Source organism: Candidatus Zixiibacteriota bacterium (assembly GCA_016933955.1).
Classification (GTDB): Bacteria; Zixibacteria; MSB-5A5; order GN15; family PGXB01; genus JAFGTT01.
The window spans coordinates 1-57,671 of the sequence record JAFGTT010000024.1; the positions used below are offsets into that span (position 1 = coordinate 1).

Genomic DNA, 57,671 nt, shown 5'->3' on the forward strand with positions numbered 1-57,671 from the left:
AAAAAAGGCGGCTTCCGGATTCGAACCGGAGAATAGAGGTTTTGCAGACCTCTGCCTTACCACTTGGCTAAGCCGCCGTAAAAAAAAGCGGGAAACGGGGCTCGAACCCGCGACAGCCACCTTGGCAAGGTGGTGCTCTACCAACTGAGCTATTCCCGCTTGGTGGTCATAAATATATATCGGGAAATTGATTTGTCAACTTTTTTGATTTTGAAATTTTCTTATATTTTGAGGGAAATACTTAATGGAAGAAGATTCTCTCAGACTTTTTCGGGGATTGCTATTTGACAGCCATTATAGATTTTATTTATGGTTCATACCAGGGCATCAGATCCGTAATTTTTTTCCGATAATAATCGGCCATATTTTGACCCTTCCGGACCTGCGATTCAAACAAATACAGACAAGAATAATGTTATGGCTTGGATGATTTATATAATTACGGGTAATTCATTTTATCGGGGCATTTGGGGGGATTATCGAAAATAACTTGTGTCGCGATGCCATCTTCAAACGGACATACCCGGTAATTATAATTATTAATTATGCTCGTATCGCTTTTTGTTTTATAATCTCTGCGGAATTACATTTCCATAACAATCGAAACAACTCGATATCTATTTTATCGGTTGATTTATTGCCGGGGCGATAATTACTTGGATTTTTCAATATCTTTTAAAGGGATATCATCACAATGGCTGCATTTATCACAATGATCAAGGTCTTTGCAATGATAACCGAATTCATCCAGCCATTTTATATTGACATGGGGGCAGTTTTCCACATATTCAACGAATTTGATTATTCGATTGATTATATTTTTCGATATGGCATGTTCCATTTTACAGGCGGCATCATCGGCTTCATCTTCATCAACATGCAGTACTTTTATCAGAAATTCTTTCAGGGCCGTATGGCGATTGACAACATCATTGGCAATTCGTTTACCCGTCGGGGTCAGGCGGATTAACCCATATGGCTTATAATAAACAAGGTTTTTTTTGGCCAGTGATTGCAATGCTTTGGTTACCGCCGAATAAGTTATCCTGAGGCGTTTGGATATTTCCTTGGTACGAGCGGCCCCATTTTCTTTTTCAATATGGAGTATCGCTTCGAGATAGTCTTCCTGACTCGATGTTAGGACTATTTTCGGCAACCTCTATTACTCCAATTTATACCGATTTAATCTACCCAATAACCGATGACATGTCAAGGTAATCGGTAAATAGTATTTCAATTGACAAAAAAACAGGACGACCGGGCAATAATCTACCCGGCCGTCCTGTTTTAATAATAGGTGTAATATCTCTTTAATTACTATTCGCAGATTGGTTCAGGTCCCCCTTTATATAGGTAATATTCATTTTATTAATCCACGCCGAATTGCAATCTCATCATTAATCGATCGGCCTGAAACTCCTCATCATAGCCGGGCAGAGCGCCATCCTCAGCATATACCAGGCAGGTCTGATAATCGAATTTTATACGGGTATAGCCGGGGCCGATCCCAAAATCGACACCCACAGTCAGATATGAACTGGTGTAGTCACCGTCAAGGTCGGCGGCTTGATTCCACCATTGATACTGTACATATGGACGAACATACTTGATATTATCGTTTTTCAGGGAAATACTATATCCCGCCTGGATATAAAATGCCCTCATTTTAAGATCTTCAAACGGGGCCTTGGTTACCTTGGCCATATTGCTGGAATCCTTCCAGATGGCCGAGTAGTAGGGAATATCGAGCAGATCTTTAAATCCCTTGCCTATATAACCCTCCCCCCTTATCAGAAAATTATTGGCGTTATAATCAAATCCAAAACTGGCCCGATAACCGTCATATATCATTGTTTTGGGAATCCATGAATACAAGAAATCGTCTCTTCCCCCGTTGGGATCGTGAACACTATCTTTGACCGAATACGAGGAATTCCAGCGCCACAAGGTAAAACTTCCGGCAAATGATAAACCTTCGACCGGAGTCCGATATTGAGCTCCGATATTAATATCATATTCGTCTTCAAGGGTACCTCCGGAACCCTCGGCCATTACGAGCTGAACCAGACAACCTGTCCCGTTTTCAAAATCTCTTTCATACTCGATGATGGCTCCGAGTGGATGACAGGGGCTGAATTTTTTGGCGAACAGGGGCTTTTCGGCCGATAGTAATTCAATGCATTCCTGATGCATTTCAAAACCCCGCAGGACATGCCCTTTGGTAAATCCGGCCTTGAGATACGGGAAAAATTTGTAAAGAACTCCGGCTTCCATGACCATAAACCCTCCATCCAGACAAAGGGCCGAGCCGACTTCAAGATTATATTCCAAATGGTCCCGATATTGACCGTCGACGACAATCATGGCATCGCGAATATCGAATCCATTATCGGCGGGTTTTTCGGATCCGGCGAAATATGTGGAGTCCCCGTTAAAAAAGGCGGTTCCCTGTAAAACGACAACCGCCGACACTTTCGGCAACTGAATCTCCTCATCCGATTCCTGTTGACCGGCCAACAAAGATATATTGGCAGTCATTAAGAACATGGCAATTGCGATAACCCATTTAGCGATATTTCCCATCTTTCGACTCCTCTGACGAGAGCAACAATAAAAATTCACAAAATTACATAATGTTAACTTTATACAACATTATGTCATACTTACAACAATTGTCAAGTGTTTTTTCGAAAATTTACGGATGTTTTCTTGCCTGGATTGAATTTACGGATTACGCGGGATTTTTTATAATTCCGATTTTAATGAGGCAAGAGATACGTCAAAACACCTCTTGCGGCGCAACGATTTAAAATGGAATAATGAAAAGTCAATGTCTTCGTCTAATCGCAGACATGGGTTAACGGATATTTATCGTATTATGTATGCCACTCCGTTCGGGAGGCTATTGCCCGTTTATATCAGACCGTTGTATCCTGAATAGAAGCCTGCGGCCCGGATTTCGGTTTTATTCACGACCATTCTTCACAAGACCAATAATTATCGCGGTCCTCATCCGAAGCCCCCCGCTCAATCCACCGCAGAAATGACGATTTAACCGATTGTCTGTTTAAACACAAATATCGCCGGCATGCATTTTCGGCCTTTGTGATTATCGGGGATGACTTAACTCGACTAAAGACAAACCAGTATAAAATTATTAAAGGCAATCGCATCCTATATCCGGGATTCCGAACCAGAGGCACAGACTGGTAAATATCATGATGATACCTATTAAAATCACGATTTCAATCGCATATTTTGCTCTGCCTGGTATCATAAACCTTTGAAAATGGTCACGTCGAAAGTATGTAAATTACCTGTTCAATAATGAATCCAGTCGGGGTATGTACCAGGGCATCAAAACCGCCATTTTATCACGATAATAAATGGCCTTTTCGCGATCGCCCCGAATCCTATTTTCGAACATGCATAGATCTAAAATTGCAGTATAAACCAGAGTATCATGAGAATAGACTTCCTTCAACAACCGATAGCCATCATCAAGATAGCCGTTATCTTTGAGAATATCGGACATATAGTATTTGGTATAGGGGAACAGGGTATCCGGAACTATCTGGGATGCCTGCCGGTAAGCATTGTAGGAGCCCTGAACATCGCCTTCTTTATTCTTATTGAAGCCTTCGGTGAAATAACCGACAAATGCCGGAGGGATATCCATTACCGGTGGTTTATCGATATCATGATATCGCTTGAAGACATCATGCAAAAAGCCATCGAAATAAAACCCAATAGCCCGATAATTTTTCAAAAAGGCGCTATAAAGACATAATGATCGTTCAGCCGGGGCCGACGGTTTGGAGCCGGTTGAAAACATGATATAATCAGGTTTCTGACTGAGAACATAGGCGCTGTTAAACTTTCTTTCTTTCCAGGTAGTTTCCATGCCTGAAACCGGTTCTTCGGGATGGCGGGCGATAACGGAATCAGTCAGACCCAGCAGATCGATAATCCTGTGATCGTTCAATTCATAACCGACTATGCCGATGGTCGATATCGCCAGACTGAAGTCGGATTTATCCACGGACTTTAAATTATCGGCAATGTGCTTCAATTTGGAGGTCAGCCCCACTTCATAGATATAATAATATATAACGTGTTTTATGGGGATTATTGTCTGCCATATAATTAATAAAACCAGAATCCCGGTCGTGAGCGCCTTTTTCCGAATAAGCAGGGAAAGCCCGTAGACCATAAATAGAATAATCAAAGGCATTACGGGAACAAAAAAGCGATGGACTTTAAGGACATCACCCCCTATCAGGATTATATAAGCCAGATAACAAATGGAAATCAGAGCTATGGATTTTACCGATTGGGAAGACTTTTTAAGATAATAAAGAGCCGGAAGAAGGAATACTCCGGCTCCTAGATAATGCCAGAAATACTTGGCCACATATTCCAACCCATCGGCAAGTTTATCAAGACTGAGTCCCGTTTTGGCATAAAAGGTATTAGGGATCACTCCACCGTAATAAACAATTTTGAAAAACATATACGGCAGAAGAGAAAGAACATAAACCGATAATATTCCGACCAGAAGTGACGTTAGACGTCTATTAACAACCATTTCATAGATAATTATTATCATAAAGAGAAGCCCGCCTTCGGGACGAAGCAGAGTTGCCAGTACCAGCAACGGACCGGTAAGATGCGACCGCTTCAGATAAAGATACAATGAGGCCGTCATGGCCGCGCTGAATGCGGCCGTTTCCAGACCGGAAATTGTCCAGTATGCAAAAGAGAGTGCGGATCCGAGAATAAGAGCAATCATACCTCGGTATAGCCGCTCATTCCCGATAATCAAACCGGACAGGAAATAGAGTATGATTATAGTCCCCACACCACATATAACACCCATAATTTTGGAGAACAGGATAATATTGAATCCGACCATCCGGGCCAGAACCAGTATTATTGTCCAGAGGAAATTAGTATAACCCTCGATATGTTCTCCGGCATTGAAAACCAGTCCGTGACCGTCAAGATAATTTTCGACATATCTAAAACTGATATAGGCATCATCCTGGGTAAAATTAAACCAAACTGCCATGGCTATGTGAATAGCTATGGCTAATATCAGAAGGATCAGCCCGATTCGATAATCGGATTGAGAATGTTTGTGACTTTTTCCGGATCTTTTTTTTGATGCGCTACTGGTATGCATCAGTCTTTCAATTTATAATACAGCTCTATATATCGACGCGCACTATTATCCCATGAAAAATCCCGACTCATTCCTTGTTTGACGATTTTGTGCCAGATCCTCCGCCGGCTATACAACTGAACGGCTTTTCTAATGGCCGCCAGAAGTTCCATGGAATCGTATTTTTCAAAAACGAAACCGGTTCCGGTAAGGTTTCTTTCATCGAAATCGATTACGGTATCGGCCAGACCGCCGGTTTTTCTGACAACCGGTACCGTCCCGTATTTCAGGCTGTACATTTGGTTCAGTCCGCAGGGTTCATACCTCGACGGCATCAAAAAAATATCGCATCCGGCCTCGATCAAATGAGCCAGACGGTTATCAAAGGTTAAGAAAGCCTTGAATCGGTCGGGATATTTTTTTTCAATACTGTTGAAGAAGTCATGATAATTTTCATCACCCGTACCCAGCAGGACAAATTGAAGATCAAGGCTCATAATGTCATCCATGATATCTTCAAGCAGGTCGAATCCCTTTTGAATATCAAGTCTGGAGATTACTCCAATTAAGGGCTGTTCGATTCGAAGAGGAAAATTGCACAGGTGCAGGAGCTCCAGCTTATTCTTTTTCTTGCCGGACAGGTTATCGATAAAGTAATGATGCGGTATTTGGGAGTCACGTTTCGGGGACCAGATAGTGTAATCGACGCCATTGATAATACCCACAATATCCCGGGATCTCTCTTTCAGGACCCCCTGAAGACCCTTACCGAATTCATCGCTGTTCTGGATTTCTTCGGCATAAGTCGGCGAAACGGTTGTAATCCTGTCGGAATAGACTATGGCGGCCTTCATGAAATTGACATCGCCCCAGAATTCAAACGGTCCGGTTGCGGCAAACAGGGCAGGATCAAGATTCGTTTTTTCAAAGGCTGCCGCCGGAAATTTCCCCTGGTATCCCATATTATGTATCGTAAAGATGGATTTTACGCCCTGATAAAAGTTATCCAGGGAATATTCGGTTTTAAGGAAAGCCGGAACCAAGGCACTTTGCCAGTCATTGGCGTGTAAAATATCGGGGCGCCAATCCAATAATTTTAGCGTTCTGAGAACCGCCCGGCTGAAGAAAATAAATCGCTCGTCGTTATCCCTATAGTCGTTATCCGTGGCCGGATCGCGATATAATTCCTCGCGATCGAAAAAATAATCATTATCGATAAAATAATACTCCGGGTTACCCTCGGTGTCCGGCAGAACAAACACTCTGCCCCTAAAATTATTCCGACCGACCGGAATATCCAATTCAATATTCAATCTTTTCAAACCCGGATACTGCCGTGTGATCTGACGATATTTCGGCATGAAGAGTTTAACGGAATGCCCTTGTTTAGTTACCGCCCGTGGTAAGGCACCTGAAACATCGGCCAGCCCGCCCGTTTTGGCAAACGGAACCGCTTCCGGCGTGATAAAGGCTATTTTCAAACCACCCATAACACCTACGAGTGAATGGAAACACCGAAAAGTTCTTCGGCCTGTGATGTGTCGATTCTCCGCATAAAGTCAGCCGCATCCTCGGGAAGAGTGGGATTTATATAAAATCCCGAACCCCATTCGAAACCGGCAATCTTGGTTAATTTTGGAATAATTTCTATATGCCAATGATAGACTTCATCATAATCATGTCCGACCGGGGCCGAATGAAGAATATAATTAAAAGGCGGATTATTCAAAGCAATCCGGATACGGTTTAATATATCTTTCAGGGCTTCGGCCAAATAGCGATAGTTATCATCGGCAATGTCGGTCAGATGGGAAATGTGCTGTTTGGGCATCAGCCAGGTTTCAAACGGAAAACGTGAGGCAAATGGTTCGAAGGCCACGAAGTCTCCATAGTCGCTGACAATCCGAACCTTGTCATTCAATTCCTGCTTGATAATATCACAAAAAATACATCGCTCTTTAAAATTATGGTACCGCACAGCTCCGTTTATTTCTTCTTCCACTTTCTTGGGGATGATCGGTGTGGCAATGAGCTGGCTATGGGTATGTTCAAGCGATGCCCCAGCCGCTTCACCGTGATTTTTAAAAATTAAAATGTATTTGAATCGATGGTCTCTTTGAAGATCCAGCGTTCTTTCACGATAGGACCAGAGGACGTTTTTAATTTCATCAATGGTTAAATCGGCTAAGTCCCGGGCATGATCGGGAGTCTCGATAATGACTTCATGGGCCCCGATTCCATTCATCTTATCATATATACCCTGGGGCTCGCGATCCAGTTTTCCTTCGACCCTGAGGGCAGGATATTTGTTCGAAATGACTCTAAGAAACCATCCGGCTTTGTTGGGTTCACTTCCGTTTTTCCGATAAGCCAGAATCTCCGGCGGGGTACTCGATTCGTTGCCCGGACAAAACGGGCACATCTTGGGCTCTTCGTGTTTAGGCAGATTGCCAAAACTCGACGGACGTTTACCCCGATCGGTGGATATGATCACCCATCGTCCCATTATCGGGTCTTTACGAAATTCCGGCATCAGACAACCCCAATCCCTTCAACGTTCGGGTAAACCAGACCGGGTCTGAATTTTAAGTCGCTGTTTAATAACATGTTTACTTCAACATATCGACATAAGCCATCACAGCTGTAATAATTTGAGGAGACTATTTCTGTTTGTCAAGGGCCTGAACGCTAATATTCTCCAATCTTTTCCGCATGGCATCGGATAATTTCATATCCCTTCGGGACATAGCCCGATCTATCGTTTCCATTGCTTTAACAAAGCTGTAGTTCATTTTGTGCCGGGGAGAATACCAGGTAAAGGGCGGAATTTCGCCATCGGTTATTATCCCATCCGATATCAGATTACAGCATATACCGATATTTATTCCTGTATTTAAAAGAGTTCCGATGGCCGTCCGGGTAAAATCACCAATAAAAGACCCCACCTTGAGCCGACCGGTATCGATTTTCTGGCCATTGATATAACTGCTGACGGTCGCATAATTGTTCTTTAAATCCGAATTGGTCGTCATTGCTCCAAGGTTAATCCATTCGCCCAGATAGGCATGGCCGACAAAGCCGGCGTGATATTTATTGGTATAGCCCTGTATAATCGATTCCTCCAACTCTCCCCCAACCCGGCAGACCGGTCCGATGGAAGAGGCCGTTATTTTGCCGCCGACCAGATGGCTTTCGCGACCGATATAGGTCGGCCCTACAAGATATGTATGAGGTTCGATGCGAACCTTACTCCCGACAAATATTGGCCCCGCGGATGCATCGATAACATTGCCGGGTAAAACGCTCGCATCAGAAGCGATATATATATTCTCAACTCCCAGGAAGTTCACCCCGGGGAATATCCGGCTTCTTTTTTCCATATTGTCATAACTGATCAGAAAGCCGTCGTCATCATTCTGATGACGGAAATATTCGAAATCATCTTTTATTTCGGATTCAATACTATCCACCAAGTCCCAGAGATGACCATACAGGTTGATTTCAATATCCATGGTTTCAGCGGATTGCCGGAATTTATCAAAAAAACCGCCCAGATCACCATTCTTCAGAAGGGTATATTCTCTCTCAGGCAATGTGCCGATCATTTTAAAAGCGGCCACATCCTCCCCTGATTGAAGGATAACATTCCGGCCGGCCTTTTTCAGAGCTTCAAAAAAATCGAGATTCGGCCTGATAGCGCCATTAACAAAAATGATTTCGTCAAATCCCTTATCCTCAAAATCATTAACCGGGTAACGAGTCTGCTCGGCGGCAATTTGAGCGATTTCGGGCCGACAAAACAGGTATGGCGCGTAGCCGCCAAAAGAATTGATTACCTTTTCAAAAATCGACCTGATACCCGGTCTCAGAAAAAATACCGGCCGGATCCAGGTTAAAGGATAAAAATCCTCATATTTATGATCTTCGTAGATTATCAAGCATTTCGCCATATTGACCATCCATTTCAATATTATTTTTCATATCACACAACATAACCTGCTGACAACGATGCGTAACAGAGTTGCCAGAAGGTCTGTAAAGATTTATGATTGGCATGAAGTAATACCCTATCGACCGGGCAGGGATGAATTTTATACCTTGTGCACCGAATCCATGGCAATTTGAGTTAGCTCTATATATCCATTTCAGGAAAGCAATACCAGTTCCGATGAATGCAACCGAATGTAGAATTCCAATGATTCGCTGACGATTGTCATTAGCTTCTGCCTCTGACATCGAAATCGTGCCGGAGTTAAGAAGATTCATCTGCATAAAATCTGATATCTGAGAAAGTATGCTGATACCCAATGAAATCCATAAAATAGCCTTCAAAAATTTCGTCAACAATGTGGGGTCTTGGGTGTAATGATATTCTTGAGTATTATAATTCATTCCCAATTGGGACATTATTTTCTCCTATACATCTAACGAATTTTCGAAAATATGCCCTTTCTTGTACTCAAATAAATCAACAGCGGCATGCCCAATAGATAACATGAAGCCAGTTCGCCCAGTCCAATCATCTGGACCACGAATAGATAAGACATACCGGTTATCGGGGCAAGATAGGCCGCCACTCCGAAGGCATTCAAAAGAACCGGCGGAAGAGGCGCCAAGGCCATGCCCGTTTTACTGCTTTTCAACCGGGAACAGAGATATGTTAAATATGCCGCCGCGAGGGTAATTAAAGAACCAAAGATAATATCCTGGAGTCCGTTTCCGCCGAAAATATTAGCCACCAGACATCCCACAAAGAGACCGATAATTGAAGGCGGATAGATGAAAGGCAAAACCGTCAGCGATTCGGAAATCCGGACCTGATAGACTCCATAACTTATCGGGGCCAGGACAATGGTCAGCACCGCATACAGCGCGGCAATAAGACCGGTATAAGCAACATCTCTGGCATTTAACAAGCCCATATTGGGCTAAATAGGCCATAGACCGTTAATAGTCAACTAAAAACTGGGCTAACTTATTGAAACTCTGTGTAAAGAGGCCGTCACGAATTTAAATTACTTTTAAATGACCGACTTTTTCCACCGGGATGCTGATCGTTTTTTCCTGACAACGGTTTGTCATAACCAGCATCCATGAATCCGATTCGACATTCAGGGATACAGCGAATAATCCTGAATAAATTTGCTTTTTATTTTTAAGAGTCACCATCAATTCCGTATTGCTAAACATTGCCCGCAGAAATGTAGCGATTATCAAATCTTTCTCCGGACTAAAGGCCGTAGCCTTCTCAGAAGATAAAATCCGGCCGACACTTAGATTATTCTTTTTACAACAAGGAATAGCAGATATTATTTTTAATTCGATATTCCGGAGTTTTAATCTCAGGGCCGGTGACTTGCAAAGGCATGATCGCCGCAAACAGAAACCTATCAATTCCTGCTCATCCTCGGTAAAATTGAGAGCCGGCAATGAAATATCGCGAGCCAGCCGATAGCCATTATCGTAATAGATGGGGATATTCATACTGGATAAGGCCAGAATATCCCTGAAAACGGTCCGTTTTGAAACCCCGCACTCCTGCTGCAATTCTTCCAATGTAAGTTTTTTTCGGGTCCTGAACAGGTTGACGATGAATAACAATCTTTCCGCTTTGGACATAACTCCCCACTCCCTAAAAAAGCAAACCCAAGTTAATACTCACCCCTGACATCTCCTGTCAGTGAAAATGCAAGAATTTCTATTTTTTGCCCTGTTTATGATTGAAGCGCGGATTATTATTTAATATGCCCCAGCTTTTGACTGACTGATGTGATTCTTGGTGTGATAACCTGCAGTAAAAAAGGTGTTTATTAAATCTGGCGGATCCACTATTTATAAGTCTGTAATATTGCTTTTGCCCTCCTTTTGATTTCGTTTTTCAGAATATCGGGTTTAATCACCCGAACCTCTCCTCCATAACCCAGCAACCAGCGGCAGATTTCTTCAATACCCCTGACAGTCACCTGATATTTGATTCGATCATTGTCAAATCTTGAGACCTTTTCTCCGGGATGATGCCGACTCATGCCGACAATCCGGGCCGCTTTTCCGCTGAAAACGGCCTCGATTTCCACTGGATCGCCACTGAAAACTCCCCAACTGCCGGCAAAGTATTCGGCCGGGTTAATATCGGGGCGGGGATGAAAGTGTTCATCGGTAACGGAAATTTTCAAAATACGATCTATACGAAATGTTCTCAGCGCCTTGCGTAATTGACAAAAGGCGACAAAATAAAAGGCCTTTTCAATAAAAATCAGGAAATACGGCTCCACCGGACGGGTGATGATACCGCTCTGGATTGAATTGTACGTCAATTCCAGGACCTGATGATTTTCGATTCCTCTTTCCACCGCGGCATAGAATTTATCAGAAAAATTGACGCTCTGGGTTGATTTGATATCAATCCTTGTTTTGGGTCGAGAATATTTCTTTTTTTCTTTGACGGCCGGTGGAAGGCAGGCTTCGATTTTGCCTTTTATCGATTTAATCAGATTATACCCGGGACCACCTTTGTAAAGCGGCGATGATTCCAAGGCGGTTATCAGCGTGAGATACTCATCGATATTAAAATTCAGGGGCGGCAGGAAATTATCACTGGCGTATTTATAACCTCGATCGTAATAAATCGGGATATTGGCCTCCGATAAGGCGACGATATCGCGATAAACGGTCCTTTCAGTTACTCCGCATTCTCTGGCCAGCCTACCGGCATTGAGACTTCGTCTGGTTCGCAGTAAATTCAGGATGTAGAGCAGTCTGTCATACTTAGCCATCCCCATAGGTCTATTTTACATCCCTCCAAAGATAAAGTCAATTATCTTTTACTCCACAGGATATGGGACCCACCCCATATTTTTGCTGTTGGACGATTTCCCCATTGATAGAGCTATCAGTCTGTCCTGCCTTCGGTTACGGCGCCAGTAAATTCGGGCACCGGCTTTGCTCGGATTAAAAACAAAAACTGTGAAATATTCATTACGGGGGAGAATTTATGGAAGAAAATACTGTCACAATCCGAAGACCGGTCAGGCATCAACGCCTAACCAACTCCTTTTTTCTTAAATATGGTCTGAAATTCCTGCTGGGCTTTATTATAATCTCCATTTTCCTGACAACGGTCAGGTGCACTATCAAAAAGCCCGAATCACCCACCTGGACTACGAATCTAACCATTCCGACTGTCAACCGAACTTACCTGATGCCCGAGATCATCGACAAAATCGACCAGCCCGGATTGACCATTGATACTCTCACCGGCGATATAATGTACACCTTCGAAACGGAACTAGATACTATCGATGTATCCGAGGATTTGTCCAGCCCGCAGACAACCCGTGTCATCTCGAATACCGTTGGACTGGTCACCATTAATCCCGATGAACCGCCTCCCTCAACGGTAAGCGCTTTTGATATTGGCCTGGGTCTGGGAATCGGCGACATCCCCTTTGGATGGTTGCCTGATATGGTCGTTAATGTTCCCGATATCGACGGCTTCAGCTGGGCAAATATCACATCCGGGGCAGTTTATGTTAGAATTGTGAATGATTTCCCGGTTGATTTCGATACGGTCAGGGTAGAATTATTCGACCTCATCACCTCGCAGACAATCACCACGGCATCATTTCCCAATTACCCGGGTCAGCCTGCTATTGAAGCCGGGGCCACCGATTCCATCCAGATTGGTCTGAGCGGGAAAAATATATCAAACCAGCTTCGTCTAATTATTTATGCCTTCACTACCGGTGGATCGGGATTGTCTTTATCGGAAAGCCAGATTTCATCTTCCGTTTCGTTTGCCAATGGTTTAATTGTATCGGCGGCTCAGGCGGAAGTCCCGGAGATTGTAAAGGATTTTTCGGAAGCCTTTACCGTTTCATCCGAACACACCGTTACTTCCGCGATTATTGAATCCGGAAATGTACAATTCACCCTGCAAAACGGCTCTAATATTAATGCTAATCTGGATATTACTATTCCTGATTTCTCCCTTGGAGGTATTCCTTTTTCAATTAATCGGACCGTCCTCGCCAATAATACATCCGTGGTCAATATAGATCTGGCGGGGTATGACTTCTCACCAAGCGACCAGACCATGCCGCAAGCAGTAGATATTAACGTGTCCGCCCGGATTGACTCTACGGCACCCAACGAGGTTCTCATTTATTCCACCGATGCTTTCCTGGTAACATCATTTATTTCGCGTCTGGATTTCTCGTCATTGACCGGCATAATTGATTCCACCGAGGCCACTTTCGATGATATTGATGTCGACGTCGATTTGCCAAAGGGATTTGATTCCCTTCAACTGGTCAGCGCTGTCCTGGAAGTGGCAATCGAAAACGCCATCGAATTTCCCGGCGCTCTAGATATAACCATCACCGGTGACGGTGGTCAGACCCTGAATATAGCCGGGATAATCGACCCCGGAACATCGGCAAATCCGGTGACCACTTATATAATCGATTCCAATCTGGCGGCCTTTTTGAATCCCGTCCCGGCCTATCTGACGGTCAGCGGCCTGGCCTACTTCGGTGATGGCAGTTCCAGCGGGACCATTACAACACAATCCCATATCGTCCCGCGCCTCAGGCTAACATCGCCTCTGGAATTGATTATTAATCGGGCAACCTTTGCCGGTGACACTACCTCGGAGGATATCGATACCGAGGATATCGATCTGGTCACCGATCACCTGATCGAGGCCACTTTCACACCGACCATAATTAATCATCTCCCGATTGGCGTGGAGGTTGAGTTCTATATGGATGGTAATCCCGACCATCTCAATGCCGAGCAGGCCCGGGTCGTGATCGGTCCACTGGCGGTCGAGGCCGGGCAGGTTGCGTCGGGGAACACCGTTACTGAGGCCACCGAATCAGTCTTGTCCATAGTCCTCGACAGCAGTGACGCTCAGGTACTCAACAATGAAAATATTTACACCACCCAGACCATCACCCTGGTCGGTTCGGCCGGCCAGCCGGTTAAAATAACCGGCACTGATTATGTCACGGTACAGGGGTTGGTCGAGGTGGAATACAAATTCGACGGCGAATTTTAATGGTGCACCATGAGTCACTATCATGAGTCGAAATACAAATCCTTTGGGGGAAATATGAAAATCAAAATTATGATAATTGGTTTATTGCTTATGGCCATATCGGGCTCGGTCCATGCCGTCGGTTTGTCCTCGGCCCGGGCGGTCGCCATGGGCGGGGCCCATATGGGTCTGGCGCGCGGAAGTGACGCCGCTCTCTATAATCCCGCTAATATCGGTCTGGCCGGATACCGCCAGAATGGCCTGGTTCTGGCCGGAGTTGGGGCGGAGATTGTCAATAACAGCTTTACTCTGGCGGATTATAATGATTACACCGGGGCCATTTTGACCGAGGATGATAAGTCAGTCATTCTGGGCAAGATTCCCTCGGAAGGATTGGTGATTTCGGCCGAGGCTGAGGCTGGAGCGATGTCCCTGGCCATGGGTTCAATGGTGCTATCGATAAACGGGTTTGCCGCTACCGAGGCCAATCTGGGAAAAGACGCCCTGGAATTATTCCTGATGGGTAATCAGGTCAATGACACTTTTTCGCTGGAGGGAATGTATAGCGAGGCTATCGCCTATGCTTCGGCCGGGCTTTCCTTTGGGCAATCCATATACAAATCGGGAACCCGGCAGTTGTCTCTCGGTGCGACCGTTAAATATATCCGCGGTCTGGCCTATGAAAAGGTGATCGAATTGCGCGGCGGGGTGGTTACGCTGGCCACCGGTTTTGAAGGCGAAGGAACCATGATTGCCCGAACAGCCGTCGGTGGAACCGGTTATGCGGTCGATATCGGAGCGGCCCTGAGATTGAATGATAGCTATACCGCAGGTATCACCTTCAGCAATTTTATCAGCAATATCACCTGGAACAATGAAACTCAGGAACACTACTATCATTTTGAATTCGACACTCTGACGATTGACAACATGGAAGATGATTCCATAGTCGTATCTGACGATTACAGTGAAGATATTGACGACTTCAAATCCACTTTGCCGTCGGTCATGCGCATCGGTCTGGCCAACACCAGCGGAAAATTGCTCTGGGCGATCGACTATATCCAGGGTTTTAAACTGGCGGCCGGCGCCTCCTCCAAACCACGTCTGGCGGGCGGGATCGAATATCATTTAATCGGTTTCCTGCCCCTGCGGGCCGGATACGCCACCGGTGGCGGCAAAGGCTCGGTTGTTTCCGGCGGTCTGGGATTGAACCTGCCACTGTTTTATCTGGATTTGGCCGTATCCAATCACAGCTCCTTCGATTTCGAGGCCTCCAAAGGTCTTCATCTGGCGGCCTCGGTCGGCCTGAGATTCTAACCGGAGTCCCCTGATGATGAAGAATCTTATGGCTATCCTGACCAGACAAATAATCAGGAAACTGGCGATTTATATATTGACCGGTCTCCTGTCGACCGCTTGGGCAATGCCCCCTAATCCCGTGACACTTGAACAACACCTGAGGGCAGGCAAGGCTCTGCCATATTATCTCGATCAGCGGCCGATGTTACTCAGCCGGGGTATCGGAGCGGCTTCGAAAAAGTTAATCCCGACGTCCAAAGCATCGATTTCAGGGCAGTTTCGCGCCCTGGCCATCTTAATCCAGTTTTCCGATAAAACCGCCTCGGTGGCGGCGGAGAATTTCGATACCCTCTTGTTTGTCGATAAAGCCAATACTGTCCGGAATTATTATTACACCGTATCATATGGTCAACTCGATATTGTCACAGTAAATCTTCCTTCGTCTCTGAATTGGATTTCGGCACCACAGACCTATGCTTATTATTGCAATAGTCAAAATGGAACCGGCGCCTATCCCCAGAATACCCAGAAATTATGCGAGGATATGGTTACCCTGGTCGATCCCTGGGTGGATTTTTCACAATACGACAATGATGATGATGGAGAAGTCGATGCCCTGATATTAATCCATACCGGTCCGGGTGCGGAATATACTCACCAGAACAGCGATATCTGGTCTCACAAATGGAGTACCATGATGTCTGTATATAAAGATGGCGTGAGAATCAGGGATTACGATATTCAGCCCGAATACTGGCTTGTACCGGGGGATATGACATGCGGTGTATATTGCCATGAACTCGGCCACATTTTTGGCTTACCCGATCTTTATGATACCGATTATTCTTCGCGTGGAATAGGCCGTTGGTCAGTTATGAGTTACGGCAGTTGGAATGGGCCGAGTGGACTGGGGGCCTGTCCGGCGGAACTGGATGCCTGGTCACGAATCGAACTCGGATTTAAGGAACATATTAATGTCATATCCAATACCAGTAATGTTCTTATTGATAATGTCGAAGACGGTGGAAATATTTATCGCCTCTGGAATAACGGGACAATCGGCAATGAGTACTACCTGGTGGAAAACCGGCAGAAGGTTGGTTACGATACATATTTGCCGGGTGCGGGGTTGCTTATCTGGCATATTGATGAGAATCTGTTGGGTTCCATGGCTCCTAACGATAATGAATGGTACCCGGGGCATACCTCCGGCGGACATTTCGGGGTTGCCCTGGAGCAGGGGGATGGCCTTTTCCAGCTGGAAAAACTTCTATCCTCAGGTGATTGGGGCGATCCCTTTCCTGGAAATTCGGGCAATACTGCCTTTACCGCTTTTTCGTCGCCAAGTTCGAATTCCTATGCCGATGTTATGACGTCTGTATCGGTCAGTGATATATCAGACGCATCGTTGACCATGACAGCCGATTTCCAGATATCGTACACCAGTGATGTTAATAATCCGGAATCCAATCTGATGCCGAATTGTCTGATTCTGGATCAAAATTATCCAAATCCCTTTAATCCTTCAACTCGAATTCGTTTTGAATTACCTGCGCCCAGCCGCCTGACTTTATCTGTTTATAATATATTGGGGAGGAAAGTCGTTGAATTGGCCGGGGGTAATTACCCTGCCGGATCGACGGAAATTATCTGGGAAGGATTTGATGCCTCCGGGCAACCGGTATCCTCAGGTATATACTTCTACGAAATCGTTACCGATTACACACGGCAGGTCAGGAAAATGATTCTGGTAAAATAATCGGTGGTGTTTTTTCCGGTGAGCCGTCTTCTCCCCCACGGCTCGCCTGTTGCGATAAAGGCCTCTGACAGCAATGCCGGAGGCCTTTTATCATTCAGCCGCGTGGTTGCAGCGAGTCAGTCTCATCAGGTGTAAGCTCTTCCTGGCCGGTTTGCTTATTCCGCTTGTGCTTCATATAACAATGCTTACATCGTTTGGGGTCTTCCGTGTACCCCCGCTCAGCAAAATACTCCTGAGCATTGCTGGTAAAGACAAACTCCTGACCACACTCGACACAGATCAGAATTTTAGGTCCAAATTCGGAACCCATGTTTCCCCCTCATCAATTTGAAAACTTCCCTGTTATCTCCGACGTGTATCGAACCGCAGATTCAGGTGTAAAAACGTCCTTTAATGACTTTATAATTATTTAAAAAACATTAGTCAAGGGAAAAAAGCAATTTTGTCTGTAAAATAAGACCGTCAGATAGTACATCAGGGATTGGAATAGTCGAATTATCAGTTTATCAAAGGCATTTTCCACATAAGTACACGTTTTTAAAAGCCAACAGGAAAATTTTTCCCATAATTTATTGTCAAAAAAGGGCTGAAATCTCGTTTATTTGTCTATTTAAATATCAATCGCGATATCCGCACGGTTCCGGTCCGCTTTTATATAGATAGGATACAAGATAAGATACATCCAGAATATTAATCTGCCCGTTGCAATTGGTATCACCCATATAATAAGCGTATTTGGGAGGGAGACCGTTTTTATACAGGTAATTCATAAGATAAGTGACATCAAGTATATTAACCGCCCCGGAACCATCAACATCTCCAAATGGGTGTATCTCCGTATCGAATACGTATGGGTTATCATCCTGCCACTGAGAAACAACACAGGGTATAAAAACCATGGAGTCGTATCGGGCAAAATCATAAATGGCGCAATCCGTTTTCCCTACAGATGAGACAGCACACCCCGTTGTCAGGTCGGCGATATCATCGTCAAAAGTAATATATGAAAAACCCCATTTGACGGAATTACTGCCGTCAAACCTGAGCATTAACAGCCCGTTTCCGGAAGGATTATTCACCGTCAGGATATAATTGCTGGCCAGGCCATCAGGGGGCCGATAGGCTGTCAATCCGGTAAACTCACAAGTTAACACAACCTGGTCAATCAGTATATGAGGATAATCGGCCCCATCATCGTAATAGGCTGTATCAGCTCGATCTTGAGTGAAATAGTTCCATGCTGTGAATTCCGGGAAAATCGCCTGAACTGTTTTCCCAAATGGGTAGAGGGCAGAATCAAGTGACGGCAGGACATCATACCAGCGCAAATATTCCCAAACATTCCGGATAATGCCTATTCCGAATTTCTCGACCAGATAGGTTGGCCAGATAAAGGTGCTGTAATCATGATAGGTCCACGAAAAATAGTTGGTGTCTATCAAAGATGTATCGGGGTAATTAAAGAAATACGGCAAATAGCAGTAATGATCGTTGACCTCATCATAGGTTTTATTTTCAAAAAAGACAGCAGTCCCCTCGGTCCACCAGAGATCCGGTGATGGTTTATAGGCATAAGCCATCTGCGTCGCATGAAAGTACTCATGAGCACAGGTAACTTTCAAAGCCCCGACAACAGGCCCTTCGGGATCATCATTGGGCGGAGCAAAGGCCATAGTGTTATGAATTTCGATATGCGAACTCCAGTCACCCCATGAAGAATCACCGGCGCTTTCCCTGACGGTGCCGCCGTAATAATTGCCAATCCTGAAAACGAAAAAATCATAAAGAGAATCACCGTCATCGGGAGGGGGAAGAAAACCGAGGTCGATTTGATAAAACCTGTAGGCGCTGTCAGCATACTGACCTATTCGTTCGATATAATCGGGGATGCTGTCGGCATCCAGATCCTCGAGAGGAACGGAGTTAAGTCCTGAAGTATCATAATGAATGGCGAATTTACCGTCCAGAGAAATAAAGGTTAATTGCAGGGTCGGCCGCGCCAGGTATGAGCTTAATACGGCCTGTTGATCCGGATTGAGAAGGTCCCAATTATCAATGGCTTCATTGATAAGGGGTGTGCCGCTTTTCATCGGGCTGACCACTTGCGATTTATAGCGGTCGGGCAAAGCCTCAGGAGCGTACATTGTCTGCAAATTGTAATAAATCCTGTCGGCCCGCGTTATTAACCCGCGACTATAATCCTCGGATATAAGTTCAGCCGCGCCGTCGGCCTTATAATTGGGGCCCGCCCCGGCCATCAATACTCCCACCGGCAAAAAAACCAGAATTAGGAATAAAACCAAACCCATGTGAAGATAATTCATATAATCCACAGCCTCAATAACTTAGGGCAAGTAAAGTGCGGCGGCGCAGAGATCTTCTTCCCCCAGTACAATTTAACTTTAAACCCATTTTTGTCAAGTATATTAAATTATACGTCACTCTCAGCCAGGCGTTTACATCATATATTGGCCGACTCCAAAAGAAACCTGCCAGCTTTTCGTCCGACCGGCATAGGCGAAATCAACCCGGACGACCTTTGAACCGGAAAACTTGGCAACACCGAGTCGCAATCCGGCCCCGACTGACCAGAGCATATTATGGACCTGAAATTCATCCCCGGATGACCAGCTCTGGCCCATATCAAAGAATTGAACCACGCCCAGATGAGTGGTAAAAACTTCCAGCCCGGAAAAGAATCGGTTTTCCAGAGTAAACACGAATCTTCGATCACCATCCTGAAAATTTTTATTATAGCCTCTAACACCGTTGTTTTCGCCCAGATAAAGCGCCCTTGAGTCATCCTGACGCCAATCCCTGGTATAACTTCCCCGCATCATTATGGTCAGCCATGGTAACCTGTTGTTATAATATAATATCGAATAATGTTGTCGTTTTCTGAAGTCAACCGGGCCATCCAGCCACCAATCCCAGTCAAATGTCATAAAAAAGTAATTACAGCCGGGTTTGGCAGAATACCTGTTAGAGATGTTGATATGATTTAGGAGTTTATGTCCGCTTCCGGCGTCAATTACCCAGCCATATCCCACCGAGGCCGAGGTGATCAGGGCAATATCTTCGATATTATCAATCTCGTTAATTCGCTTTGTCTTTACATAATGGTAGTTGCCGATTACCGCACTCGGCTCGATTTTCCAAAAGACACTATCACTCGGAAATGCGAAATTCAGATTTTCCTCGTAAAGCCGGCGATTGGAAATTCTGGTATCCTGATATGAAATTTCCATCCCGGCGGTCACCTTTTGGGAATAATTGCCAAACCGATAATTGGCATGGGCTGTTATCTCACTGCCGGAGACATCGTCCTGTCCGATAATTTTGCCTCCGGAATAAAAATCATCCCTTCGATTTATATCCGCCAGATACAATTGATATTGGAATCTGGAATTCAGAGAATAAAACGGTTTCCCAAAAAACAGCGCTTTCAGGCCAACCGCGGGGCTTTCGTCGTAGAACAACTCCAGGTAGTGCCGCGTTCCAAACAATCTTCTTTCGGAAAAAGTCAGATGCGCATAATCTTCATCAAAATCCCGAAAGAAATAATTCATATCGATATACTGCCCGGTACCCAGAAGGTTGGTTTCCTTGAGAGCCAGTTGATAGGTTACTTCCCCCGAGTTGCGATGGACTGAAAATCCGCCCGTCAACGTCCAGACATCGGTGGTGACTACTCGCATAATATTGCGCCCGCTCGGATCAATCCCGAATTCGACTGAGGCTGTGGATATAAATCGCAGGGCCCGGAGATTCCGCTCGGTTTCATCGGCCAATTCCCTTGAGAATGGCTCGCCCGGCTTTTGAAGGACTTCCCGGCTGACGACATAACTCCGTGTATAAATATGTAATTTATTGGCCCATCGATAAATCCAGGTGTCATAACGCGGTAAATCGGTGTCAAAAATATTGTTATTTTCGATTATAATCGTATCAATCAACGGGCCAAATTCCTTGGATTCGGGCATAGTAAGACGGGATGTTGCGGCTTTTACCTGGATCACCATCAGGATAGCCATTATAAAACATATAAGATTCAGGTCGTTATTTTTCATACCGACAGCCAGTCTTTTTTATATACTTCGACAGTCTTTTCTCCGGAATTTTCGCAGTCTACATATCTTCATAAATACCATAGACTTTATCGGTTAAGGGAACCGGTCATTATTCCGAAATAATATAAGAAATAAACTGCTTCAAGAAAATATCAATGGCCAGAAAAAAAATCGGTGATATCCTGATCGAAAAAGAGCTGATAACCCGGGCTCAGCTTGAACAGGCACTCAAAGAACAATCCACAACCGGCAGGAAAATCGGCCAGATTCTGGTCGAATCGGGATATATTACCGAGGACCAACTGGTGGAAACTATCTCGGAACGATTAAAAATACCCAAGCTGTCAATCGACAGTATCGTTATTGATCCCATGGTAATCAATCTTGTCCCGGTGGAAGTCGCCCGTCGTTACGGTTTGATTCCCATATTTAAAATCGCCGATGGTCTGACAGTGGCCATGTCTGACCCGTTGAATATTATTGCCATTGAGGAATTGAAATATATTACCAGGTGCGATATCAAGCGGGTCGTGGCTCTTCGCTCGGAAATCGATGCGGCTATTGACCAGTATTACTCGGTGGCTGATTCCATGCACGGGGTCATCGGCATCTATCATGAAGCGGTCGAGGAAGAACCGGTTGAGAATATAGCCGAGGGAATGGCCGTGGCCGGCGATGATGCCCCGGTCGTCCAACTGGTTAATTTGTTGATCAACCAGGCAGTAAAGGATAAAGCCTCGGATATACATATCGAACCGGATGAGAACCAGCTCAGGGTCCGTTTTAGGGTCAACGGCGTCATGAAAGAAGAAGCCTCGCCGCCAAAAAATCTGCAATCCGAGATAATCTCCCGGATTAAGGTGGCCGCCAATCTTGATGTCTCTGAAAAAAGACTGCCCCAGGATGGCAGGTTGTTTCTGCGCGTGGACGGGGCCGATATCGATCTGCGGGTATCCACCCTGCCGACCATTCACGGGGAAAAAGTGGTCATTCGTATACTTGACCGCCGGATTCTTAATTTCGGGCTTGATGCTCTCGGTTTCACGCCCGATTTACTGGCCAACTGGCAGGAACTGATAAAGAAAAAAGAAGGCCTGATTCTTATCACGGGTCCCACTTCAAGCGGAAAAACGACCACCCTTTATTCCGTTTTACGGGAAGTCAATTCTATCGAAAAGAATATAATTACCGTCGAGGACCCGGTGGAATATTCGTTGCAGATGATTAACCAGGTTCAAACCAATGAAAAAGCCGGCCTGACATTCGCTCACAGCCTGCGGTCAATTCTTCGACAGAATCCGGATATAATCATGATCGGAGAAATCCGCGATACCGAAACGGCTATTATGGCGATGCGGTCGGCTCTGACAGGACATCTGGTCTTTTCCACCATGCATACCAATGACGCTCCCGGCAGTATCGCCCGACTGGTCGATATGGGAATTGAAAAATATCTAGTGGCCTCGGCTTTGAAAGGGATTCTCGCGCAGCGTTTATTGCGGACCAATTGCCCCCATTGCAAAGAAGAATATCAACCTCAGGAATATCAACTGCATTTGGCCGGTCTGACCGGATTAAGGGAAAGCGCCAAATTCTATCGCGGAACAGGATGCAGCCGTTGTCGAATGACCGGATTTAAGGGCTTAACCGGCATTTTCGAACTGGTTGTGGTGGATGATATCGTGTCCGAAATGATTGCTACCGGCGCTTCGGACGGTCAAATTCGGCAACAAGCCCTTAGCCGCGGTTACCGACCATTATTCGAGGCCGGTATTGCCAAGGTCAAGTCAGGTGAGGTCTGCCTTGAGGAACTACTTCGAGTAATCAGCATCAGCAAACATACCGACCAAGAAATTCTGCCGGAAGGTGTCCCGGTCAATGTCTAAAACATTTACATATACAGCCCGGACCCATGATGGACAGCGGCAGACAGGTTCGGTGCAGGCCGATGACAGCAAACATGTGGCGGCCATACTTGCCAGGAAACAGCTGATTCCGACCCGTATTAAACTGAAAAGAAATACCGAAAAAGCCGGGTTGTTCGGTTTTATGAAAAGCCACCGGTATGAAGACCTGATTTTATTTACGCGAAACCTGGGGACGCTTTATCGAGCCGGTATACCCATTTTGCAGGCTCTTGCTATTATAAAAATCGGGGATGAAAAAAGTTATTTCAACAAGGCGCTGGCCAAAATACGCAGTAATATTAATTCCGGACGCTCGCTGGCCGATTCCATGGCCGAATTCCCGGATATCTTCCCCAAAATCTACATCGCTTCCATCGCCGCTGGTGAGCAATCGGGAACTCTGGAACAGATTATGGAATCACTGGGGAATATGCTGGAAAAAGATCTGGCCTTAAACCGGCAAATTAAATCTTCAATTCGCTATCCCATATTTATCGTTGCCGCAATTACCGGAGCCTTCGTGGTTCTGATCAGTTTTGTAATCCCGAGGTTTATTAATTTTTATTCCAAGATGGGGGCGGAATTACCGCTTCCGACCAGAATGCTGATCTGGATAAATCAGACTATTTCCCATTACTGGATACCGGCCATGGCCATGGCCGTCATATTGTTTTTCCTTTTCAGAAAAATTCGGTCGACGCCCGGTGGCAAACACTTCCTTGACATGAAAATTCTGACTCTGCCGATATTCGGAGACCTTATTGTCAAGGGAAATGTCGCCCGTTTTTCCTATATCTTTCAGGTCCTTCTGAAAAGCGGTATGCCGGTTGTTCGAACCCTCGATATGTTATCGGGGGTGGTTAAAAACAGCCAATTGACCATGGAGATAAAATCAATGGCCGATTCCTTCCGCGAGGGACGGGAGTTGAGCAGTCTGGGAAACAAACTGACTTTCTTCCCCGAAATGGCTATCCACATGATCCGGGTGGGACTGGAAAGCGGTTCTCTTGAAAGTATGCTGGAAGAAGTATCCAATCATTATAGCAAGGAAGTGGATTACAAATCCCGTCATCTGACAGCCGTTCTGGAGCCGATTCTGACCATTGTCCTGGGCGGTTTCGTGCTAATTGTCGCCCTGGCTATCTTCTTGCCAATGTGGAACTTAATCCAGGTATTCAAGGGATAGGGGAAATTAAGACAATGCCTGTTTTTACCGATAATGACAATGAACGAAACAATTCAATTAAATCAATTAAAGGAGTTGAAATGCGGCTGAAAAAACTATCCAACCGGGGTGGATTCACGCTTATTGAACTGGTTATCATAATCGTGGTCCTCGGCATTCTTGCCGCGGTGGCGATTCCCAAGTATTCGAATATATCGTCCGAGGCCAAAGAAGCGGCCGCCAGAGGCGCTCTAGGGGCACTGAGGTCCGGCATTTCGATCTGGTACGCCAATAAAGCGGTCGAAACCGGGACACCATCATGGCCAACCCTTGACACCCTGACAATGGAGGACATGGTCATGGAACAGGGTATTCCGGCTAATCCTTATCAATACGACGCGAATGCGGCGGACAGCATAATCGATGGCAGTGCTCTGGCCAAGGGAACCGTCAGCGGGACACGCGGCGGCTGGGCTTATAATCCCAATACCGGGGAAATATGGCTCAACAGCAATATCGCGGGAGAAAATAACTGGTAAAATGAAACTGCCGCATCAACACGGTTTTACACTGATTGAATTGGTGATAATTATTGTCGTCCTCGGAATCATTGCCGCGGTGGCGATTCCAAAATTCGGCAGTATGACACAGAATTCGAAAATAAGCGCCACCAAGGACGAGATGCTGAGAATAAAGACGGCCATAATCGGAGATGCCCGGGTGATATCCGGAGGCCAATATATCGACCGGGGTTTTGAAGGAGATGTGGGTTTTCCTCCTTCACGACTGGTGGATCTGGTCATCAGGCCCGACAGTATTCCGGTTTATGACCGGATTACCAGGCTGGGCTGGAATGGGCCGTACCTTGACAGTTCACTGCAGAATTACGCGACTGACAGCTGGGGTAGCGCTTATGTGTATGATCCCAACAACAGGACCGTAACCTCCACGGGCGTGACGCCCAACATTGTAACAACGTTCTGAAGTATGGAAAAAAGGCTGAAATCACAACAGGGTTTGACCCTGATTGAGTTGGTGATGGTCATAATCATCATCGGAATTCTAGCCGGGGTGGCAATGAAATCAATGGATTCGGTAATTGAAACCGGCCGGGTCGAATCAACCAAAACCGAACTGAATGCCCTGGCCAAAGCCATAGCCGGGGACCCGGATCTGATAAACAACGGCACCCGGGCCGATTTTGGATATGTCGGCGATGTCGGTTCCTTGCCGCCTGATCTTGATGCCCTGATTTCAACGCCGGGCGGTTTTGCCACCTGGAACGGACCGTATATCAGCAGCAATTTTACGCAAACACCGGATGATTTTAAAAAGGATGCCTGGGGTGTTCTGTACATATACGGAGGCGGTACCAGCATTACATCGACCGGATCGGGTTCCACTATCACGCGTCAATTCGCCTCGGCGGTATCGGATTTGACCAGTAATACCATCCAGGGATCGGTTATGGATGCTGAAGGGATACCGCCGGGAATTTACAGCACCGGCGTAAATATCGTACTTGAATATCCTGACGGTGCTGGAGCCATGACTTCGACCGCGGTCAATCCCTCCCCCAATGGCAATTACAGTATTTCCGGCCTTCCAATCGGCCATCACATTATGACCACTGTTAATACCACCACCGGCGATACGGTGGTATCTTATGTCACGGTATTACCAAAATCAAGTGTCGTTAATAATATCCGTTTCGGATCGGCCCTCTGGGGGGCAGGAAACTCATCCAGCGGAAGCGGCCTGCAATATGTGACCGGTTCGGCTGTCCTCAATGGCACTTATGGCCAAAATATATATTTTCAGATTTATAACAATACCGGCGCCAATGTTTCCATATCATGGATCAAGGTAACCTACGACCATGTCCCGGCGGCTTATTTCGAGCGAGTTCGCTGGGGTAGTAACACTGTGGCCAATCGGACCAATCCGAGGTATGGTTCGGGAGATCAGGTCGATTTCAGCAGTACCATGGGAATCAACAACGGTTCATCACAGACGATCCGGCTGGAGCGGTTTCGTGATGCCCAAACAGGAAGTGCCGGTTATGAATACATGAACGGAACTAATGTGACAATTATGTTCAGCGACAATAGCGAAATAACCTTCAGCATATAAACCAGAAAATGACGACAGTAGACATTCAGAATAAAACCGGAATGGCCATCCAGTCATCGGGGAATAAAACAGGGTCAATCAATATCCGAACCGATTGGAAAAAGCAAATTAGATTCGGCCGGACAATCACTATTTTTCTCGACAACAACGCTCTTCAACTGGCAACTGCGAAGCATTATGGATATCGATCGTGCATACTCGATGTCAATAAAATTTATATTCCCCAAACCCCGGTATCGGAAGATGACCGCAGGAGATTTCTTGGCGAAGAAATAAACAGGTACATAAAAACACATAAGGGAATCCTGACCAATTATGTTTTGGGAGTGGGCGGATCGGAATCGGCCTTTCGCCTGATAACTCTGCCCCGGATGAAGCAAAAAGAACTTAATGAGGCTTTGTTCTGGGAGGGCAGCAAGCGAATTCCATTCGGGCTCGAAAACGCTTATTACGGATTCAACATAATCGAACGCAGGAAAACCGATCTCGGCGAGGATTTTTCCTGCGCCCTGATAGCGGTTCTCAAGGAAGAAATCGATCAGAAACTGGACATTATCGAACCTTTGGATTTGAACCCAAACGCCGCTTATCACGAGTTAGAGGCAATCGGCCATATGCTTCCGCACACGGCCGACTTCGATCCCGGCCGTACCTATGCCCTTATAAATATTAAGAAACAAAAATCCGTGATTTCCTTCTATCGCGGCAGATATCTGGAGTTCATGCATATTTGCTCGGTCGGTTCGGACACTCTTTCCGGCGGTCCGGCAACTCCGACAACGTATGAATATTTCACCGAATCTCTGGTTACTGAAATTCAAAATTCGCTTGATTATTATGTCGGCCAATTTTCCAACACCTCGGCCGACAAGGTTTACATTTATGGTGACTTATCCTACTCAACAGAATTAATCGAGAATCTTTCCGATCGATTCGGAATTGAATTTCGACGTTTTCCGCTTGAGGGTTGGTCCGGAATTCACCCTGTTCTGGCGGATCGATATGAGCAAATCCCGGTTTCGCTCAGTGCCGTAGCCATGAGCCTGGCGGAATACAATTTGATCGATTTCCTTCCACCGGCGATCAGGGAACAGAAAGTCAATCGGAAATTCGCGGCTTTGATGATACCTGTTTTTATCGTCATTACGGCTTTCCTGATGGCAATCTGGTCGGGCCTGAAACTGCAGACTGATATCGAAAATTACAAATTGCGGGCGCAGAATGAACAGGTCGAGACTTTCCGTAATTCGGCGGTTTATAACATGTACAACCAGATCAAACTCCAGATGTCGGCCGATAACGATTTGCTGAAAAAACTGAAATCCGAACCAACCATCCTCCATCTGAATATGAAAGAACTCTCACGGCTTTTGCCACAGGGTATAAAGTTAAATTTGTACGATCTTCAGGATGGCGATAGCAGGAAGACCCTGGTCATATCCGGCCAGACGCTTTCTGCAGATCCGCCGCCGGAAGTCGTTCTGGCGGAATTCATAGCCCGCCTGGAAAGTTCTCCCTTCTATAACAACATCACTCTCCAGCGTCACAGCAAACAACCCCGGGGCGACCGGTTCGCCATTGATTTCCAGATTGAAATGGATGCCGTGTTATGAAAACAAGATATATCATCAGTCTGATTATTCTGCTGGCTGTTCTGGCCGCCTGGTTTTTCTTTCTGGTTTCTCCGGAAATAAAAAAACAAAAGGAATTGAAGGCATCGCTGGCATCATCGGAATTAATATTGAATGATTATCGGAATATCATGGATAGATTTCCCCAATATTTTAAGGCCCAGCAAACCCTTTCGGAAAGACGTAAAAACCTTCTGTCCAAGTTATATACCCGGGAAGATCTCCTCAAGCTATTCGATCGTATAACCCGGGAGTCGGAAAGACACAACCTGAATCTGGTGGAAATATCACCATCCGTTGAAGAATTGCTGGAACTGAATCGAACCATGCCGACCAATGACCAGCCGCATTTATTGAATATAATAATCCGGCAACGGGGAAAATTTAAAGACATCGGGCAGTATATAAAATTCATTGAGGCCCAGGATTTCTATCGCGGCACTAATCATTGCCGTGTCAGTAATCCGACCGATGGCAGGTCTTTTGCCGATGTTACTTATGGTTTCAAGGCCATCCTGGGAACAATAAAGGATAATTGATGAATGCAGATAAAAGAAAAAAAATAATATATGCCGTTTTTGTCGTAGCGGTGGCCTGGGGTATATACAATTTCACCGGGAAGAACAGCCGGGATTTAAAACAGGAACCGGTTTCACCACCGGTACGAGCTGAGATAGCCAGATCGACTCCCCCGGCACGGGCAATTGATATTGAAAAATATGAATCCCTGCCCTGGGGGCAGGATCCTTTTCTGCAACCCGGAGATGTTGATCGACCGGATGAGGTTGCCGCTGAATCACCGCGATGGGTGCTGGGCGGAATCCTGTACAGCCGGGACAATCCTTCCGCAGTGATAAATAATCGCATCGTCCGCACGGGTGATTCCGTCAATGGGGCCATAATAGTCGATATCATGGAAAAATCCGTTGCTCTTGATAAAGATGGATTGCAATTCAAATTGACACTGTCAAAGGGAATATCATGAAATACGCGCTTTTTTCTGTTACAATAGTTTACTGGCTGGCCATGGCATTGGCCGTGGCGGGGCCGCTTGATTCCAAAGAAAAAATCTCTCTTCAATTTGAGGATGTTCCCATTACCACCGTCCTCAATATGATTGCCCAGCAATATAATCTTAATCTGGTTCAATCCGGTGAAATCAATGAAAACATCAGCGTCAAATTAGAAAATGTAAATCTCGAAGATGCTCTCAATGCTATTCTTGCATCCAACGGTTACAATTTCTATTTCAGCGGCGACATTATTGTTATCAAGCCCGTTACCATGGACGCCGTCGGTGAAACCGAGATCAAGATTATTGAACTTAAATATATTTCACCGGCATCGGCGGTCAAAGCCGCCGAAGATCTCCTGTCGCCCAAGGGAAAGATCAGGATAATTGAGGGCGGTACCCAGACCACGACGTCAATAGGGTCCCCCATCCCCACCAAGCTGGCCGTTGTCGATCTGGCCGGAGTGACGGAGCGAGTCGCGGCCTTTATCGCTCAACTGGATCGGCCGGAACCATTGATTGCCATTGAGGTCAGGATGGTCGAGATCAATATGGATCAGAGCGACCAGGTCGGTTTCAAATGGCCCACCAGTCTCAAGGGCCGGGCTCACGGGGTTTATCTGGAGAGCGAATCATCGGATGGAAGCAGTTCTTCCTCGGAAGCTGTGGGCCAGATAGCCCTGCCGGATGGTAAATGGGAATGGGGAAAACTATCGGTCGGCGAACTCAGCCTGGTATTGGATTTTTTACAGAATAGCGGGCACTCCAAATTGATATCCGATCCCCGTATAACCACCATTAACAATCATCAGGCCGAGATCAAAGCTACCACGGTGGTTCCGATTCAGACAATCAATCGCTTCAGTGAGGGCGGTTCTGTCCAAGATATCGTTACCTTCCAGGATGAAGAAATCGGCATCACTCTTTTGGTGACTCCTCATATAGCCGATGACAATGAGATAATTCTTGATGTCCAGCCCACCGTGGCTGAAATAATCGGTTATTCCGGTTCAGCTGATAATCAGAAACCGATTACGTCGGAACGTTCGGTTCGAACCAAAATCGCCGTCAGGGATGGCGAAACGGCCGTCCTGGGCGGCTTGTTGAAAGAAAATAAAATCGAAACAGAACAAAAGCTGTTTTTCCTGGGATCTTTGCCGATTCTCGGCAACCTTTTCAAACATCGGCTGGTGGAGACATCGACCACCGATCTGATGATAATGATTACTCCCAAAATATCCGGGAACTAACGGCGAGCACGAGCCAGCATAAAACGCCTGGAACGATTGAAGAAAACATAAAGAGTCAGGATCAGCAATCCCAGATCGCGAAGGAGCAGGGACAGGGCACTGCTTTTGGCCTTGGAGCTGACCGAAAAACAGCCGCACTCGAGATCGACCCCGCGGACGAGATTGATGCTGATGGCTACGATAAAAACGATTACGAGAAGATTGAGAATCAGAAGACTCCCCTCCTTGAACACTCCCAAAACCAGAAAGAGACCACAGAGTAATTCCACCCATGGTAGAATCAGGGCCGTCAGGTTTATCAACGACCCGGGGACCAGGTGATAATTGTACATAATCCGGGCAAAATCCCCCGGAGACCATATTTTATCCAGCGAAGCATAAATGAAAATAAGCCCGATAGCCAGCCGAACCAGCAACCCAAGATAGTCATTATTCAATATTTTATCACCGTTCATTTCCCGTCCCCGCTTTCAATCGGCAAATTGGCTCGCTCCCACTCACGCCAGCCGCCGTAAAAAACAAAAATATTGCTGTAGCCATCATACTTCATATCGCGCCCCAGAAAGAGAGACAGTTCACATTCCGAGCCGGAGCAGTAAATTACTACGACCCTGTTTTTGGGAATTTCATCAAGACGCCCGCAATAGTCATCAATATAATCGTAGGGGATATTTATCGATCCCCTGATTCTTCCCACCGCAAAATCCTCCGGATCACGAGCATCAACAAAGACTACTCCAGGCAACTGAAATTTGGCCGCAGCCTCATCAAGAGATATAAAAGGTGGATCATTTTCGTCAGCCGACGGTGGCAAGACCACCTCACTGGAACCGTCAACCGACGGCCAGTTGCCCTGAAAAGAAATTTTGTGGGGAGATACGGTATTAACCAGGATGGCTATAATGATGGCCAGAATCAATATTACAAGAGCCTGTTTTATGCCAATTTTCATCATCATTATTACAACCAATCATATCCATAGGTTCAGACAAAGTATACAGGCGGCAAATATTAATAATTTCATCCCGGTTGTCAATGAAATTGGCATTCTATCCGATGCGAAATATGAAAAAACATAAAAAAAGACCGGCTCATAGCCGGTCTTAACCGAAACTTTTTAATCCACATATCTGATTAGCGACTCATTTTTCGGGGCGAAAAAACATGTCAGTTTGATTTAACCTGTAATTCCTTATTCCACTTTAAATCAAGTAAATTGAATTTCCCCGCCAGAATTCTGGAAACCACGGCCACGAATTTCTCAGGGCTTAAATTCTGAAGACCGTATGGATGCCAGCAATCTTTAGTTCCAGAACTGGCGAATTGCTCTGCTTCTTTTCTCGGGGGCATAATTTTCTCCCACTTAGCCTATTACTACGGTTAAAAATCAAATGAAGGGCTAAAAACTGGGGTTTAACTCTAAGTCGGCATCACCTCCTTAAACTCCCAACAGAAGATCTGTTTAAAGGTGCTTCACTAACCCAAAAAAGAATATGGCGGCAAGAATAAGTGGGTATTCTATTTGTTTATAGTATGCCACGGTTTGAATTGAATGTCAAGTTTTAAAAGCGTTTTATTTGAATTAAAATATCATTTCGATCGTACTAATAAGGCGTATCATGTTGTCCGCCTTATCATTATATTACCTTGACGCCTTTGTGATTTTATAAGAAACGGTACGAATTCCACCGCCAATACTTGTAATCAGCATGAGATTTCCACGGTTTTATTTATAAACGCGAATATTTAATATTTCGAGAATATTCCTTCTGAAATTAGTACCGAACGATACTGATTATATTTCGAATTACCTTGAGGCGAGTCGATTACTTTTTTAGAATCTGTCTGACCGAGTCGGGAGAAATTTTATATTTCTCGGAAAGCTCGATGATAATCTCATCGATAGATACCCTCAACTCATAACGGGTCAAATCGCCCGGGAGATCATTTATACGGCGATCATAGTCATCCCGGATGCGTTCATGAGTATCATCCTGCTTTTGAGGTCTTACCGTCGATGGGGTCGATATATTATTTTTCTTTTTTAATGCTTCCTCCTGTTCCTGGATCCTGGACGTCAACACGCTTTCCTGGGCGGTGTAAAACGTATTAAGGCTGTCAATCCTATCCTGATAAAATTTCTCAAGATATTGAATTGAATCAATATAAACCCGGGTGGAATCATCAAACTGCCGCAGGATTATACTATCCCTGGTTTGAAAATATTCTTCTTTCAAGGCCTCTCTGTCCGCCTGCTCTCTTTTGGCACTGAGATGCGATTTATAAACAGATAAACCTGCAATTATGGATATCAAAACAATTGCCAATAAGATTTTCAGAATAAGTTTACCCATATTTAATCCCTGTTGTATCAGGAATTATAGGCTGGTCCCAAATGGATGTCAATATTGAAAATAACTACCCTTAGTAGCGCCATAATAAAAGCCCGACTCATCCCTGAAACGGGCCAAAATCCGCCCGGGCACTATGTATGCGGCCAGGCCACCGTTTTTTTCTGCCAATTCTTCATAAATGCGTAAGATTAAAATGGAAATCTATTTTTTAATTCCCAAGATAAGATACAGCCAAGGGCGAATCATCGACCACCAGCCGATCACCGGTTTAATTTTTGAATAATTTTTCCTCCTCTGTGGATAAACCATTGAAACCGGGACCTCGGCCATTCGATATTTTCCCTTTAATACATGATATTGAAGATAATATTCCATTTCGTACTTATTCAACCAGGGCTGATCGATTCGGAAACGCGGATCGTCAAATAAGGAAAGTCGGTACGCCCTGAAACCGCAGGTGATATCGGTTCCTCGGTAACCGGTAAAAAGATTCACGATTACGGTAAAAACCCGGATCATGACTCTGCGAAAATACGGTAGATTGGGCGATTTTCCTCCTTCAAGATAACGGGAGCCCTGGACATAATCGGCCCGCCCGGAAACAATCGGATCCAAAACCCGCCCGATTTCTTCGGGCAACATCTTTCCGTTGGCGGCCATGACGACCATAATATCATAATCAGTTGAACGCCCATAGTTGATAGCATCCCGTATACCGGCGCCAATACCGAGATTGTGGTCATGATGAATTAAGCCAACGTCCTGCTGTCGGAGGAACTCAAGACTGCCATCATCGGAGCCGTCATCGACCACAAGAATATCATAATTTCTTACCCGTGGAAAACGCCCGATCAAATTCTGCAGTTTTTTCCCTTCATTGTATGAAAATAAGGCGACCAGGATTTTGTTGACCGGTGCTGTCATCAATCATCCTGCTGGGTGTACGGCCACCATATATAGGGACGGTCAAAGGCATCAATACGACAGGTTAAATCTTTCACCGGTTTGATAACCCGTGCTGGATTTCCGGCCGCCACCATCATTTCGGGAATATCACTCACCACCACCGACCCGGCCCCGATCAGCGCCCCGGTTCCGATTTTTACCGCCGGGAGAAAGGTGCAGTTGGCCCCAATCTTGGCATAGTCACTGACAATCGCCCCGCCGCCGCATTCCTTGTATTTCGGGCAGTTCATCGGATGCGGATCATCGGTAAAAACGGTATTCGGCCCGATAAAAATAAAATTTCCCAAGCTTACCATTTCCAGAAAACAGCCGGAATGAATCCGGCAATTATTACCGATTTTATTTTCGAATTCCAGAACGGCATTGGTCCCGACCGAGACATTATCGCCGATGATATTATCTTCTCGAATCGACGCTCCCTGCCCGGTTTGAAAATCGTCGCCGATCTTGTTCCCCGCATATATGACGGTGAAAGGACGAATTACAGCATTGCGTCCGATAGCCAGCGATATCTCCCCGTCGCTTTTCCCCCGCGCCGGTTGACCCAGCACGGCTGGTCCATATATAATCGAACCATCACCGATACTGACGTTATCGTAAATTCTGACATCGCCGACAATTTTGGCATCTATCACAGGTCAACCACCTTTCCGCCCTGTTTAAGAGAACGGCCGGCCGCCTCAAGTATTTTTACCACCCGGTATCCGGCCTGCCCGTCAGTCAGCGGGCGCCGGTCGTTTTCAATGGAATCAATAAACTCCCCGGCTACCAGATTCAGGGCCTCGGTCAATTCCAGACGGGGAGCGAGCATATCCCCTGTCCTGTACTGTACCAGAAGATCGTAAGCCTCTTCCCGCCGTTTAATATAATCGATACCCTTATTGTACACTTTAACCTTTTCGGATGGTTCGACATCATCATAAACAATCATTTTTCGTGATCCACAGATCAGGGTTTTGCGCACTTTTACCGGGGCCAGCCAGTTGACATGGATATGTCCCATTAATCCAGCATCATACATCACCGAAATATAGGCGATATTCTCGATCCCGGTATCGAAATGGGCCATTCCGGTCGCAGAAATGGTTCGGGGTTTTTTATTTATCAGATGATCCATAATCGAGACATCGTGCGGCGCCAGATCCCAGATGACATTTATATCATTCTGAAAAAGACCAAGATTGACCCGAACCGAATCGAAATAATAAATTTCCCCCAGTTCATCATTGGCGATGATTTCCTTTATCTTGCGAACCGCCCCGGTATAAATAAAAGTATGATCGACCATGAGCGTAAGGTTTTTCTTTTCGGCGGTTTCTATCAAAACCTCGGCCTGCTCTAAAGTCGAAGTCATCGGCTTTTCCACCAGCAGATGTTTACCGTTTTCCAGAGCCTCCATAGCCAGAGTGAAATGTGATGAAACGGGGGTAGCAATAATAATGGCATCAATCTCAGGATGGTGCAGAATATCATCGGCTTTCGAAGTAATTAATTCAATATTGGGATACAGGCGAGAAATATATTCCAGCCTTTTTTCTCTCTTGTCGGCCACTCCAAAAACACGGGCGTTTTTAAGCGAATTGAAATTCCTTACCAGATTGGGTCCCCAGTATCCGCATCCAATGACACCGATATTTATCATATTCACTCCTAATAGTAATACCTGCTTTCGTCAAATCGCTTGACCTCTATAATAATACGATACCGACCTTCCTGGTAACCGGTCGAGGGCGAAAGGTCACTTGAATCGGCCCTCTTGGAAACGTCATCGGCAATATAATACGAAATCGCGGAATCGGAGGAAAGTTTATAATCGACCCATATCCGGGGATCGCCTTTTTCCACGAATCTTTCTATCGAATGATGGGTCAGGCTGGGGATATTTAACGAGTCGACTCCTCCGATTTTATAATTACCATACAAGTTAAGGAATTCACCTTTGGCTTTCATTTCTGCCCCGGTGCCTATGGAAATATCAATAAATCCATGACAATCCAGATAACCGTTGAAAACTGAAGTATTGATCGGAATGAAACGCCACGCCCGCATCTCTTCCTGCCCAAAATCGTACAAAGTCTCAAAAACATTATAAGTCATTTTGTTGTAATAAAACCTGTTTATCGGCGGGCGGTGAATATAAAGAGGTGCATTATCACCGTTTAAGGTAATGATAAACGGACTATGGCAATTTTTACTGGTCGTTAAATCAATTCCCACTCTGACCAGGTCGTTTTCGCCCAGACGGAAATCAGGCGGAAAATAAATACGTAGGCCCGCTTTTTGATCGGGTTTATCCAACCGGCAACTCCATTCTGTCCATGAATCGGCGGGATGTCCCACAAACAGCAATAAAGCCAATAATATTATGATGGGAATGGTAATCGATTTGAGGGCCGCCCGATGACCGATTCGCGATGATACGGCCACGAGAAGAACTATTCCCAGGGCTACCAGAATAATCGCTTTTAAAACGACTAACGCAATTACTCCCGGTTTGACGCCCAATAAAGGAATAAACCACTTTTCCGGGAAAAGGAGAATAAACAATATTCCGGCAACAAAAAGCAGCCATCCCCATAAATTCTTCACATTGACTTTTTCATGAATGTACGACCCAACTGCAATTAATGCGCCCGAAGCGGCTATTATCAGAAAAGGCATGGGATTGAGATTGTACCTGGCCAGAGAATGAAAGATGATATGCAATAATGTATAATAAAGAGGAATCGAAAGCAAAAATATCCGCCCTTTGCCGGGTCCTGTTATGAACATAAAGGCACCGAACAGCCCGCCTATGACGATTATTAAGTGCCAGGCCGAATTCAGACTACTCCCCAAAATAAACCTCTGGTTGAAATCATTGTACGGCTTGCCCCAGAGTCTGATTGTTTTTTTCAGGAGAAGATGTCCGTATGAAAACAGATTGGTTTTTATTGAATATGCCGTTGGAGCTATCCAGAAATCAACATCGGTATAATCCAAATCGTAACCTTCATATTTTATTGAAGAACTGGATCGAATATTGGCATCGGAATATTCCGGATCACGAATAGAAAAACTACCATAGTAGATACTATTAATTATAATCCAGGGAATCACAATAATGGCAAACATAATCGCCGAACCCGATAGTCCAATAATTGACCTGCGACGTTCTTGCCATAAATCATATATAACACCTAATCCGAATGGAAGACACAGCAGAGCTGCCGTCGGTTTTGTCAGAAACAGGATTCCGAGAATCAACCCGGCCATATCAGGATAGCGATAGTCTCCCTTTTCGTACCAGCACAGGATCAAATATAAAATCAGAAGAATAAACATGATGGTCAGCGGCTCCGGAGAAACCATTCCGGCCATCAGAATAAACGGCTGATAGAAGATAAACAGTACCGCTGCCAGAACAGCCGCCCTAATATCGAACAACTTCACCGAAATGAGTATCAGTAGCAGAAGCGAAAGACAATCAATAAATATATTAAGTATTCTGACCAGTAAAAAATCATCCCCGGAATTGGCGGCGAATATTGCGGATAGAGATAGCGGATAAACCGGTCCGGAGAGAAAGATATAATCCTGGGCTTCATGAACAGAGGGAATATTATAGTACAACCATTCGATCTGTTCGCCTTCGATATATTCATTCATAGTATGATCGAATCGTGCCCGATAGAACGATGAATCGGCGGGCGAGTCAAGTTCCGGATGACCAAATCTCTCCGGATTCTCCAGATAACCGATCAGGCCGAGGGCGGCCGAGGAGTAAATACGGGCATCCCACATTACCGGCAATTGGGGAACGGCCAAAATAAAAACAAGTCTCACCAGAGCGCAGACAATCAGCGCGGCCGGAACCAGATGTCTTAATTTAATCCTCAATGACATGGCCGGTCATTCAAGTTCGGTATCTATTACCTGATACTCCGATACCATTCAATCGTTTGTCGAAGCCCCTCTCGCAGCGTAAATTGCGGTTGCCAGCGAAGCCGGGTCCGGGCCCGTTCGATATTGAGAACACGGCGGCGGATATTGTCAATATCTCGCCGGTCAATATGTTCGCACTGGAATTCCTTGCCGCTTAATTCCGCCAGCACCCGAACCAGGTCGATAATACTGGTTTCGGAACCGGTTCCGATATTGAAAACCATCCCCTCGGAGCGAGGCGAAAGAAGCGCCATCAGGGTTCCTTCGACGGCATCATCGATAAAAGTGAAATCCCGCGTTTGATGCCCGTCACCATGAATCTGGGGTGCCTGTCCCCGGTCTATGGCAGCGATGAATTTAGAGATCACTCCGCAATAGGGATTCGCCGGATTTTGTTTGGGCCCGTAAATATTGGAATATCGCACCACCGTGACCGGGACAAAATAGGTTTCATAAAAAGCGTAGCAGTAATTTTCACCGGCCAGTTTTGAGACCGAGTAAGGTGAAAATGTCAGCGGGCTTTCATCTTCCATAATCGGCAATATCCTGGGATTACCGTAAATCGAGGCCGATGAGGAATAGACGATCCTGGTCGGTTTAGTTTCCCGGGCGGCCATAAGAATATTCAGGGTGCCCCCGATATTGGTCATAAAATCTTCCCGCGGGTCCCTGGTTGATATGATAATATTGCGGGCGGCCAGATGAGCAACATAATTAACCCGCTTCATCAATTGCAGAACCAGATCATAATCAGTCACCGAACCCTTAACGAATTCAAAGTCAATATCCGGATCGATGTTCTTCACATCCCCGGTAAACAAATCATCCAGAACAATGACTTTTCCGCCGGAACGAACAATACGTCCGACCACATTGCATCCGATAAAACCGGCGCCGCCGGTAACCAGGACTGTTTTGCCCGTAAAATCGACTTTTATCACGTTTATTTCCTCAACCTTAATCCCAGATAAACCATCGGCTTGGCCAGCCGCCACCAGTCACGGAAAGGTTTCATCTTGGTGAATTGCTTTCGGTGATCGTGATAATATATGGTAATCGGGACTTCCTTAAACCGTATTTTTTTATCGATCACCGCTTTGAATAATATATATGGTTCCAGTTCATACCTGTCAAGCCATTCCTGTTCGGTGTTAAAAGCAGGATCATCAAAAAGACTCAGCCGGAAAGCTCTGAATCCATTGGTGGCGTCGGTGATTCTCCTGAGTACAAGGATTGAAAACAGCATTGAATAAAGTTGCGTGGTCACTTTCCGAAAAGGCCGGTCATTGATCACTCGCCCGCCTTCCATCCTTCGCGAGCCCTGGATGAAATCATACTCACCTGTTTCAATCGGCCCGACCACCCTTTTCAACTCCTCCGGTTCGTGCTGATCATCACCAGACAGAATCGTCCCGATATCAAAACCGTTTTTCCGACCGTATTCTATCCCGGTTCTAATGGCCGCTCCGACCCCGCGATTAATCTCATGCCGGATAACCGTTGCGCCGGCCGCCGCGGCTTCCACATAAGTGGTATCGGAAGAACAATCATCGACCACCAGGATGGTGTTGACATAATTTACGGCCTTGATCTTTTGCACCACCCGGCCGATCTTGCCGCTCTCATTGTAGGCCGGCAATATCGCCAGTATTTTCTCAGTCGTTTGATTTGGAGTTGTCATTTTCCTGCAGGGCCGCCTGTTCCAGCTGTTTCAGGGAAAGCCCTTCCCGATAAAGATAAACAAAGCCCATCAGGGTAATGGGAATGAACTGCGCGGCATGGAGCACAATGGCGCATGATACCGCCTTGTCGGTCCCGACCCCGAACATATGTAAAGTCCAGACCACTCCCCCGTGATATACTCCGATAAATCCCGGAGAGGATGGAATCAAAATGGAAATGGAAACGACCACCAAAAGGACATAGGAAGCATAAACCGGCAGATCAATATGAAAAACCCAGAAAACAAATATATTCGAAATACCCATGCAAAGCCAGAGGAAGATGGTGTGTCCCGACACCCAGGCCATTTTACGCCAATCCTTGAGAAACAACAGCCCCCGCGAAAATTTAACGATGGTATTCCGGATGATATCGTTAATGCGAGCGGGCAGGAAAAAAAGATATTTCGTCAGCAACCGGCCCGAACCTTCGGGTTTCGTCACTATGGCAAGCGCAAAGATCAGACCGGCAATTGCGACTGCCAGCGATAGGGCCACCCCAAGTTTAAATTTATCGTCGATTTCAATCGGGACAAAAATCAGAATCACCACCAGAATTAATAAAAGAGCCAGTAGATCAAACACCATCCGCTCGACAAATATAGTCGCCAGTGAGGCCGATTTGGTTATTCGATTTTCATTATAAGCCAGAGCGTAAGCACGAACGAATTCGCCCAGTCTGAGCGGCAGAACGTTGTTGGCCATAAACCCGATACAGGTGGCAGAAAGGAGCTTACCGTACTTAAGCCGCGCGATTGGCTGGATCATGTATTTCCATCGCTCCGCTCTTTGAAACATGGCAAAGACCACGAAAAACAAATTGGGTAAAAGCCAGAGATACTGGGCATCCTTCAAAATGGAGGCCAGTTCCCGGAAATTGACATTTCTAAAAATCAGATAAAGAAAGACAACGGAAATTATAATCCCGAGAATAATAGACCAGAATTTCTTCTTTGCCATTTCGGTCAACCCCGTCCCGCAACATTTTCAAGAATCTGCAAAAATTCCCGGGCGGCCTGATCCCAGTTAAATCGTTTGACCCATTCCAGGCCTCCCTTTTCCAACCGCGAGCGGTTGGTTTCGTCCGTCAGGATCATAATCAATTTCCCGGATAATTCCTCAATATTGCCATAACGGTACAGATACCCGGTTTGATCGGGAACCACTGAATCCCGCAACCCGGGCGAATCGGCCGCTATAACACAGGTCCCGCAGGCATTGGCTTCGATATTGGTCAAGCCCCAGCCTTCCTTAGAAGAAGGATAAACCGCGACATGAGATCGACGCATATATTCCACTTTATCGGCACTGCTTACAAAACCCGGAAATTCCACCCTGTCCCTTATTTTAAGGGCACCCGCCAGTTCCTTTAAGGACGTGAGATAATCGCCCGTTCCAACAATTTTCAATGTCGCCTCAGGGATAACCTTTAACACCTTTTCAAAGGCCTGGATTAAATGTTGGATTCCCTTATATTTTTTTATTCGTCCGAGATAAAGGATGGTCGGTCTGGAATATTTCTTAACCAGGGGATCGAAATTATATAATTCACCGTCAATACCGCAGTGAATCACCGAAATATCATTCTCCGGAATTCCCCGTTGGGCGATATCCTGGGCGGTCGATTTCGAAATGACATTGAATTTCCGCCCTCGATAAAGCCGAACCATCGGTTTTTCGGAAAGATAAATATACAGCCCCAGAAGGAAATTGATTTCCCGGAAAACAGTCGTCGAAAAAAGATGCGGAACAACCACCAGAGTCGGTAATTTAAGATAAAGAGGGGTATAAAATGGAATTTTATTTATATCCTCAATTAAAACCTCGAATTTTTCCCGCCTTACCAAACGTCGCAGGTGGCGGGGAGCAATCAGGTTGAAATTGTACCGGTTGCCGCGCCTGATAATCCTGAGACCGTCGATAGTTTCTTCTGGGAGGCAGTTTTTGTACCCGGAACAAAAGAGGGTGATTTCATGACCCATCGCGGCCAGGCGGTGAAGCAGTTCCTGGAGATGAACCTCTGCTCCACCTGCCATTGGATTGGTCAAATCCTGCCAGTTAAGGGCGAGAATTTTCATCAGTGTCGCCCCTCGACAGTATCTTTATCGGTATCGATGTTTTGAATCTGCCGAAGGAGTTCTTTAGATTCATAATCATCGGGGTGTCGGGCCACCCAGTCGGTGACAATAATCCTCAACCGTGAATAATATTTCTCCTGGTAATAAATCCGTACCAGGGACCGGAATATATCGGCATAATCAGGATATAACCGATAAGCCTGTTCCATAAGTTCGATAGCTTCATTGGTATGTCCGGTCATTTTGGCGGCCAGACCGCCGTTATAATAAAGCTTCCTTTTATCCTTCAGCGGGCAATTGCTGATATAGGTCATAAGAGTATCGAAGCGCCCCATATAGCCAAGCATCTGGGCGGTATACACATAAATATCTTCCGACTCGGGCAAAACTTCCATTCCCATTCTTATATGTTTCACTGCCCCTTCATAGTTATCAGCCCTTTTCATGGAATCGGCCAGGACTATGAAACCCTGGGCATAATTGTTGGACAGACGCCGGCTGGTTTCATCCTTGTACACGCTCGGCTCGGCAATACCGCGATATTCAAATTCATGTTCATACATTCTCTGCGTAAAATCATAGTCTATCTGATCCTTGCCTTCCGTCGGAGTCAGGCGATATACCATGCCTTCGAGAATAAGATGGTCATTAAGCGATCGTCCCCGGAAACGGCGGCTGTTATCGGGAACCGTAACCGCGAAACCGAAAGGTCTTTTCCAATTATTGGCAGTGATAATATAATCAACGACCTGATCCTGAATGCGGTAAGGATTCCCTTCTGAGATCATATAACCCCGCAAACTCTCAATCTGATCATCGGTCAGATCAATGGAAATCCCGTGTTGATCCCGTAATTGTTTGGTGTACCAATCGGCATTGGCCAGGGAAAGATTTACCACCTTGACATCCGATCGGATCCCATAAACTTCCTGGATACACCATAGCGGAAAAGTATCATTGTCGCCATTGGTGATAAAAATCATATTTTCACGACAGGACTTCAGATAATTATTGGCGTAATCATATGGTAAGTAATTTCGGGAGCGATCATTGATGAAATAATTGTGTTTCAGTGGAATGAGAGGCATCAGAACCAGAAGCGAAGCTATCCCGAAAGCCGTTTTTCTGATTCCGGCCGAGGCCTGCGAAACCGCATCTCGAACCAAATCGATGAAACCGGCGATACCCAACCCGACCGCCAATCCGAATAGAATAAAGGCCGGGGTGAAAAAATAATCCCGATCGCGTACTTCAAGGTAATTAAAACCAGTGACCGGATTCTGGCGGGTTCCATCGGCGAAATTCATATACAGCACAAACCCGGCCGAGCAAATCAGAAATAAAACCAGAAAAGGCAAGCCAAGATCCGGCCTCCTCCTGATGGTCTCCCAGATACCGAACAGTCCCAGAATCAGAATAACAAAAAATTTTGGTCCGGTCAGTCCGTACTGCTCTTTGAAGAATCCCCAGAAACCCATCCGGATATGATCACCGAATTGATTTTCCCATTCCGCCCGCCGGTCAAACATCCGCGAGGTCATCGACTGAGAGCCATATTGCTTGCGTTCCAGATAATTGACCACCGAGGCGAATGAACGCGATGGATTATTTTCATCAATATTTGGATTTCGGGATGAACGAACCGGGATATAAACATGGATAGAATAACCAATTATGGCCAGGAGCATTATCGCCATAGCTGTTTTCCAATTCCCGTCTTTAAGAAACAGAGCGGTCCCAATAATTATCATTATTCCAACACCCAAACCTATCACGAATTCCCAAAAACCAAAAATAATCAGTGAAATAGATCCCAGGGCAATAAGAATAAGCCAGTTGACCCTACGCCATAAAACCAATGCCAGGAGACCGATAATGATGGCGGTGAATATCATAAAGGTCATATAACCGGTGTGAGCGAAAATCCGGCCTATGGCATATAATACTGCCGGAGTCAGCGCATAAATGGCGGGAATCAACCATAACTTGATATTAGCGGCCTTATCTCGGGCGGATAGATATTTAACAAGGCAAAATATTCCCCAAATCACGAGTGCTACAAGCCCAATCCAGCCAAGCGGTAAATGTCCGACAACGGCAAGGGAGCTCGACAGGCCTGCACCGGTCAGACTTTTTGAAATTGCCCCGACAATAATAAAGTATGACGGCCATGCCGCAATCATAAATAAAATTAGCGTGATAACAGTTGAGCGGGCGATTTTCTCCATCGAAACAGAATGGAATAAAAATATTATTAAAATAACCAGGACCGGCAAATGGTAGGGGATTTCTCCGGGACGAGCCGAAATAAGCAGGGCCAGGAATAACTCCAGAAAGAAAAAGAGAGATACAATGGCCCATTCATTTGTCCCGGATTCGGACTTGAATACGAAATACAAACCCACAACCGGAATGATAATAAAAAGAGTCAGGTGAATACCGACACCCAGCATGGCGATATAGGCGGCCAGAAGCATGAGGCGACTTCCGGGCGGCGATTCCCGGCAATCCAGATACTTAAGTGCCAGCCAGTAAATGACCATCATGAACAGGATAGCCGCCGCATAGACTTCGGCCTCCACGGAATTCGACCAGTTGGTATTGGAAAACGCCATGAACAGCGCCCCGGTAAAACCTCCGATATAGGCAATCAATCGGTTTTGAGGATTCTTCCTGTCACCGAACCAGTAACCAATTAGTCTCACCACCACCAGATAGCCAACCGCCGCCGCCACCGCCGAAGAAAAAACGGAAAAAAAGTTTATCCGGGCGGCAATATCGACGAAAAATGGGATAATGGAAAATATACGGCCCCAAATAATATAAAGAGGCGATCCGGGCGGATGAGGAATACCGAGAATATGGGAACAGGCCACGAATTCTCCGCAATCCCAGAAAGAAAACGTCGGCGCCATGGTCTTCATATATACAATTAAGGCAATCAAAAAAACCAGGACGGCCAGAGCCGCATTGACCCGGTCGAATTTGGTACTTGAATGACTGCTTAATTGCTTGCCGTTCACCGTTCGTTGTCCTGACCCCATGGCTAAGCCATTATACAAAATAAACTTAGAATATAAACATTTTTTCTGTTTTGTCCAGCAAGAAAACCGCCCGAATGGCCGCAAAAGTATTCCTTATTGACTTACCCGAATGCAGAGCCAAAAAAAAGCCGCCCGGATAGTGGGCGGCTTCGACATTCAATTCCCTTATCTATCATGCATGTTCATGGAGAACCCGGTCGAGGATGCCATTGACAAAGGATGCCGATTCCAGTGTACTGTATTTTTTGGCCAGTTCCACGGCCTCATTAATGGCCACCTTCATGGGGATATCAGGCATGAATTTAACCTCACCGATGGCCATCCTGAGGATATTTTTATCGACAATGGCGATTCGTTCGATTTTCCAATTGGTCGCCAGCCTCTGGATATAATCATCGATTTCAACAAGATTGGCGACCACTCCATGAAATAACTGCCGGGCAAAAAGCAACGTTTTTTCGTCCAATCCGCCATTCTTGATAATATTCTCGTAAATCTCTTCTGACGACTGCTCTCCCTGCTCGAAAGCATAGAGGGCTTTCAGGACATATTCACGACCGCGACGTCTGCTACTCATTTCTTGTCAATTTCCCGATAAAGATTGGCCATTTCAATACCGGCCTGAGCCGCATCCCAGCCCTTATTTCCAGCCTTGGTTCCCGCCCGTTCAATGGCCTGTTCCAGTGTATCGGCCGTAATCAGGCCATATATTACCGGAATCCCGCTATCCAGAGCGGTTTTGGCGATACCTTTAGTTGCTTCGCTGGCAATATAATCAAAATGAGGCGTATCGCCCTTTATAACCGCCCCAAGACATAACACGGCATCATATTTTCCGCTCTTAACCAGCCTGGCGGCGGCATAGGGGATTTCAAAAGCTCCCGGCACCCAGGCCACGGAGATATCGTTTATATCCGCCTGATGTCTGACCAGACAATCCAACGCCCCCTCGAGAAGCTTGGAAGTCAAAAGGTTGTTGAAACGGCTCACAACCATGGCGAATTTGAGGCCCCGGGCGTTCAGATTTCCTGCAATTTCTTTGTAATTCATAACCGCTCCTATAATATGGACAACATATGTCCCAGTTTATCACGCTTGGTGGTCAGGTATTTCCGATTGAATTCGGTCGGTTGAGTTTGTATGGGAATGCGGTCGATTATTTTCAACCCATATCCCTCAAGACCGATCACTTTTTTGGGATTATTGGTCATCAACCGAATGGAACTCAATCCGAGATCCACCAGAATCTGTGCCCCAATACCATAATCGCGGAGATCGGCCTTGAATCCGAGTTCATGGTTGGCCTCGACGGTATCGCGGCCGTCATCCTGAAGTTTATAAGCCCTGATTTTATTGGCCAGTCCGATTCCGCGCCCTTCCTGGCGCATATAAAGTAGCACTCCGGTCCCCTCTTTTTCGATCATGCGCAAGGCGCTGGCCAGCTGATCGCCGCAGTCACATCGAAGCGAACCCAGCATATCCCCGGTCAGGCATTGCGAATGAACCCGGACCAAGACATTGTCTTTTCCGGCCACATCACCCTTAACCAGAGCCAGATGATGATGATCGTCGATCTGCGATTCATACAGGTGCAGATTGAAATGGCCATATTTGGTCGGAAAGTCGACCACGACAATTTTATTTACCAGTTTTTCTTTATGCCGACGATACTCAATCAGATGTTTGACGGTAATCAGTTTTAAATTAAATTCCCGAGCCACCTCTCGAAGACGCGGCAGACGGGCCATGGTTCCGTCATGATCCATAATCTCACAGAGAACCCCGATCGGTTTCAATCCGGCCATCCGTGCCAAATCCACCGTGGCTTCGGTATGACCGGCCCGGGACAAGACCCCTCCGTCACGAGCCTGGATAGGGAAAATATGACCCGGCCGGCAGAGATCCTCGGGGAGGCTGTTGTCATCGGCCATAATTTGAATTGTCCGGGCCCGGTCTCCGGCCGAAATTCCCGTGGTTACTCCTTTGCTTCCGCATCCGTCCACCGATACGGTAAACCGGGTACCATGCAGGGCGGTATTGGTATCCACCATCGGGTGCAATTTCAACCGATCAATCCGTTCTCTCTTCAGGGGAACACAGATAAGTCCGCGCCCGTGCATGGCCATAAAATTGATGGCTTCCGGGGTTACATTCTCCGCGCCCATGATAAAATCGCCTTCATTTTCCCTGTCCTCATCATCGACGACAATTACCATGCGGCCCTTTTTTATTTCTTCAATTGCTTCAGGAATGCTGTCAAAATCACTCATTGTATCTCCAGTGTAATTATCACCAACCGCTTTCATGCAGTTTTTCAATTGTTATTGTTTGTTTTTTATCGCTCAACATGTTCGTGACATATTTGCCGAGAATATCGAATTCCAGATTAACTTCATCATTGATTTTGAAATCACCGACTGTGGTTTCTTTCGTCGTATAGGGAATCAGGTTGACTGTAAAAATATCACCCTTGACTTCATTGACAGTCAGGGAAATGCCGTTGATGGCAATCGCCCCTTTTCCTACCAGAAGTCTGCTAAAATCATCCGAATAGCTGATCGCCAGTTTTAGAGATTCGCCTATGTGTTGAAGAAGGGCAATCCTGCCCCGGCAGTCGATATGTCCGGAGACAAAATGCCCGCCCAGACGGCTTGTAGGAAGCAACGCCCGCTCAAGATTGATTCTGGCCCCGGTTTTATAATTATTCAGGATGGTCAACCTGATTGTTTCCTGGGAAGCCTCAACGGTAAATCGATTATTATTTATTTCCGTCACCGTCAGGCAACAGCCATCGACCGCAATGGATTCCCCCATAATCAGGCCATCGAACGGTTTATCAGGATCTATCGAAAGAAGTTTGTAATTGCCGCGAGTTCTAATATTATGAACAATCCCGACGGTCTCTATAATACCGGTAAACATCATTTGCTCCTCTTAGGGTAACCGACAAACAGTAGATCCGGTTCATATTCGGTATAATAATGGGCATTGCGATAACTTATGGCATCAGCCATTCTTTTTAAAGCCAGATCACCTACGGCATTTATCCCCTTGCCGATAATTTTGGGGGCTATGAAAATATAATGTTTATCCACCAGCCCCTCTTTCAAAAGGGATGTTGCCAAGCGATTGCCGCCTTCGATCAAAAGAGACGTAATTCCGAATCGACCGGCTTTATCCAGCAGGTCATCGAGAGATACCCCCCCCCTGCCCTTTTTTACCGACCAGACGATAATATTTTTCAACTTCAAGGATGCCGCTGTGGATGCCGAGGTGGCCACAATTGTCCGGGCGTCGGAATTATTTTTAAACAGCTTTATGGATTTGGAAAAGGCCGCCCCGGCGGAGATAATTAGGCGGTACGGATTGGGGCCTTTTATCAGGCGTACCGTTAATTCCGGATTGTCGATATTAACGGTTCCGACCCCAACCCCCACAGCATCGCATTCCGACCGTAGTCGGTGAACCAATCGGCGGGCCTTGGATCCAGTCACCCAGCGCGAATCTCCTGAAACGGCGGCGATACGTCCGTCGAGCGTCTGTGCGGTTTTAAGAATAACAAACGGCCGCCCGGTGGTAATATATTTAAGGTAAACCTCGTTGAGGAGTTCTGATTCCCGGCGTAGAATACCGAAATTAATTTTAATACCGGCTTTTCGCAGTTCCCTGGCCCCCTGTCCGGAGACAACCGGATTGGGATCGGTCAGGGCAAAAACCACTCTTTTTATTCCGGCTTTAATGATTTCCTGTGTGCACGGGCTGGTCCGGCCATAATGACAACACGGTTCCAGGTTGACATAGAGCGTGGCCCCGCGGGCATTATCCCTTGCTTCGGCCAAAGCGTTGATTTCAGCATGAGGCATCCCCGCACGTTTATGATACCCGCGTCCGACAATCTGAGCGTCCTTTACAATAACCGCTCCGACCATCGGATTCGGTGACGTTCTTCCCCTGGCGCGCTCGGCTAATTCCAGAGCAAGTTGCATGTATTCGGCATCACGGCTTGCGGCCATAAAAAAACCCCAATAAATCAATCGGGGCGTTAAACACCGGACGGTATAAAATTACCTTCATTCTTCTCCCATCCGGACTATACCGTCGGCATCGGAATTCCACCGATTCTGCCCCGACCGAGTAACCTACCCGGTAGACTGGGGCTCGCGGGCTTTTACCGCCGGCCGAGGAATTTCACCTCGCCCCGAAGAACTGTTGCCAATATAACCAAGATGATGACAAAATCAAGCAGAAAAATCAGGCTGAAAATCAAAAAACACCCGAATGCGTAAAGGCAATCGGGTGAAATACTTATTAAATCAAATCCGGCGAGGTTTGTTCGGGAATCATTTCATCCTTATTAATCATCGATATTATCTGATTGGTCGACTCTTCCATGGATTCCATAACCCGGCGTGAAATATCGTCCGGCGTCATACCTCGGACCCTCAGTAAATCAAGTGATCCCCGCAGGCTGGTTACAGGTGATTTGAGTCGATTCAGAATATCCCCGTTATGAATATCCGGAATCGACTTATCCGGCAAATTCACACGGTCGTTCATGAGAGCCCGTCCTAGCCTCTGGATTTTAATTCCACCCGCCACTCTGGAGGCTATTTCCTTGCAGAATAATATGGTTGAGGCGTCATAAGAATAGCGCATCCAATTTCGCATCTCGCCCAGGGTTATTAAGCCAAACGTAATTCCATTGACGGCAATGGGGACAATCAGGACCGATTGCATACCCTCGAATACCAGAACGCGGGCCTCGTTTTCATCCATATTGGAGGATGCGTCTTTCTGATTTATCAATAACGGTTGATTTTCCCGGATGGCCATACAGTGCCAGGGAGTCAGGGTCTCGGCCAAGGTGGTTTTTTCGACATTGATACGATCAAAAGGCCGGATTGTTTTCAATTGGCAGGTTGATAATTCCGTTCGCTCCCGATTGAGCATGGAAACCCTTATCATGGTGGTGCGAATATTTTCCATAAGAGTATCAGCCGCCGCTTCCAGAAGAGAATTAATATCGGAACTTGCCTCCACCCTGGCATTAAAAGAAGAAAGAGCGCCAAGATAACGATCTCTGACGAATACGATACTGCGGCCGATTTCGGATTCAACCGCCGGGGCCATGACAGCAGCCAGCATTTCGGCCCGTTGAAGCAGACGATGACTAAAGAAGTTCGGCCTTGAATTACCAAGGGTGATCACCGCGATAACCCGCCCATAACTCACCAGGGGAAGGGCCATCAGGCATTTCTGCCCGCAACTCAAGAATAATGAGTCAATATTCTGTCCACCGGAGGATGTCACGTCTTCAATTATCAGACTCCGGTGAGATGAAAAAACTTCATCTATCTGGGTATTTTCAATTGGGAGATGAGAACCCTGATCGAGAAGCACCCGGCTGTTCAGACCGGTGGTAAAACAACGCATGTTTTTGCTGAAACGATCAAGAATAGCCAGTGACATGTACTCCGCCCCCAATGCGCTTTTTAATAGCATCTGAATTTCATTAAGACTGGATTTGATATCTTTCCTCCGGGCCACCAGGCCTTTCATATGCATAATATAATGCCTGGTTTCCTCCAAAAATTGCTGTTTCAGGCTGATGAACTGAGCGGTCAAACGATATTTAAAGGCTCTTTCGATTTTCCTCAAAATGACCTGTTCCTCGGCCGTCATCAGGGCTCGTCCGGATTTCCAGAAATAGACTACTCCGCGCGTCAGGTTATTTATCTGAAGCGGAATATGACCATCGGCGCCGAGTTCATCCTGGATTCTTAGTAAATCTTCTATCCCGGCCGTGGCCGGTATCGGCCGGGCGGATATTTTATTCGACAAATCAGTATCAATATTGAAACCGTGACTCCAGAGGTAATTTTCATGCCGGCGCTTTTTCTTGAATACGGCCGCCGATGAGAAATTTAATTCGGCACAAATTATCCGGGGGACAGTATTAAAAATGCGATTGATTTTATCATTCTCCAGAATTTCCCAGATAATCTTAAGAAGTGCCTCCTGTTGATGTATCTCCCGTTCCATTTGACCGTTCCTTTTCTTTTTAAGCGGCAGCCAGATCGAGACACCTCCGATCATCAGAGCGACCCCGGCCACAATCCCGATTGCCTCGGCCAGATCCAGGTAAACCGGTTCGGACAAAAAAGGGACATTTCCGAACACACTCTGGTGTTTTAAAAGACGCAAAATAGAAACCAGAAGCAGGGCCGAAATTCCCGAAATGGTGTATTTATAACTTTCTCTATTATTTTCAAAAGTTTTGTCTTTTATCCTGCTCAGAAGCCTTAGAAGAATAACAAAAACGAGGGTAAAACACAGATCGAGTATAAATTGCGTCATATGACTCCTCGCGGCATAATTTTAGCACCGACGGGCCTTTATCCTTTAATCGGCAATATCGCCGTCTCCCTTAGCCTGCCCGACAAAACCGATTTTCCCCCATAAAAATGGGATATATCCCATTATTTATCAGGAGTTTGATTTATCAGAAATCCGCACAATCGCCATAATCGCCTGCCTTACTATTACTTATGATAACAACACGAGTTGGCATCGAGGTTGCAGATGAGATCGCCAAAGTTATCTAAAACATCCAAAATCTCGCTCGTTGCGGGGGGAGGCAAAATGAAAAAGTCTTTCTTGATTATTCTTATCATAATGATTGCGGGGTCGATTCCGCTGGTGTGGATGGGCTGTTCGGATTCAACCACCTCGGTGGAATACACCGCCCCCGAGGAACCCGGCCTGACGGAGTATTTCCCCATGAAAACCGGAAGCAGTATTCAATACGCTGAATACAACCATGTTATCAATGATACCGGTTATTATATATACACCATCGGGGGATCAGCCACGGTGGGTACTCACCAGGGACATTACTGGATCAAAAGCAACCTGGAATTTCCCGCTCAAGTCGATAGCGGCGTTGTCTATTATGAGGGTGAAGCGCTGTATTATATCGAGGATGCCGCCGACATTCCGGAAAAGCTGCTGGAGGCTCCTTTCACGGTTGGCCGCGCCTGGGTAAGGTACGATGCTTCTCAGATCAGCCTTGAATATAATATCATCGACAGTATCCTTAATAACAATGATTCCAAGTATGATGACAATTACAATGGTCTGGGCGGTGATGACGGCGGTGAGATCGATGACAATAATATGAACGGTGCCACTAAGAGTTTTCCGACACTCGGCGCCAATTATTTCCAAATTTCCGCCTGCGAGGATATCGTTCTTGAGCAGGGTGTTGCCATTGACGAATGCCTCCGGGTTGAAAACAAAAACGGCAGGGCCACGAATTATTACTGGTATGCGCCCGGAACCGGACTCGTAAAATATGTTCTCGGGGTCAATATTGACACTTACCCCGATGGCGAGGTGGTCGGCGAAATTATACTCTAAGGCATCTGCCATCTTCTTTAAATGCTGTTGATTAATAAACCGGAAGACGTCGTTAGACTCCTTCCGGTTTATTTATTTCAGGTTTAAAACTAAAACGAAATTTCAGCCGATAACCTTGCGGTAATTTTTAAAATGAATTTTGGCGATCTTGGCAAGAATATCCTGTCCGCTCCTGGCCACAATTTCAGCCGCCGCCTGATCAACCAGGGGCCCTGCCCCCTTGGGTAATTCTACCTGAAACAGACCCGACAATTTTTTCATCTGGGTAACGAAGGCCGCCCGGGCCATAATAGAAGCCGCGGCCACTTGGGTAATAGCCTCTCCCCTGACTTCCTGAAGAAGCCTGATTTTTCGTCCCTCTTTCATAAGCGCCCCCTCGATAAAATCATCACGGCCGAATTTGTCCGATATGGCCAGATCAATGTCATTGGATGAGGCGATATTTTCAATAACCCGGCTGTGCCCCCAAGCCAAAAGTTTATTGAGGTTTTTTATCCTGGCATAGAGTTGATTATATTTTTCCGGACCTATAATGACTACCGAATGAATAAAATTATCAGACAGCCATCGGCTGATTTCCAGAACCCGACTATCCGTCAGTCTCTTGGAATCCCGCACCCCGTAATCGAGCATCCGCTCGGCGGCGATATGGTCCGCCAGGACCCCGGCGATAACCAGAGGCCCGAAGAAGTCTCCTTTTCCGGATTCATCGATTCCGAGGATTTTATTGTAAACCGGAGTATTAATTGGCCCGTTCGATATATTCACCAGTCCGCGTGTCGATTTTGATTTTGTCCCCTTCCTTGACAAAAAGAGGCACCTTGACCTCATAGCCGGTTTCGACTTTGGCCGGTTTCATAACATTAGTAACCGTATCACCTTTAACGGCCGGTTCGGTTTCCATCACGGTAAGGACAACCGAGGCTGGAAGATCGACCGATATCGGTTTCCCCTCGAAAAGCAATACCGTATATTCCGTGTTTTCCATCAAATACCAGCGTGTATCACCGAGATTTTCAGAGTCAATCTGAATCTGTTCGAATGTCCCGCTATCCATGAAGAAATATTCATTATCCTGGCAGTAAAGGTACTGCATAGTTCGGTTTTCAAGATCCGGCTCATCAAATGATTCGGTTGTCAGAAACGATTTTTCAATTACCTGTCCGGTGATGAGATGTTTCATTTTGGCCTTAACATGCGGACGTCCCCGACCCATCTTGACATGCATAAAATCAACTACCGTGTAGGGGCCGCCTTCATACATGATTTTTTTCCCTTTTCTGATTTCGCCCGCAGTAATCATTATACCTCCATCAATTTCCAGGTCTGAATATAGATAATTGAACGAAAAAGGCAACGGTTTTTATACTTTTGAAGCGGTTTCGGCAATTGCCGGTAGAAATGTATTTTGGGGCATTGACCTGGGCAGGAAAATACAAAATTCTGTCCCTTTTCCGATTTCGGTATCAAAATCGATGGAACCCTGATGAAGAGATATTATTTTCCGGGCCAGCGGTAATCCCAATCCGGATCCCGAGGGGTTACCCGAAAAGAACGGGGCGAATATTTTGTCCCGGTAGTCTTCGGGTATTCCCGGCCCATTATCCACAATATGAAGTGCCAGAGAATGACCCGATTCGGAGAATTCAAAGCTGACCCGTCCGGCTTTGTCTTTGAAGGACTGACAGGCATTATCGACAATGTTCCCGACCGCCTGCTTCAGAAGCAGAAAATCCCCGGTGATTTCAGAGAGGATCTTATCCTGAGGCAGTATTTCGAATCGAACATTCGGATATTTTTCCATGGCGGTCGCAATTATTATTTTGACCATATCCAGCACATTCAGTCGATCGCATTCGATTTCAAGAGGGCGGGCGTACTCCAGAAAACGGGCCACCAGTGATTCGGCTTCGATCGCTTCGCGGAGAAGATGCTCGGTATTCTGGCGAAGGGAATCATCTTTCACGGCCTTCTTATTAATCAACCGTGAAAAACCGACTAAGGCGGTTATGGAATTTCTCAACTGATGAGCCAGACCGGCCGACATCTCGCCCAGGGTGGCCAGATGTCTTTTAAGATCAAGCTCTTCCTGTAGTTTGACAAACTCGGTCTGATCGTTGAGAATAATCGCACTACCGATTGGATAACCTTTGCTGTCAATCATCCGGGTCAGGGAAATATTGAGAATCCGCTCACCTTCCTTTTTCTTTAAAACCACCGTTTGCCTGTAAACATTATCCCGGGTTTCATAGAATTTTTCAACTGGCGGAATCAATTCCGGCTGGTCGTGGAAAAACACCGAATAATCGACACTATTGCCATCCCACCCGTTGAGATCCAGAATCGCGATGGCCGCCTGGTTGACTGTCGACACGAGATGATTTGTATCCAGAGTGATTATTCCGGTATCAATCGATTTAAGGATATAATTATTATAGACTTCCAAATCCTCGGCCCGGCGGGAGGTCAGATCATTTAAACGAACCAGCTCTTTTTCTTTGTCTTTTAAATCTGCGATTATATTTTCATAAGACAGAATCAATTGTGACATATCGTCCCGATCCGAACTTATCAGCCGACCCGATTTTTCGGCTTTCTCGCGGAGTCTCTTATAGGGATAAATAACCATCCTTAAAAATTTGATCGTGGCATACAAAATGATGACAATTCCAAGCAAACCGACATAGAGCAGAATCCGGCCCGCATTCTCAAGGGAACTCAGTAGATTATTGCTTTTAGTAACTGAAATAAGGTAATCGGAACCGGCGTATTCCATCGGGTATATAACTGTATTGACAATATCGCCCCGATGGTGATTATAAACCGGTCGATTTTCCAGAACCGGCCGGAGGATCCGCGTTGTCAGAGTACTGTCCATGGCCCGCAGGTCGGAATCAAGACTATCCTCGCCGTAGATTGCCATAGCCCGATTGAAATCGAGCTGAACAAAGGAGATCCGGTCAAGATTATAGCTCTTCTGAATCGCTCCGACTACCAAATCAGGAATCCTGCCATAGCCGAAGCGCTGGACGTTATCAGCCAAAATCACCGACGCTTCCAAAAGCTCATCTTCAACCTGAAATCGAATCGAATTTCTAACCCTGAAAAGAGTGTAATGCGAGGCGAAATTCAGGATAACCAGGACCAGAATAATCAGTGCCAGTCCCAGCCTGATTTCCAGTTGAAAATCTTTGGGTTTATCAGCCATAATTTATTCTAAGTATCGTCAGGATGTCGAATTGATTGAGAGACCGGGCTATCCGATCAAGGCATCAAATCGGAAAAAAGTTGTTTATGTAATAGGCAATAACCCGGTCACCGTAAAGAATGGCGATAAAGGCGGCGGCGGCCAGAAAAGGGCCGAAAGGTATAACCCGGTTGGCTCTGAGTTTCTTTGAAAAATACAGCAAAACAAGCGACACGAGCAAACCTACTAAGGCACTTCCAAAAAAGATAAAGATAACCTTCTGCCAGCCCAGAAAGGCTCCCAGCATGGCCGCCATCTTTATATCGCCCCCGCCCATGCTTTCCTTTTTAAACAGCCAGTCGCCTAGGAGGGCTATAATATATAATACCCCTCCACCTACCAGCAGGCCGACGGCCGAAGGAATAATCCCCAACCCGCCGGGAAGAAAGGATAGGGCGAGACCGATGACCATTCCGGGCAGAGTTATCAAATCCGGGATAATCTGGAAATCCAGATCGATAAAGAAAATGATTATCAACAGAGACGACAGAAAAGCATAAATATAAAAATCAATTCTTGGTCCTAAATGCCAGTACAGGAACAGGTAAATCAGTCCGTTGAGGAGTTCCATCAGCGGATAGCGCCGGGAAATTCTTTCCCCGCAATGACGGCATTTCCCCCGCAGAATCAGGTAGCTGATGACCGGAATGTTGTCATAGAATTTTATTCCCTTCCGGCATTTCGGACAGATGGAGCGGGTAAAAATAAAATTCATATTCCTGGGAATCCGGTAGATCAAGACATTGAGAAAAGAACCGACGGCCAGACCCAGAATAAAAATCAATATATATAAATATAAAGGTAACATCATTCAATATATCGGCGGAAAGGACGGACTACCTGAGTTCGCCAAGCAAAAACATTATTATGGCCGAGGCTGTGGGTGAAGCATTTTCGGTCCTGAGAATTCTTTTCCCCAAAGAGACAATTGGGCAATGATATTCCCGGGCGATTTCGATTTCTCCCCGCGAAAAACCGGCCTCCGGTCCAACAAGAATCATTACGGGACGGTCGTGATCATTCAATTCCATTTTATCGACGGCGACGTCCGGAAAACCGGGATCGAACAGGATCAATCGGACCGAATCATGATAGCGATTTAAAATATCCTCAAAATGGGCGAAATCCCGGATTTCAGGCAAAAAGGCCCGCCCGGATTGCTTCATAGCAGCCAGAGCCACTTTCTGCCACCTGGATAATTTGCTTTTCCGACGCTTTTCGTCTTCAAGTTTCACCTTTGACTTTTCGGTAATCATGGGGATAAAGGCAGTTAGGCCCAGTTCGGTTCCCCGCTCAATGACATCATCGAATTTATAACCGGTCGATATCCCGGCCGCAAGAATCACCGGGGTGAGAGTCTCATTATGATGCCGGGCCACATTCAGGATACTGCAATCAATTTTGCCGGCGGACGATTTTTCGATAATGCATTTATAACCATTACCCAGACCATCAACGACCATAAGACCACTGCCTTTGGTGAGGCGCATAACATTTTTAATATGATGGGCCTCGGGACCGGTTATGATCAACCAGTCGGCAACTATATTTTCCGGCGAAGTGTAATAAACCGAGTTCATTTTTTAAAAACCGTTATAGCCAGCCATTGGCCTGCGCGGCTGAGTTCGTATCTGGCAATATTGTTATAATCAGGCAGTAATCTTAAAATGGCGTCCTGATCCTCAATAAGAAGACCTGATAAAATAATAATCCCGCCCGGCCTGACTGCGGTATTGATCTGATCGTATAATTCCACGACGGTGTTCTTAATAATATTGGCAACCAGAATATCATAAGGGGGATCATCTTTAACCAATTCCATTGATCCATGATCTATTTCGACCAACCCGGCCACGCCGTTGATGACGATGTTTTCCAGAGCGTTATCAATGGCCAGACGGTCGATATCCAATCCCTTGACACGAGCGGCCCCCAGACGGGCGGCCGTAACAGCCAGTATTCCTGAGCCGCAACCCAGATCCAGAACAGCCTGACCTTTCCGGACATGCTTTAATAACTCGACAAGGCAAAGCCGGGTTGTTTCATGGCTTCCAGTACCAAAGGCCATCTTTGGTTCAATAATTATATCGTAACGGGTGTCGGCACTTCGAGAATACCAGGGAGGCCGAATTTCCAACGGCCCGACCCTGATGGGCCCGACCGATTTTCGGTATTCCTCTTCCCAGGAAATATTAGCGATAGTCCGCGTTCTTATCAATGATGTCGAGAAATCAAGCGGTGGGGCTATTTGATTGATATAATTTGTCAGGTTCTTTTGGTAATTTTTCCCGCTTCCGGATGGAACATAAAATCGAATATCTGTCTCTGTACCGCTGTTCCTTTCTTCAAGTTCCAGTCCGTTGGCATGATTTTCGATTATATAATTGCAAACGGCGTCGAGAATATCCCTGGGAATGGTTATTGAAACTTCAAAATAATATTCCGGCTTGGTCTGACCGGCTGTCATATTACATTCCAAGTGTTTCTT

At 46.0% G+C, this 57,671-nt stretch carries 52 protein-coding genes, 2 tRNA genes and 1 riboswitch (1 of these 55 running past the window's edge); of the genes, 13 read left to right on the top strand and 41 right to left on the bottom strand.

Translation table 11 applies throughout. The features are described from left to right. Nucleotides 1-5: 5 nt before the first annotated feature. The 12 genes from JXQ28_07995 to JXQ28_08050 form a co-directional block, all read right to left on the bottom strand. Nucleotides 6-77 (bottom strand) — tRNA-Cys (locus tag JXQ28_07995). A 9-nt stretch (nucleotides 78-86) separates the two neighbouring features. Then, nucleotides 87-159, bottom strand: a tRNA-Gly gene (locus JXQ28_08000). Between the two features lie 493 nt (nucleotides 160-652). Then, a complete protein-coding gene (locus JXQ28_08005) occupies nucleotides 653-1,156 on the bottom strand; it encodes a metal-dependent transcriptional regulator (protein ID MBN2277671.1) in 504 nt (167 codons plus the stop codon). A 212-nt stretch (nucleotides 1,157-1,368) separates the two neighbouring features. Continuing rightward, the gene (locus tag JXQ28_08010) at nucleotides 1,369-2,583 is read right to left on the bottom strand and encodes a hypothetical protein (GenBank protein MBN2277672.1); all 1,215 of its coding nucleotides are present in this window, start codon (nucleotides 2,581-2,583) and stop codon (nucleotides 1,369-1,371) included. Nucleotides 2,584-3,313: 730 nt separating this feature from the next. Next, entirely contained in the window at nucleotides 3,314-5,185 is a 1,872-nt protein-coding gene (locus JXQ28_08015; GenBank protein ID MBN2277673.1) for a hypothetical protein, read from the bottom strand. Continuing rightward, nucleotides 5,185-6,654, bottom strand: a complete 1,470-nt coding sequence (glgA, locus tag JXQ28_08020) for a glycogen synthase GlgA (GenBank protein MBN2277674.1) — start codon at nucleotides 6,652-6,654, stop codon at nucleotides 5,185-5,187. Before glgA ends, JXQ28_08015 begins: the two co-directional genes overlap by 1 nt. A gap of 5 nt (nucleotides 6,655-6,659) precedes the next feature. Continuing rightward, complete coding sequence (galT, locus tag JXQ28_08025; protein ID MBN2277675.1) at nucleotides 6,660-7,697, bottom strand: galactose-1-phosphate uridylyltransferase; 1,038 nt, start codon at nucleotides 7,695-7,697, stop codon at nucleotides 6,660-6,662. A gap of 127 nt (nucleotides 7,698-7,824) precedes the next feature. Beyond that, nucleotides 7,825-9,114, bottom strand: coding sequence for a hypothetical protein (locus tag JXQ28_08030; GenBank protein MBN2277676.1), 1,290 nt, complete (start codon nucleotides 9,112-9,114; stop codon nucleotides 7,825-7,827). Further along, entirely contained in the window at nucleotides 9,080-9,571 is a 492-nt protein-coding gene (locus JXQ28_08035) for a DUF4328 domain-containing protein (protein ID MBN2277677.1), read from the bottom strand. Before JXQ28_08035 ends, JXQ28_08030 begins: the two co-directional genes overlap by 35 nt. A 17-nt stretch (nucleotides 9,572-9,588) precedes the next feature. Then, entirely contained in the window at nucleotides 9,589-10,086 is a 498-nt protein-coding gene (locus tag JXQ28_08040; protein ID MBN2277678.1) for a QueT transporter family protein, read from the bottom strand. Nucleotides 10,087-10,174: 88 nt separating this feature from the next. Next, nucleotides 10,175-10,783: an HTH domain-containing protein gene (locus JXQ28_08045; protein ID MBN2277679.1), complete on the bottom strand. Its 609-nt coding sequence runs from the start codon at nucleotides 10,781-10,783 to the stop codon at nucleotides 10,175-10,177. A gap of 209 nt (nucleotides 10,784-10,992) precedes the next feature. After that, nucleotides 10,993-11,937: a YafY family transcriptional regulator gene (locus JXQ28_08050; protein MBN2277680.1), complete on the bottom strand. Its 945-nt coding sequence runs from the start codon at nucleotides 11,935-11,937 to the stop codon at nucleotides 10,993-10,995. Between the two features lie 218 nt (nucleotides 11,938-12,155). On the opposite strand from JXQ28_08050, the gene JXQ28_08055 reads away from it, so the two are divergent. From JXQ28_08055 to JXQ28_08065, 3 genes are read left to right on the top strand one after another with little or no spacing between them, the layout of a single operon-like run. Continuing rightward, on the top strand, nucleotides 12,156-14,222 hold the full coding sequence (locus JXQ28_08055) for a hypothetical protein (protein MBN2277681.1): 2,067 nt from the start codon (nucleotides 12,156-12,158) through the stop codon (nucleotides 14,220-14,222). A 54-nt stretch (nucleotides 14,223-14,276) separates the two neighbouring features. Further along, the gene (locus JXQ28_08060) at nucleotides 14,277-15,521 is read left to right on the top strand and encodes a hypothetical protein (protein MBN2277682.1); all 1,245 of its coding nucleotides are present in this window, start codon (nucleotides 14,277-14,279) and stop codon (nucleotides 15,519-15,521) included. 13 nt (nucleotides 15,522-15,534) lie between these two features. Continuing rightward, nucleotides 15,535-17,262, top strand: a complete 1,728-nt coding sequence (locus JXQ28_08065) for a M6 family metalloprotease domain-containing protein (GenBank protein MBN2277683.1) — start codon at nucleotides 15,535-15,537, stop codon at nucleotides 17,260-17,262. A gap of 94 nt (nucleotides 17,263-17,356) precedes the next feature. On the opposite strand, the gene JXQ28_08070 is transcribed toward JXQ28_08065, so the two are convergent. From JXQ28_08070 to JXQ28_08080, 3 genes are all read right to left on the bottom strand, one after another. Then, nucleotides 17,357-17,572 carry a zinc-ribbon domain containing protein gene (locus JXQ28_08070; protein MBN2277684.1) on the bottom strand — a complete coding sequence of 72 codons (216 nt, stop codon included), beginning with the start codon at nucleotides 17,570-17,572 and terminating at the stop codon, nucleotides 17,357-17,359. 307 nt (nucleotides 17,573-17,879) lie between these two features. Continuing rightward, on the bottom strand, nucleotides 17,880-19,586 hold the full coding sequence (locus tag JXQ28_08075) for a dockerin type I repeat-containing protein (GenBank protein MBN2277685.1): 1,707 nt from the start codon (nucleotides 19,584-19,586) through the stop codon (nucleotides 17,880-17,882). Nucleotides 19,587-19,718: 132 nt separating this feature from the next. After that, on the bottom strand, nucleotides 19,719-21,332 hold the full coding sequence (locus JXQ28_08080) for a hypothetical protein (GenBank protein MBN2277686.1): 1,614 nt from the start codon (nucleotides 21,330-21,332) through the stop codon (nucleotides 19,719-19,721). 155 nt (nucleotides 21,333-21,487) lie between these two features. Between JXQ28_08080 and tadA the strand changes: the two genes are divergently transcribed. The 9 genes from tadA (at nucleotide 21,488) to JXQ28_08125 (ending at nucleotide 30,430) form a co-directional block, all read left to right on the top strand. Then, complete coding sequence (tadA, locus tag JXQ28_08085; protein MBN2277687.1) at nucleotides 21,488-23,218, top strand: Flp pilus assembly complex ATPase component TadA; 1,731 nt, start codon at nucleotides 21,488-21,490, stop codon at nucleotides 23,216-23,218. Next, a complete protein-coding gene (locus tag JXQ28_08090; GenBank protein MBN2277688.1) occupies nucleotides 23,211-24,425 on the top strand; it encodes a type II secretion system F family protein in 1,215 nt (404 codons plus the stop codon). Before tadA ends, JXQ28_08090 begins: the two co-directional genes overlap by 8 nt. Before the next feature lie 80 nt (nucleotides 24,426-24,505). Then, the gene (locus tag JXQ28_08095) at nucleotides 24,506-24,943 is read left to right on the top strand and encodes a prepilin-type N-terminal cleavage/methylation domain-containing protein (protein MBN2277689.1); all 438 of its coding nucleotides are present in this window, start codon (nucleotides 24,506-24,508) and stop codon (nucleotides 24,941-24,943) included. A 1-nt stretch (nucleotide 24,944) separates the two neighbouring features. Further along, the gene (locus tag JXQ28_08100; GenBank protein ID MBN2277690.1) at nucleotides 24,945-25,388 is read left to right on the top strand and encodes a prepilin-type N-terminal cleavage/methylation domain-containing protein; all 444 of its coding nucleotides are present in this window, start codon (nucleotides 24,945-24,947) and stop codon (nucleotides 25,386-25,388) included. Nucleotides 25,389-25,391: 3 nt separating this feature from the next. After that, nucleotides 25,392-26,537: a prepilin-type N-terminal cleavage/methylation domain-containing protein gene (locus JXQ28_08105; protein ID MBN2277691.1), complete on the top strand. Its 1,146-nt coding sequence runs from the start codon at nucleotides 25,392-25,394 to the stop codon at nucleotides 26,535-26,537. Between the two features lie 8 nt (nucleotides 26,538-26,545). Next, the gene (gene pilM / locus JXQ28_08110; GenBank protein MBN2277692.1) at nucleotides 26,546-28,150 is read left to right on the top strand and encodes a pilus assembly protein PilM; all 1,605 of its coding nucleotides are present in this window, start codon (nucleotides 26,546-26,548) and stop codon (nucleotides 28,148-28,150) included. Further along, nucleotides 28,147-28,707, top strand: a complete 561-nt coding sequence (locus JXQ28_08115; protein ID MBN2277693.1) for a hypothetical protein — start codon at nucleotides 28,147-28,149, stop codon at nucleotides 28,705-28,707. The genes pilM and JXQ28_08115 overlap by 4 nt, the downstream gene beginning before the upstream one ends. Then, nucleotides 28,707-29,153 carry a hypothetical protein gene (locus JXQ28_08120; GenBank protein ID MBN2277694.1) on the top strand — a complete coding sequence of 149 codons (447 nt, stop codon included), beginning with the start codon at nucleotides 28,707-28,709 and terminating at the stop codon, nucleotides 29,151-29,153. Before JXQ28_08115 ends, JXQ28_08120 begins: the two co-directional genes overlap by 1 nt. Next, nucleotides 29,150-30,430 (top strand): secretin and TonB N-terminal domain-containing protein, encoded by a 1,281-nt coding sequence (locus JXQ28_08125; protein MBN2277695.1) that lies wholly within the window; start codon nucleotides 29,150-29,152, stop codon nucleotides 30,428-30,430. The genes JXQ28_08120 and JXQ28_08125 overlap by 4 nt, the downstream gene beginning before the upstream one ends. On the opposite strand, the gene JXQ28_08130 is transcribed toward JXQ28_08125, so the two are convergent. From JXQ28_08130 to JXQ28_08220, 19 genes are all read right to left on the bottom strand, one after another. After that, nucleotides 30,427-30,885: a DoxX family membrane protein gene (locus tag JXQ28_08130; protein MBN2277696.1), complete on the bottom strand. Its 459-nt coding sequence runs from the start codon at nucleotides 30,883-30,885 to the stop codon at nucleotides 30,427-30,429. The genes JXQ28_08125 and JXQ28_08130 overlap by 4 nt on opposite strands. Continuing rightward, nucleotides 30,882-31,388 (bottom strand): rhodanese-like domain-containing protein, encoded by a 507-nt coding sequence (locus JXQ28_08135; protein ID MBN2277697.1) that lies wholly within the window; start codon nucleotides 31,386-31,388, stop codon nucleotides 30,882-30,884. Before JXQ28_08135 ends, JXQ28_08130 begins: the two co-directional genes overlap by 4 nt. Before the next feature lie 209 nt (nucleotides 31,389-31,597). After that, nucleotides 31,598-31,780 carry a hypothetical protein gene (locus JXQ28_08140; GenBank protein ID MBN2277698.1) on the bottom strand — a complete coding sequence of 61 codons (183 nt, stop codon included), beginning with the start codon at nucleotides 31,778-31,780 and terminating at the stop codon, nucleotides 31,598-31,600. Nucleotides 31,781-32,256: 476 nt separating this feature from the next. Then, nucleotides 32,257-32,784 carry a hypothetical protein gene (locus JXQ28_08145; protein MBN2277699.1) on the bottom strand — a complete coding sequence of 176 codons (528 nt, stop codon included), beginning with the start codon at nucleotides 32,782-32,784 and terminating at the stop codon, nucleotides 32,257-32,259. Between the two features lie 201 nt (nucleotides 32,785-32,985). Then, entirely contained in the window at nucleotides 32,986-33,708 is a 723-nt protein-coding gene (locus JXQ28_08150; GenBank protein ID MBN2277700.1) for a glycosyltransferase family 2 protein, read from the bottom strand. After that, the gene (locus JXQ28_08155; GenBank protein MBN2277701.1) at nucleotides 33,708-34,385 is read right to left on the bottom strand and encodes a transferase; all 678 of its coding nucleotides are present in this window, start codon (nucleotides 34,383-34,385) and stop codon (nucleotides 33,708-33,710) included. The genes JXQ28_08150 and JXQ28_08155 overlap by 1 nt, the downstream gene beginning before the upstream one ends. Further along, the gene (locus tag JXQ28_08160) at nucleotides 34,382-35,392 is read right to left on the bottom strand and encodes a Gfo/Idh/MocA family oxidoreductase (protein ID MBN2277702.1); all 1,011 of its coding nucleotides are present in this window, start codon (nucleotides 35,390-35,392) and stop codon (nucleotides 34,382-34,384) included. The genes JXQ28_08155 and JXQ28_08160 overlap by 4 nt, the downstream gene beginning before the upstream one ends. 8 nt (nucleotides 35,393-35,400) lie before the next feature. After that, nucleotides 35,401-37,635, bottom strand: a complete 2,235-nt coding sequence (locus JXQ28_08165) for a glycosyltransferase family 39 protein (GenBank protein ID MBN2277703.1) — start codon at nucleotides 37,633-37,635, stop codon at nucleotides 35,401-35,403. 26 nt (nucleotides 37,636-37,661) lie between these two features. After that, the gene (locus JXQ28_08170; GenBank protein ID MBN2277704.1) at nucleotides 37,662-38,615 is read right to left on the bottom strand and encodes an NAD-dependent epimerase/dehydratase family protein; all 954 of its coding nucleotides are present in this window, start codon (nucleotides 38,613-38,615) and stop codon (nucleotides 37,662-37,664) included. A gap of 2 nt (nucleotides 38,616-38,617) precedes the next feature. Further along, on the bottom strand, nucleotides 38,618-39,355 hold the full coding sequence (locus tag JXQ28_08175) for a glycosyltransferase family 2 protein (protein ID MBN2277705.1): 738 nt from the start codon (nucleotides 39,353-39,355) through the stop codon (nucleotides 38,618-38,620). Next, nucleotides 39,330-40,355 carry a flippase-like domain-containing protein gene (locus JXQ28_08180; protein MBN2277706.1) on the bottom strand — a complete coding sequence of 342 codons (1,026 nt, stop codon included), beginning with the start codon at nucleotides 40,353-40,355 and terminating at the stop codon, nucleotides 39,330-39,332. Before JXQ28_08180 ends, JXQ28_08175 begins: the two co-directional genes overlap by 26 nt. Before the next feature lie 5 nt (nucleotides 40,356-40,360). Then, nucleotides 40,361-41,473: a glycosyltransferase family 4 protein gene (locus tag JXQ28_08185; GenBank protein ID MBN2277707.1), complete on the bottom strand. Its 1,113-nt coding sequence runs from the start codon at nucleotides 41,471-41,473 to the stop codon at nucleotides 40,361-40,363. Next, nucleotides 41,473-44,517: a DUF2723 domain-containing protein gene (locus JXQ28_08190; protein ID MBN2277708.1), complete on the bottom strand. Its 3,045-nt coding sequence runs from the start codon at nucleotides 44,515-44,517 to the stop codon at nucleotides 41,473-41,475. Before JXQ28_08190 ends, JXQ28_08185 begins: the two co-directional genes overlap by 1 nt. 172 nt (nucleotides 44,518-44,689) lie before the next feature. Continuing rightward, entirely contained in the window at nucleotides 44,690-45,094 is a 405-nt protein-coding gene (nusB, locus tag JXQ28_08195; protein MBN2277709.1) for a transcription antitermination factor NusB, read from the bottom strand. After that, nucleotides 45,091-45,567 carry a 6,7-dimethyl-8-ribityllumazine synthase gene (locus JXQ28_08200; protein MBN2277710.1) on the bottom strand — a complete coding sequence of 159 codons (477 nt, stop codon included), beginning with the start codon at nucleotides 45,565-45,567 and terminating at the stop codon, nucleotides 45,091-45,093. The genes nusB and JXQ28_08200 overlap by 4 nt, the downstream gene beginning before the upstream one ends. Before the next feature lie 8 nt (nucleotides 45,568-45,575). Further along, nucleotides 45,576-46,787, bottom strand: coding sequence for a bifunctional 3,4-dihydroxy-2-butanone-4-phosphate synthase/GTP cyclohydrolase II (locus JXQ28_08205; protein MBN2277711.1), 1,212 nt, complete (start codon nucleotides 46,785-46,787; stop codon nucleotides 45,576-45,578). Between the two features lie 19 nt (nucleotides 46,788-46,806). Next, nucleotides 46,807-47,442 (bottom strand): riboflavin synthase, encoded by a 636-nt coding sequence (locus tag JXQ28_08210; protein MBN2277712.1) that lies wholly within the window; start codon nucleotides 47,440-47,442, stop codon nucleotides 46,807-46,809. After that, nucleotides 47,439-48,530, bottom strand: a complete 1,092-nt coding sequence (gene ribD / locus JXQ28_08215) for a bifunctional diaminohydroxyphosphoribosylaminopyrimidine deaminase/5-amino-6-(5-phosphoribosylamino)uracil reductase RibD (GenBank protein MBN2277713.1) — start codon at nucleotides 48,528-48,530, stop codon at nucleotides 47,439-47,441. Before ribD ends, JXQ28_08210 begins: the two co-directional genes overlap by 4 nt. Nucleotides 48,531-48,586: 56 nt before the next feature. Beyond that, nucleotides 48,587-48,727: riboswitch (FMN riboswitch) on the bottom strand. A gap of 98 nt (nucleotides 48,728-48,825) precedes the next feature. Further along, the gene (locus JXQ28_08220) at nucleotides 48,826-50,874 is read right to left on the bottom strand and encodes a GAF domain-containing protein (GenBank protein MBN2277714.1); all 2,049 of its coding nucleotides are present in this window, start codon (nucleotides 50,872-50,874) and stop codon (nucleotides 48,826-48,828) included. A gap of 285 nt (nucleotides 50,875-51,159) precedes the next feature. On the opposite strand from JXQ28_08220, the gene JXQ28_08225 reads away from it, so the two are divergent. Then, entirely contained in the window at nucleotides 51,160-51,936 is a 777-nt protein-coding gene (locus JXQ28_08225; GenBank protein ID MBN2277715.1) for a hypothetical protein, read from the top strand. A 102-nt stretch (nucleotides 51,937-52,038) separates the two neighbouring features. Here the strand turns inward: JXQ28_08225 and rnhC are convergent, their stop codons facing one another. The 7 genes from rnhC to dnaJ form a co-directional block, all read right to left on the bottom strand. Next, nucleotides 52,039-52,704 (bottom strand): ribonuclease HIII, encoded by a 666-nt coding sequence (rnhC, locus tag JXQ28_08230; protein ID MBN2277716.1) that lies wholly within the window; start codon nucleotides 52,702-52,704, stop codon nucleotides 52,039-52,041. After that, a complete protein-coding gene (gene efp, locus JXQ28_08235; protein MBN2277717.1) occupies nucleotides 52,679-53,239 on the bottom strand; it encodes an elongation factor P in 561 nt (186 codons plus the stop codon). The genes rnhC and efp overlap by 26 nt, the downstream gene beginning before the upstream one ends. A 60-nt stretch (nucleotides 53,240-53,299) precedes the next feature. Beyond that, a complete protein-coding gene (locus tag JXQ28_08240; GenBank protein MBN2277718.1) occupies nucleotides 53,300-55,144 on the bottom strand; it encodes a hypothetical protein in 1,845 nt (614 codons plus the stop codon). Nucleotides 55,145-55,208: 64 nt separating this feature from the next. Continuing rightward, complete coding sequence (locus tag JXQ28_08245; protein MBN2277719.1) at nucleotides 55,209-55,991, bottom strand: prepilin peptidase; 783 nt, start codon at nucleotides 55,989-55,991, stop codon at nucleotides 55,209-55,211. 28 nt (nucleotides 55,992-56,019) lie between these two features. After that, complete coding sequence (locus JXQ28_08250; protein ID MBN2277720.1) at nucleotides 56,020-56,763, bottom strand: 16S rRNA (uracil(1498)-N(3))-methyltransferase; 744 nt, start codon at nucleotides 56,761-56,763, stop codon at nucleotides 56,020-56,022. After that, on the bottom strand, nucleotides 56,760-57,650 hold the full coding sequence (locus JXQ28_08255) for a 50S ribosomal protein L11 methyltransferase (GenBank protein ID MBN2277721.1): 891 nt from the start codon (nucleotides 57,648-57,650) through the stop codon (nucleotides 56,760-56,762). The genes JXQ28_08250 and JXQ28_08255 overlap by 4 nt, the downstream gene beginning before the upstream one ends. Before the next feature lies 1 nt (nucleotide 57,651). Beyond that, a protein-coding gene (gene dnaJ, locus JXQ28_08260; GenBank protein ID MBN2277722.1) for a molecular chaperone DnaJ crosses the window boundary here: on the bottom strand, nucleotides 57,652-57,671 show its 3' portion. 1,141 nt of this gene lie beyond the right edge of the window; the window shows 20 of its 1,161 coding nt (coding positions 1,142-1,161); its start codon lies off the right edge, out of view; it ends in the stop codon at nucleotides 57,652-57,654.

Excerpts from the sequence above, each read along its gene's own strand:
- JXQ28_08010 (MBN2277672.1), bottom strand. The coding sequence starts at position 2,583 with ATGGGAAATATCGCTAAATGGGTTATCGCAATTGCCATGTTCTTAATG.
- JXQ28_08015 (MBN2277673.1), bottom strand. The coding sequence starts at position 5,185 with ATGCATACCAGTAGCGCATCAAAAAAAAGATCCGGAAAAAGTCACAAA.
- glgA (MBN2277674.1), bottom strand. The coding sequence starts at position 6,654 with ATGGGTGGTTTGAAAATAGCCTTTATCACGCCGGAAGCGGTTCCGTTT.
- galT (MBN2277675.1), bottom strand. The coding sequence starts at position 7,697 with ATGCCGGAATTTCGTAAAGACCCGATAATGGGACGATGGGTGATCATA.
- JXQ28_08030 (MBN2277676.1), bottom strand. The coding sequence starts at position 9,114 with ATGGCGAAATGCTTGATAATCTACGAAGATCATAAATATGAGGATTTT.
- JXQ28_08035 (MBN2277677.1), bottom strand. The coding sequence starts at position 9,571 with ATGTCCCAATTGGGAATGAATTATAATACTCAAGAATATCATTACACC.
- JXQ28_08040 (MBN2277678.1), bottom strand. The coding sequence starts at position 10,086 with ATGGGCTTGTTAAATGCCAGAGATGTTGCTTATACCGGTCTTATTGCC.
- JXQ28_08045 (MBN2277679.1), bottom strand. The coding sequence starts at position 10,783 with ATGTCCAAAGCGGAAAGATTGTTATTCATCGTCAACCTGTTCAGGACC.
- JXQ28_08050 (MBN2277680.1), bottom strand. The coding sequence starts at position 11,937 with ATGGCTAAGTATGACAGACTGCTCTACATCCTGAATTTACTGCGAACC.
- JXQ28_08055 (MBN2277681.1), top strand. The coding sequence starts at position 12,156 with ATGGAAGAAAATACTGTCACAATCCGAAGACCGGTCAGGCATCAACGC.
- JXQ28_08060 (MBN2277682.1), top strand. The coding sequence starts at position 14,277 with ATGAAAATCAAAATTATGATAATTGGTTTATTGCTTATGGCCATATCG.
- JXQ28_08065 (MBN2277683.1), top strand. The coding sequence starts at position 15,535 with ATGATGAAGAATCTTATGGCTATCCTGACCAGACAAATAATCAGGAAA.
- JXQ28_08070 (MBN2277684.1), bottom strand. The coding sequence starts at position 17,572 with ATGGGTTCCGAATTTGGACCTAAAATTCTGATCTGTGTCGAGTGTGGT.
- JXQ28_08075 (MBN2277685.1), bottom strand. The coding sequence starts at position 19,586 with ATGAATTATCTTCACATGGGTTTGGTTTTATTCCTAATTCTGGTTTTT.
- JXQ28_08080 (MBN2277686.1), bottom strand. The coding sequence starts at position 21,332 with ATGAAAAATAACGACCTGAATCTTATATGTTTTATAATGGCTATCCTG.
- tadA (MBN2277687.1), top strand. The coding sequence starts at position 21,488 with ATGGCCAGAAAAAAAATCGGTGATATCCTGATCGAAAAAGAGCTGATA.
- JXQ28_08090 (MBN2277688.1), top strand. The coding sequence starts at position 23,211 with ATGTCTAAAACATTTACATATACAGCCCGGACCCATGATGGACAGCGG.
- JXQ28_08095 (MBN2277689.1), top strand. The coding sequence starts at position 24,506 with ATGCGGCTGAAAAAACTATCCAACCGGGGTGGATTCACGCTTATTGAA.
- JXQ28_08100 (MBN2277690.1), top strand. The coding sequence starts at position 24,945 with ATGAAACTGCCGCATCAACACGGTTTTACACTGATTGAATTGGTGATA.
- JXQ28_08105 (MBN2277691.1), top strand. The coding sequence starts at position 25,392 with ATGGAAAAAAGGCTGAAATCACAACAGGGTTTGACCCTGATTGAGTTG.
- pilM (MBN2277692.1), top strand. The coding sequence starts at position 26,546 with ATGACGACAGTAGACATTCAGAATAAAACCGGAATGGCCATCCAGTCA.
- JXQ28_08115 (MBN2277693.1), top strand. The coding sequence starts at position 28,147 with ATGAAAACAAGATATATCATCAGTCTGATTATTCTGCTGGCTGTTCTG.
- JXQ28_08120 (MBN2277694.1), top strand. The coding sequence starts at position 28,707 with ATGAATGCAGATAAAAGAAAAAAAATAATATATGCCGTTTTTGTCGTA.
- JXQ28_08125 (MBN2277695.1), top strand. The coding sequence starts at position 29,150 with ATGAAATACGCGCTTTTTTCTGTTACAATAGTTTACTGGCTGGCCATG.
- JXQ28_08130 (MBN2277696.1), bottom strand. The coding sequence starts at position 30,885 with ATGAACGGTGATAAAATATTGAATAATGACTATCTTGGGTTGCTGGTT.
- JXQ28_08135 (MBN2277697.1), bottom strand. The coding sequence starts at position 31,388 with ATGATGATGAAAATTGGCATAAAACAGGCTCTTGTAATATTGATTCTG.
- JXQ28_08140 (MBN2277698.1), bottom strand. The coding sequence starts at position 31,780 with ATGCCCCCGAGAAAAGAAGCAGAGCAATTCGCCAGTTCTGGAACTAAA.
- JXQ28_08145 (MBN2277699.1), bottom strand. The coding sequence starts at position 32,784 with ATGGGTAAACTTATTCTGAAAATCTTATTGGCAATTGTTTTGATATCC.
- JXQ28_08150 (MBN2277700.1), bottom strand. The coding sequence starts at position 33,708 with ATGACAGCACCGGTCAACAAAATCCTGGTCGCCTTATTTTCATACAAT.
- JXQ28_08160 (MBN2277702.1), bottom strand. The coding sequence starts at position 35,392 with ATGATAAATATCGGTGTCATTGGATGCGGATACTGGGGACCCAATCTG.
- JXQ28_08165 (MBN2277703.1), bottom strand. The coding sequence starts at position 37,635 with ATGTCATTGAGGATTAAATTAAGACATCTGGTTCCGGCCGCGCTGATT.
- JXQ28_08175 (MBN2277705.1), bottom strand. The coding sequence starts at position 39,355 with ATGACAACTCCAAATCAAACGACTGAGAAAATACTGGCGATATTGCCG.
- JXQ28_08180 (MBN2277706.1), bottom strand. The coding sequence starts at position 40,355 with ATGGCAAAGAAGAAATTCTGGTCTATTATTCTCGGGATTATAATTTCC.
- JXQ28_08185 (MBN2277707.1), bottom strand. The coding sequence starts at position 41,473 with ATGAAAATTCTCGCCCTTAACTGGCAGGATTTGACCAATCCAATGGCA.
- JXQ28_08190 (MBN2277708.1), bottom strand. The coding sequence starts at position 44,517 with ATGGGGTCAGGACAACGAACGGTGAACGGCAAGCAATTAAGCAGTCAT.
- nusB (MBN2277709.1), bottom strand. The coding sequence starts at position 45,094 with ATGAGTAGCAGACGTCGCGGTCGTGAATATGTCCTGAAAGCCCTCTAT.
- JXQ28_08200 (MBN2277710.1), bottom strand. The coding sequence starts at position 45,567 with ATGAATTACAAAGAAATTGCAGGAAATCTGAACGCCCGGGGCCTCAAA.
- JXQ28_08205 (MBN2277711.1), bottom strand. The coding sequence starts at position 46,787 with ATGAGTGATTTTGACAGCATTCCTGAAGCAATTGAAGAAATAAAAAAG.
- JXQ28_08210 (MBN2277712.1), bottom strand. The coding sequence starts at position 47,442 with ATGATGTTTACCGGTATTATAGAGACCGTCGGGATTGTTCATAATATT.
- ribD (MBN2277713.1), bottom strand. The coding sequence starts at position 48,530 with ATGGCCGCAAGCCGTGATGCCGAATACATGCAACTTGCTCTGGAATTA.
- JXQ28_08220 (MBN2277714.1), bottom strand. The coding sequence starts at position 50,874 with ATGACGCAATTTATACTCGATCTGTGTTTTACCCTCGTTTTTGTTATT.
- JXQ28_08225 (MBN2277715.1), top strand. The coding sequence starts at position 51,160 with ATGAAAAAGTCTTTCTTGATTATTCTTATCATAATGATTGCGGGGTCG.
- efp (MBN2277717.1), bottom strand. The coding sequence starts at position 53,239 with ATGATTACTGCGGGCGAAATCAGAAAAGGGAAAAAAATCATGTATGAA.
- JXQ28_08240 (MBN2277718.1), bottom strand. The coding sequence starts at position 55,144 with ATGGCTGATAAACCCAAAGATTTTCAACTGGAAATCAGGCTGGGACTG.
- JXQ28_08245 (MBN2277719.1), bottom strand. The coding sequence starts at position 55,991 with ATGTTACCTTTATATTTATATATATTGATTTTTATTCTGGGTCTGGCC.
- JXQ28_08250 (MBN2277720.1), bottom strand. The coding sequence starts at position 56,763 with ATGAACTCGGTTTATTACACTTCGCCGGAAAATATAGTTGCCGACTGG.
- JXQ28_08255 (MBN2277721.1), bottom strand. The coding sequence starts at position 57,650 with ATGACAGCCGGTCAGACCAAGCCGGAATATTATTTTGAAGTTTCAATA.